The organism is Amycolatopsis sp. lyj-108 (assembly GCF_046549005.1).
Classification (GTDB): Bacteria; Actinomycetota; Actinomycetes; order Mycobacteriales; family Pseudonocardiaceae; genus Amycolatopsis.
In genome coordinates this window covers 1015190-1071942 of the sequence record NZ_JAJPWQ010000001.1, presented here as the reverse complement: position 1 = coordinate 1071942, position 56753 = coordinate 1015190, and the positions used below count along the sequence as shown (strand labels likewise).

General features: G+C 68.2%; 51 protein-coding genes (2 of these 51 running past the window's edge). 37 read left to right on the top strand and 14 right to left on the bottom strand.

Annotation, left to right across the window (positions count from 1 at the left end):
• The 3 genes from ACLJO0_RS05230 to ACLJO0_RS05220 all read left to right on the top strand — a co-directional run.
• Nucleotides 1-818 carry the 3' portion of an acyl-CoA dehydrogenase family protein gene (locus tag ACLJO0_RS05230; RefSeq protein WP_410576781.1) on the top strand. 340 nt of this gene lie to the left of the window's left edge, so the window shows 818 of its 1158 coding nt (coding positions 341-1158); its start codon lies off the left edge, out of view; the stop codon is at nt 816-818.
• 145 nt (nt 819-963) lie between these two features.
• Nucleotides 964-1962 (top strand): acyl-CoA dehydrogenase family protein, encoded by a 999-nt coding sequence (locus ACLJO0_RS05225; RefSeq protein WP_410576780.1) that lies wholly within the window; start codon nt 964-966, stop codon nt 1960-1962.
• Nucleotides 1959-3053: an LLM class flavin-dependent oxidoreductase gene (locus ACLJO0_RS05220; protein WP_410576779.1), complete on the top strand. Its 1095-nt coding sequence runs from the start codon at nt 1959-1961 to the stop codon at nt 3051-3053. The genes ACLJO0_RS05225 and ACLJO0_RS05220 overlap by 4 nt, the downstream gene beginning before the upstream one ends.
• A gap of 509 nt (nt 3054-3562) precedes the next feature.
• Here the strand turns inward: ACLJO0_RS05220 and ACLJO0_RS05215 are convergent.
• Nucleotides 3563-3982 carry an enediyne antibiotic chromoprotein gene (locus ACLJO0_RS05215; RefSeq protein WP_125792117.1) on the bottom strand — a complete coding sequence of 140 codons (420 nt, stop codon included), beginning with the start codon at nt 3980-3982 and terminating at the stop codon, nt 3563-3565.
• Nucleotides 3983-4236: 254 nt separating this feature from the next.
• Here ACLJO0_RS05215 and ACLJO0_RS05210 point away from each other — a divergent pair, with 254 nt between their 5' ends.
• The 4 genes from ACLJO0_RS05210 to ACLJO0_RS05195 all read left to right on the top strand — a co-directional run bounded on the left by ACLJO0_RS05210 (nt 4237) and on the right by ACLJO0_RS05195 (nt 9499).
• Nucleotides 4237-5421: a cytochrome P450 family protein gene (locus ACLJO0_RS05210; RefSeq protein WP_410576778.1), complete on the top strand. Its 1185-nt coding sequence runs from the start codon at nt 4237-4239 to the stop codon at nt 5419-5421.
• Nucleotides 5422-5558: 137 nt separating this feature from the next.
• Nucleotides 5559-7559, top strand: coding sequence for an ArnT family glycosyltransferase (locus ACLJO0_RS05205; protein WP_410576777.1), 2001 nt, complete (start codon nt 5559-5561; stop codon nt 7557-7559).
• Nucleotides 7560-7565: 6 nt separating this feature from the next.
• Nucleotides 7566-8804: a glycosyltransferase gene (locus ACLJO0_RS05200; protein WP_410576776.1), complete on the top strand. Its 1239-nt coding sequence runs from the start codon at nt 7566-7568 to the stop codon at nt 8802-8804.
• Nucleotides 8801-9499: a class I SAM-dependent methyltransferase gene (locus ACLJO0_RS05195; RefSeq protein WP_410576775.1), complete on the top strand. Its 699-nt coding sequence runs from the start codon at nt 8801-8803 to the stop codon at nt 9497-9499. The genes ACLJO0_RS05200 and ACLJO0_RS05195 overlap by 4 nt, the downstream gene beginning before the upstream one ends.
• Nucleotides 9500-9692: 193 nt before the next feature.
• Here the strand turns inward: ACLJO0_RS05195 and ACLJO0_RS05190 are convergent, their stop codons facing one another.
• The 4 genes from ACLJO0_RS05190 to ACLJO0_RS05175 all read right to left on the bottom strand — a co-directional run bounded on the left by ACLJO0_RS05190 (nt 9693) and on the right by ACLJO0_RS05175 (nt 14767).
• Nucleotides 9693-10643, bottom strand: a complete 951-nt coding sequence (locus ACLJO0_RS05190; protein ID WP_125792112.1) for an NAD-dependent epimerase/dehydratase family protein — start codon at nt 10641-10643, stop codon at nt 9693-9695.
• Between the two features lie 105 nt (nt 10644-10748).
• Nucleotides 10749-11723 carry an alpha/beta fold hydrolase gene (locus ACLJO0_RS05185; RefSeq protein WP_410576774.1) on the bottom strand — a complete coding sequence of 325 codons (975 nt, stop codon included), beginning with the start codon at nt 11721-11723 and terminating at the stop codon, nt 10749-10751.
• Between the two features lie 244 nt (nt 11724-11967).
• Entirely contained in the window at nt 11968-13353 is a 1386-nt protein-coding gene (locus tag ACLJO0_RS05180; RefSeq protein WP_410576773.1) for an FAD-dependent oxidoreductase, read from the bottom strand.
• 19 nt (nt 13354-13372) lie between these two features.
• The gene (locus tag ACLJO0_RS05175) at nt 13373-14767 is read right to left on the bottom strand and encodes an NAD(P)/FAD-dependent oxidoreductase (RefSeq protein WP_410576772.1); all 1395 of its coding nucleotides are present in this window, start codon (nt 14765-14767) and stop codon (nt 13373-13375) included.
• Between the two features lie 204 nt (nt 14768-14971).
• On the opposite strand from ACLJO0_RS05175, the gene ACLJO0_RS05170 reads away from it, so the two are divergent.
• From ACLJO0_RS05170 to ACLJO0_RS05150, 5 genes are all read left to right on the top strand, one after another.
• Nucleotides 14972-16360 (top strand): NAD(P)/FAD-dependent oxidoreductase, encoded by a 1389-nt coding sequence (locus tag ACLJO0_RS05170; RefSeq protein WP_410576771.1) that lies wholly within the window; start codon nt 14972-14974, stop codon nt 16358-16360.
• Between the two features lie 39 nt (nt 16361-16399).
• Complete coding sequence (locus tag ACLJO0_RS05165; RefSeq protein WP_125792107.1) at nt 16400-17665, top strand: NAD(P)/FAD-dependent oxidoreductase; 1266 nt, start codon at nt 16400-16402, stop codon at nt 17663-17665.
• A gap of 12 nt (nt 17666-17677) precedes the next feature.
• Entirely contained in the window at nt 17678-19081 is a 1404-nt protein-coding gene (locus ACLJO0_RS05160; protein ID WP_410576770.1) for a cation:proton antiporter, read from the top strand.
• Between the two features lie 76 nt (nt 19082-19157).
• On the top strand, nt 19158-20327 hold the full coding sequence (locus ACLJO0_RS05155) for an acyl-CoA dehydrogenase family protein (RefSeq protein WP_410576769.1): 1170 nt from the start codon (nt 19158-19160) through the stop codon (nt 20325-20327).
• A gap of 12 nt (nt 20328-20339) precedes the next feature.
• Complete coding sequence (locus ACLJO0_RS05150) at nt 20340-20777, top strand: SgcJ/EcaC family oxidoreductase (protein WP_125785201.1); 438 nt, start codon at nt 20340-20342, stop codon at nt 20775-20777.
• A gap of 355 nt (nt 20778-21132) precedes the next feature.
• Here ACLJO0_RS05150 and ACLJO0_RS05145 read toward each other — a convergent pair whose 3' ends face one another.
• From ACLJO0_RS05145 to ACLJO0_RS05135, 3 genes are all read right to left on the bottom strand, one after another.
• Nucleotides 21133-21885 carry a class I SAM-dependent methyltransferase gene (locus ACLJO0_RS05145; protein ID WP_410576768.1) on the bottom strand — a complete coding sequence of 251 codons (753 nt, stop codon included), beginning with the start codon at nt 21883-21885 and terminating at the stop codon, nt 21133-21135.
• An 82-nt stretch (nt 21886-21967) separates the two neighbouring features.
• Nucleotides 21968-22780 carry an ABC transporter permease gene (locus ACLJO0_RS05140; RefSeq protein WP_410576767.1) on the bottom strand — a complete coding sequence of 271 codons (813 nt, stop codon included), beginning with the start codon at nt 22778-22780 and terminating at the stop codon, nt 21968-21970.
• Nucleotides 22777-23805 (bottom strand): ATP-binding cassette domain-containing protein, encoded by a 1029-nt coding sequence (locus ACLJO0_RS05135; RefSeq protein WP_410576766.1) that lies wholly within the window; start codon nt 23803-23805, stop codon nt 22777-22779. Before ACLJO0_RS05135 ends, ACLJO0_RS05140 begins: the two co-directional genes overlap by 4 nt.
• Before the next feature lie 301 nt (nt 23806-24106).
• Here ACLJO0_RS05135 and ACLJO0_RS05130 point away from each other — a divergent pair, with 301 nt between their 5' ends.
• The 18 genes from ACLJO0_RS05130 (at nt 24107) to ACLJO0_RS05045 (ending at nt 47212) form a co-directional block, all read left to right on the top strand.
• The gene (locus tag ACLJO0_RS05130; protein WP_410576765.1) at nt 24107-25255 is read left to right on the top strand and encodes an MFS transporter; all 1149 of its coding nucleotides are present in this window, start codon (nt 24107-24109) and stop codon (nt 25253-25255) included.
• Nucleotides 25256-25271: 16 nt separating this feature from the next.
• Nucleotides 25272-26513 carry a cytochrome P450 gene (locus ACLJO0_RS05125; protein WP_410576764.1) on the top strand — a complete coding sequence of 414 codons (1242 nt, stop codon included), beginning with the start codon at nt 25272-25274 and terminating at the stop codon, nt 26511-26513.
• Nucleotides 26514-26544: 31 nt separating this feature from the next.
• On the top strand, nt 26545-27096 hold the full coding sequence (locus ACLJO0_RS05120) for a dihydrofolate reductase family protein (protein WP_125792099.1): 552 nt from the start codon (nt 26545-26547) through the stop codon (nt 27094-27096).
• A gap of 164 nt (nt 27097-27260) precedes the next feature.
• Complete coding sequence (locus tag ACLJO0_RS05115) at nt 27261-29555, top strand: ATP-binding cassette domain-containing protein (protein ID WP_410576763.1); 2295 nt, start codon at nt 27261-27263, stop codon at nt 29553-29555.
• A 124-nt stretch (nt 29556-29679) separates the two neighbouring features.
• Nucleotides 29680-29961, top strand: a complete 282-nt coding sequence (locus ACLJO0_RS05110) for a DUF6235 family protein (RefSeq protein WP_410576762.1) — start codon at nt 29680-29682, stop codon at nt 29959-29961.
• 154 nt (nt 29962-30115) lie between these two features.
• Nucleotides 30116-30724 (top strand): DNA-binding response regulator, encoded by a 609-nt coding sequence (locus ACLJO0_RS05105; protein ID WP_410576761.1) that lies wholly within the window; start codon nt 30116-30118, stop codon nt 30722-30724.
• Nucleotides 30725-31546: 822 nt separating this feature from the next.
• A complete protein-coding gene (locus ACLJO0_RS05100) occupies nt 31547-32491 on the top strand; it encodes a ParB/RepB/Spo0J family partition protein (protein WP_410576760.1) in 945 nt (314 codons plus the stop codon).
• Nucleotides 32492-32787: 296 nt separating this feature from the next.
• A complete protein-coding gene (locus ACLJO0_RS05095) occupies nt 32788-33051 on the top strand; it encodes an acyl carrier protein (RefSeq protein WP_125785211.1) in 264 nt (87 codons plus the stop codon).
• Nucleotides 33052-33090: 39 nt separating this feature from the next.
• Nucleotides 33091-34239: an LLM class flavin-dependent oxidoreductase gene (locus ACLJO0_RS05090; RefSeq protein ID WP_410576759.1), complete on the top strand. Its 1149-nt coding sequence runs from the start codon at nt 33091-33093 to the stop codon at nt 34237-34239.
• Nucleotides 34236-35465 (top strand): cytochrome P450, encoded by a 1230-nt coding sequence (locus tag ACLJO0_RS05085; protein WP_410576758.1) that lies wholly within the window; start codon nt 34236-34238, stop codon nt 35463-35465. Before ACLJO0_RS05090 ends, ACLJO0_RS05085 begins: the two co-directional genes overlap by 4 nt.
• On the top strand, nt 35458-37440 hold the full coding sequence (locus ACLJO0_RS05080) for an amino acid adenylation domain-containing protein (protein ID WP_410576757.1): 1983 nt from the start codon (nt 35458-35460) through the stop codon (nt 37438-37440). Before ACLJO0_RS05085 ends, ACLJO0_RS05080 begins: the two co-directional genes overlap by 8 nt.
• An 11-nt stretch (nt 37441-37451) precedes the next feature.
• Nucleotides 37452-42272 (top strand): amino acid adenylation domain-containing protein, encoded by a 4821-nt coding sequence (locus ACLJO0_RS05075; protein ID WP_410576756.1) that lies wholly within the window; start codon nt 37452-37454, stop codon nt 42270-42272.
• Nucleotides 42269-43243, top strand: a complete 975-nt coding sequence (locus ACLJO0_RS05070) for a thiamine pyrophosphate-dependent dehydrogenase E1 component subunit alpha (protein ID WP_410576755.1) — start codon at nt 42269-42271, stop codon at nt 43241-43243. Before ACLJO0_RS05075 ends, ACLJO0_RS05070 begins: the two co-directional genes overlap by 4 nt.
• Nucleotides 43240-44223, top strand: coding sequence for an alpha-ketoacid dehydrogenase subunit beta (locus ACLJO0_RS05065; protein WP_410576754.1), 984 nt, complete (start codon nt 43240-43242; stop codon nt 44221-44223). Before ACLJO0_RS05070 ends, ACLJO0_RS05065 begins: the two co-directional genes overlap by 4 nt.
• A 7-nt stretch (nt 44224-44230) precedes the next feature.
• A complete protein-coding gene (locus tag ACLJO0_RS05060) occupies nt 44231-44812 on the top strand; it encodes a TIGR03086 family metal-binding protein (protein ID WP_410576753.1) in 582 nt (193 codons plus the stop codon).
• A 159-nt stretch (nt 44813-44971) separates the two neighbouring features.
• Nucleotides 44972-45502 carry a hypothetical protein gene (locus ACLJO0_RS05055; protein WP_410576752.1) on the top strand — a complete coding sequence of 177 codons (531 nt, stop codon included), beginning with the start codon at nt 44972-44974 and terminating at the stop codon, nt 45500-45502.
• Nucleotides 45503-45983: 481 nt separating this feature from the next.
• A complete protein-coding gene (locus ACLJO0_RS05050) occupies nt 45984-46601 on the top strand; it encodes an SRPBCC family protein (RefSeq protein WP_410576751.1) in 618 nt (205 codons plus the stop codon).
• Nucleotides 46602-46630: 29 nt separating this feature from the next.
• Nucleotides 46631-47212 (top strand): adenylate kinase, encoded by a 582-nt coding sequence (locus tag ACLJO0_RS05045; protein ID WP_410576750.1) that lies wholly within the window; start codon nt 46631-46633, stop codon nt 47210-47212.
• Here ACLJO0_RS05045 and ACLJO0_RS05040 read toward each other — a convergent pair.
• On the bottom strand, nt 47209-47682 hold the full coding sequence (locus tag ACLJO0_RS05040) for a GNAT family N-acetyltransferase (protein ID WP_410576749.1): 474 nt from the start codon (nt 47680-47682) through the stop codon (nt 47209-47211). The genes ACLJO0_RS05045 and ACLJO0_RS05040 overlap by 4 nt on opposite strands.
• A 194-nt stretch (nt 47683-47876) precedes the next feature.
• On the opposite strand from ACLJO0_RS05040, the gene ACLJO0_RS05035 reads away from it, so the two are divergent.
• Genes ACLJO0_RS05035 through ACLJO0_RS05020 form a run of 4 tightly spaced genes read left to right on the top strand, consistent with a single transcriptional unit; the run spans nt 47877 to nt 50455 of the window.
• On the top strand, nt 47877-48452 hold the full coding sequence (locus ACLJO0_RS05035; protein ID WP_410576748.1) for a YbaB/EbfC family nucleoid-associated protein: 576 nt from the start codon (nt 47877-47879) through the stop codon (nt 48450-48452).
• On the top strand, nt 48449-48781 hold the full coding sequence (locus ACLJO0_RS05030) for a type VII secretion target (protein ID WP_370308681.1): 333 nt from the start codon (nt 48449-48451) through the stop codon (nt 48779-48781). The genes ACLJO0_RS05035 and ACLJO0_RS05030 overlap by 4 nt, the downstream gene beginning before the upstream one ends.
• A complete protein-coding gene (locus ACLJO0_RS05025; RefSeq protein WP_410576747.1) occupies nt 48778-50019 on the top strand; it encodes a hypothetical protein in 1242 nt (413 codons plus the stop codon). The genes ACLJO0_RS05030 and ACLJO0_RS05025 overlap by 4 nt, the downstream gene beginning before the upstream one ends.
• 58 nt (nt 50020-50077) lie before the next feature.
• Nucleotides 50078-50455: a RidA family protein gene (locus ACLJO0_RS05020; protein WP_233599163.1), complete on the top strand. Its 378-nt coding sequence runs from the start codon at nt 50078-50080 to the stop codon at nt 50453-50455.
• Nucleotide 50456: 1 nt separating this feature from the next.
• Here ACLJO0_RS05020 and ACLJO0_RS05015 read toward each other — a convergent pair whose 3' ends face one another.
• Entirely contained in the window at nt 50457-51161 is a 705-nt protein-coding gene (locus ACLJO0_RS05015; RefSeq protein ID WP_410576746.1) for an SDR family NAD(P)-dependent oxidoreductase, read from the bottom strand.
• An 85-nt stretch (nt 51162-51246) separates the two neighbouring features.
• On the opposite strand from ACLJO0_RS05015, the gene ACLJO0_RS05010 reads away from it, so the two are divergent.
• Genes ACLJO0_RS05010 through ACLJO0_RS05000 form a run of 3 tightly spaced genes read left to right on the top strand, consistent with a single transcriptional unit; the run spans nt 51247 to nt 53112 of the window.
• Nucleotides 51247-51864 (top strand): TetR/AcrR family transcriptional regulator, encoded by a 618-nt coding sequence (locus ACLJO0_RS05010; RefSeq protein WP_410576745.1) that lies wholly within the window; start codon nt 51247-51249, stop codon nt 51862-51864.
• Nucleotides 51865-51913: 49 nt separating this feature from the next.
• Nucleotides 51914-52501 carry a hypothetical protein gene (locus ACLJO0_RS05005; protein ID WP_410576744.1) on the top strand — a complete coding sequence of 196 codons (588 nt, stop codon included), beginning with the start codon at nt 51914-51916 and terminating at the stop codon, nt 52499-52501.
• A 29-nt stretch (nt 52502-52530) separates the two neighbouring features.
• On the top strand, nt 52531-53112 hold the full coding sequence (locus ACLJO0_RS05000) for a hypothetical protein (protein ID WP_410576743.1): 582 nt from the start codon (nt 52531-52533) through the stop codon (nt 53110-53112).
• Between the two features lie 79 nt (nt 53113-53191).
• On the opposite strand, the gene ACLJO0_RS04995 is transcribed toward ACLJO0_RS05000, so the two are convergent.
• The 4 genes in view from ACLJO0_RS04995 to ACLJO0_RS04980 are tightly spaced (each overlapping or abutting the next) and all read right to left on the bottom strand, a layout consistent with a single transcriptional unit that may run on beyond the window.
• A complete protein-coding gene (locus ACLJO0_RS04995) occupies nt 53192-54382 on the bottom strand; it encodes an ATP-grasp domain-containing protein (RefSeq protein ID WP_410576742.1) in 1191 nt (396 codons plus the stop codon).
• On the bottom strand, nt 54379-55434 hold the full coding sequence (locus ACLJO0_RS04990; RefSeq protein ID WP_410576741.1) for a cysteine synthase family protein: 1056 nt from the start codon (nt 55432-55434) through the stop codon (nt 54379-54381). The genes ACLJO0_RS04995 and ACLJO0_RS04990 overlap by 4 nt, the downstream gene beginning before the upstream one ends.
• A complete protein-coding gene (locus ACLJO0_RS04985) occupies nt 55431-56414 on the bottom strand; it encodes an ABC transporter substrate-binding protein (RefSeq protein WP_410576740.1) in 984 nt (327 codons plus the stop codon). The genes ACLJO0_RS04990 and ACLJO0_RS04985 overlap by 4 nt, the downstream gene beginning before the upstream one ends.
• On the bottom strand, nt 56411-56753 hold the 3' end of the coding sequence (locus tag ACLJO0_RS04980) for an ABC transporter ATP-binding protein (RefSeq protein WP_410576739.1). The gene runs 446 nt beyond the window's last position; 343 of the gene's 789 nt are visible here — the last part of the coding sequence; its start codon lies off the right edge, out of view; its stop codon occupies nt 56411-56413. The genes ACLJO0_RS04985 and ACLJO0_RS04980 overlap by 4 nt, the downstream gene beginning before the upstream one ends.

Sequence of the window (56753 nt, the reverse complement as noted above, 5' to 3'; positions counted from 1 at the left end):
GCATCCTTTCCGGGGAAACGATCTTCTGCCAGGGCTTCTCCGAACCGGACGCCGGCTCGGACCTCGCATCGGTGCGCACCCGTGCCCGCCGCGTCGACGGCGGCTACGTCGTCGACGGTGAAAAGGTGTGGTCTTCCTACGCCCATTTGGCCGACCATTGCCTGCTGCTCGCCCGCACGGACCCGGACGCGGCCAAACACCGCGGGCTGACCTGTTTCCTGCTCGACATGCGCGCACCCGGTGTCGAAGTGCGACCGCTGCGGCAATTGTCCGGTGACACCGATTTCAATCAGATTCTCTTGAGCGGTGTCGAAATTCCCGACGACTGTGTGCTCGGCGAACCGGGGCAGGGCTGGCGCGTCGCGCTGACCACCCTCGCGCACGAACGCGGCACGTTCGGCATCACGCTCACCGCGCGGCTGGCCGTCCAGCTCGACAGGCTGGTCAAGACCGCCAAGGCGTGCGGAGGCGACACCGACCCGCGCGTCCGCGCCGAGATCGCCGAGCTCTACGTCGATCTGCAGGGTCTGCGGTTCACCGGGTACCGCGCGCTGGCCGCGATGGAACGGACCGGCGAACCGGGACCGGAGAGCTCGATCCTGAAACTGCGCTGGTCGCAGGCGAACCAGCGGGTGAGCGCCCTCGCTCTGCGACTCCTCGGCGCGGGCGCGGCGGCGGACGGGACCGACGCCTTCTGGGGCGGCTACTGGCAGCACCAGCGGTTGCGCAGCCGGGCCAACAGCATCGAGGGCGGAACGTCGGAAATCCTGCGCGGCATCGTCGCGGAGCGGGTCCTCGGCCTGCCGAAATCACGTTAGCACCGGTTGGCGGAGCTGAAGATGGACGAGAGAAGTGACCGAACGCGTGAACCCGCCCGGCCGAAAGCCCCGCTATCGCGGTGGCAGGGCGCCCTGCCGACGTCGATCGCGGACGCGGGTTCACCAAGGCAGTGAGGGAGCATCGATGGACTTCGCGCTGACCGAGGACCAGACCGGACTCAAGGCCGCCGCCCGCACCTACCTCGAGGACACGTACGGCCTCGATCGGATCGCGGCGCTCGCCGACGACGGCGAGCAGGACCTCGCCGCGTGGCCCGAACTGGTCCGGCAGGGCTGGCTGGACGCGGATCTCGGCCTGGCGGAGTTCGTCCTGCTGGCCGAAGAGGGCGGTCGCGCGCTGCACCCGGTGCCCTGGTTCGCCACGGCCGGGCTCGCCCTGCCGGTGTACCGGGCCGCGGGCGTCGAACCGCCCGGCCCCGCGACGTTGGCGGACGGCAGCGACACCTGTCGCGCGGCACGTCGCGACGACGGCTGGCGCCTGGATGGCGCGGTTCAGGCCGTCCTGCACGCCGACGTCGCCACGGAGATCCTGGTCGCCGCCCGTACGCCTGCTGGGGTGGCGTTGTTCGGTGTCGCCCCGGCTGCCGCTTCGCTGTCCGCACGCGACGGCGTCGACCCGCTCCGGGCGACGTCGGACATCGCGCTGGCCGGCGCCGAGGGACGGCTGCTGATCGGGCCGACTGCCGCCGCGTCACTGCTCACCGCGATCCGCGGCCGGGCGACGACCCTGCTCGCGGGCGAGGCCATCGGCGTCGCGGACCGGGCGCTGGCGATCGCCGTCGAGCACGCGAAGGCGCGGACCCAGTTCGACCGGCCCATCGGTTCCTTCCAGGCGGTGAGCCAGCAGCTCGCCGATGGCTACGCCGAGGTCGAGCTCGCGCGTTCACTGGCCTATCGCGCCGCTGGAGCCGCCACGGCGGAAGCCGTCGCGTGCGCCGCGCACGCCGCGAGCCGCGCGGCGATCACCGTCTGCGAGACGGCGATCCAGGTCTGCGGCGGGATGGGCGTCACCTGGGAATTCCCGCTGCACCGCTGGTTCCGGCGCGCGTTGTGGCTGGAGGCGGAACTCGCCTCGGGACCGTTGGAAGCGATCGCGCACTCACTGTTCGGGGAGCACTCATGAGCCTGCAACTGCACTGGTTCCTGCCGTCACACGGCGACGGGCGGGAAGTCGCCAAGACCGCAGACGGTGTCGCGGCACCCGGTGCCCGGCGCGAACCGGACATCGAATACCTGACCCAGGTCGCGCTCGCCGCCGACCGCTTCGGGTTCACCGGGATGCTCACGCCGTTCGGGTTGTTCTGCGAGGACCCGTGGGTCGTGGCGTCGGCACTGGTGGGCGTGACCCGGTCAGTGAAGTTCATGATCGCGATGCGGCCCGGCTTCGTCTCGCCGCTGCTGGCCGCGCAGACCGCGGCGACGTTCCAGCGCGTCTCCGACTCGCGGCTGCTGCTGAACATCGTGACCGGCGGCGACCCCGACGAGCAGCGCCGTTACGGCGACTGGCTCGACCACGACCAGCGGTACGCGCGCACCGGCGAGTTCATGGACGTCTTCCGCCAGGCTTGGCCGGGTTCGCGATTCGACTTCACCGGCACGCATTACACGTTGAAGGCCGGCATGGTCGCCCGCCCGCACGCGGTGCGGCCCACGCTGTTCCTCGGCGGCTCTTCGTCGGCCGCACTGGAAGTCGCGGCCGCGCAGGCGGACGTGCTGCTGATGTGGGGCGAAACGCCCGCGGCGATGGCCTCACACCTCGAACGGTCACGTGCGCGAGCGGAGGCCTTGGGCCGCTCGTTGCGTTTCGGCACGCGATTCCACGTGATCAGCCGGGACACCTCGGCCGAAGCGTGGAAGGTGGCCGACCAGCTGCTCGCCGGCATGGACCCGGCCCGGATCCGGCAGGCGCAGGAACGGTTCGCCGCCACCGAATCCGAGGGCCAGCGGCGGATGGCGGCGTTGCACTCCGGCAGCACCGACTCGCTGGAGATCCACCCCAACGTGTGGGCGGGCTACGGCCTCGTGCGCCCCGGCGTCGGCACGGCCTTGGTGGGCAGCCACGAAGAAGTGGCCGAACGGATCGAGGAGTACCACGCCCTCGGCCTCGACCACCTGATCCTTTCCGCTCAGCCGCACCTCGAAGAGGCCTACACGTTCGGCGAAGGCGTCATGCCGCTGCTGCGGAAACGCGGTCTGCTCGCGGAGACGCTCTGAGCTTGTGGTCTCGGGTGGGCTTTAGCGCGATTCGCGTGATTGGAGACGTAACTCGCGTGATTGGAGACGTAACTCACCGCGGCCCGGTCCGCACCGGTTATTGAGGGGTAACGCGAAGGTGCCGGGACGCGGGGATTCGCTCGCAGCCGTGGGGCGACCGTGTCGCGAAAGCCACTTTCGGGACATCAGGCGTCGCGAAAGTGGCTTTCGCGACGCACCTCGACCATGGGGTTCAGCGGCGGTAACGAAGGCCCCCTCTTCGCTTTCGCAACCTGCCACCTTTGCCTTACCCGTACCCCTCAAGAGAAACACGCGAGATCCGGCTGGAATCACCAACAGCATCGCGGGGCAGTACGTGAAGGCCCCCTTCCTGGCGTCTGACGCGGGGAAGGGGGCCTTCACGACGTGCATTGAGGCCTTCGGGCGCTTATCCTCTTACTCGACGGTGGAGGAATTGGGACACGCGACGTCCCAATTCCTCCATCGCCGTTTTGTTCCGGCCGCGAGCGTCAGCTGAAGCTGATGACCACGCCGCCACCGTTGCCGGCGGCGTCACCGAGGCCGACGACGCAGGTGATGGCCTTGCAGTCCACCGCACCGTAGCTGCTGCCGTCGGGCAGCACGCCGGTGAAGTTCTTCTGCACGGTGACCGAGGCCGAGATCTTCCCGGCCGCGTCAGCGACCAGCGACTGCTGCGAAGGGCTGCAGGGGAACTGCCCCGCCGCGTCCTGGGCGCATTCGCCGACGCGATAGGTACCGCCCGGCGTGAGGCCGGTTCCGACCACCTGGACCACCGCACCGTCCGAGAGCCCCGACGACGGCGTGACCGTGACGGCCGCCGCGGCGGAGGCACCAGGGGCGACGACGGCCAGGAGGCCGAGAGCGGCGATGGCGGAACCGGCGAACTTGGCGACAAGCTTTGCGGACACAGTAATCACTCCGATTCATTGACAGGGATTTTCCGACTTCACCAGGCGCGGGTTCCGTTACCCCCCGGCGTCCTGGTAACAACGTTACGATCATCGGACCTAGATCGTCAACGATTTCTTCGAGCAGTTTTCGAGTAGGCCGAAAGAAAAAGGGTGCAATAAACTCGCGCGCTTCATGCGTAATTCATATGCTGCGGGCAAGCCAGGAGAAGAAGGCGCGAGTGCGCGCACGGGAACCTGATTCAGTGACCTCTGTGACCTCTTCCAGCTCCGATTTCCTGTTCGGTGGCGCGCCAGAAAGGCACGCCGCCTATACCGCGTTGCGCGAAACCGGCCCGGTCCGGAGGATCACGCTCTCCTCTGGCACCAGCGGCTGGCTGGTCAGCGGCTACGCCGAAGTCCGTCAGGCCCTCGCGCATCCGGGGCTGAGCGGCCGCACCGGCGTCGTCGGCGACCGGCGCGGGCTGTCCGAGGACGTCCGGCTCGGCATGAACACGCATATGCTGAACCTCGATCCGCCGGATCACACCCGCCTCAGAAAGCTGGTGTCCGCCGCGTTCACCGTGCGCCGGATCGCCCAGCTGCGCCCCAGGATCGAGGCCATCACAGCGGAACTTCTCGACGCCGTAGCGGACTTCGACGAGGTCGACCTGATCAAGGCGCTCGCGCTGCCGCTGCCGATCCGCGTCCTCACCGAGATGCTCGGCGTGCCCGAGGACGAGGCCGGCGCCTTCCACGGCTGGACCGAGATCCTCACCGCCAGCGCGCTCCCCGTCGGCGAACTCGACGCGGCGGCCGCCGAAATGCTGCGCTATGTCAGGAAACTTCTCGCCGAGAAGCGCGAGAACCCTGGCACGGACCTGCTTTCGGCGCTCGTCACGGTGCACGACGGCGAAGACCGGCTGACCGAGCACGAGCTGACGTCGATGGTCTTCCTCCTGCTCATCGCCGGGCACGAGACCACCGTGCACCTCATCGGCAACGCCACCCTCGCCCTGCTCGAGAACCCGGCGCAGCTCGCCGCGTTGCGCGCGAATCCGGACGGGATGCCCGCCGCGGTCGAGGAGTTCCTGCGCTACGAAAGCCCGGTGCACGCGGCGATGCGTTACTCCACCGAGGAAGTCGAACTCGGCGGCGTGACGATCCCGGCACGGTCGCTGGTCATCGTGTCTTTGCTGGCGGCGAACCGCGACCCCGCCCGATTCCCCGGCGCGGACACATTGGAGCTCGACCGCGCGGACAATCCGCAGCTCGCCTTCGGACACGGCATCCACCACTGTCTCGGCGCGCCGATGGCCAGGCTCGAAGGCGGAATCGCGCTCGCCGCCCTGCTCACGCGGTTCCCGAAGCTGCGCCAGGCAGTTCCCGTGGAAAGTCTCCGCTGGCGTGTCAGCATGGTGATGCACGGCCTCGAAGCGCTTCCCGTCCGGCTTCGCTGAAAGCGCCAAACCAGCAGACTGGGATAAGACGCGGCAGAAACCGCGGTGCGACACTTTCGGAGACGATCACGAATTCGCGGTGCGTATCTCACGTCCGTGAGCCGCGTCATCTCCTATTCCTGGGAAGGGAGTAGAACGTGTCCCAAGACCTAGGCACCCCGGTCACGAGCACCCCGCCGCGGGGCGCTGCCCCGCCCGCGCGGACGCCGAAGAAGAAGACCAAGACGGGGTTGTCCGCACTGGCGGCCAAACGCATCGCCGTCCTGAGCGCGCTCGTCGCCGGCGTCGCCTACGGGTGGGGTATCGGCGGGAACGCCGCACACTACGCCTACGCGGCCGCGGTACGGAGCATGTCGCAGAACTGGCACAACTTCCTTTACGGCGCTTACGATCCCGCCGGGTTCATGAGTGTCGACAAGGCACCCGGCGCGCTCTGGTTGCAGGCGCTTTCCGTCCGTGTCTTCGGCTACGAGACGTGGGCGCTGCTGTTGCCCGGCGTCATCGCGGGCGGTGTCTCGGTGTACGTCCTGTTCGTGCTCGTGCGCCGCTGGGCCGGGCACGCGCCGGCGGCACTGGCCGCCGTCCTGCTCGCCGCGACGCCGATCACGGTCGCGGCCACCCGGGTCAACCTGCCCGACTCGACGCTGATCCTGACGCTGCTCGTCGCGACCTACGCCTTCTGGCGGGCGCTGGAGAAGGCGTCGCCGCGCTGGCTGCTGCTGACCGCCGTGCTCGTCGGCGTCGGCTTCCACGTCAAGCTCGCCATGGCGCTGGCCATCCTGCCGGTGCTCGGCATCGTCTACCTCGTCGCCGCGCCGACCTCGGCGGGACGCCGGGTGCTGCACCTGCTCGGCGCCGGCGCGGTCACCGCCGCGGTGTCGTCGATCTGGATGCTCATCGTGTCGTTCACGCCCGCGGGTTCCCGCCCGTACATGGACGGCAGTACCTCGAACTCGGTGTGGCAGATGGTCTGGTCCTACAACCTCTTCGACCGCACGGACGCCGCGAAGGCGGGGAACTCGGCCGAACTGCCCGTCCTGCCCGACGGCAAGGTCACGCCGGTCGACCAGGGCGGCGACACCGGTGTGTTCCGGCTGTTCAACGACCTGATCGGCGGCCAGATCTCGTGGCTGCTGCCGCTGGCGCTGCTGCTGCTCGTCGTCGGCCTGGTCGCCGCGGGCCGCGCTCCGCGCACCGACAAGCAGCGCGCGGGCTGGCTGCTGTGGGGCGGCTGGCTCGTCCTCTTCGCCGGCGCGCTCAGCTTCTCGCAGAGCATCCACCCGTACTACACGAGCCTCCTGGCACCGGCCATCGCCGCGATCGCCGGCGTGGGCCTGCACTTCGCCTGGACGACCCGCCATCACCCGTGGGTGTTGCCGGTCGGGCTGCTCGCCACCGGCGCCTGGGCGTTCGTGCTGATGAGCCGTTCCGGCGACTACGTGCCGTGGTTGCGGCCTGTCGTCGCGGTCGCGGCCGTCCTCGCCGCGGCGCTGGTCCTCCTGCGCCGCACGGGAAAGTTCGCCGTCGTGACCGGGGCTGTGGCCGGGGTAGCGCTGCTGGCCGGGCCGGTCGCTTGGGCGGCGCCCGCCTTCCAGCCGCCGACGGATCCGCGTACGGCGATGTTCCAGAACTTCAACCCGCTCGCGGGGCCGAATCCGAACGCGCTCTCCACCGGCATCGACCTGACGAAGTTCATGGCGGGCGGCCCGAAGCCCGGCGCGGCAGGCGGACAGCCCATGCCGTTGCCCCCGCCGATCATGTTCCAGATGATGCCGTCGGACGCCGATCAGAAGCTCCTCGGTTTCCTCAAGGCCAACGACCGCGGCGAGCGTTTCGACCTGGCGACCTTCGGCGGCACCGGCGCCTCGCCCTACATCCGGGCCGGCCTGTCCGTGATGCCGATGGGCGGCTTCGTCGGCACCATGCCGATGCCGACCGCCGCCGGTCTCGCGGAAGCCGTCCAAAGTGGACAGGTGCGGTTCGTGCTGTTCGGCGGATTCGCCTATGACAGCCCGACCGCGCTCGCCCGCAAGGACTGGGTGGTGCGCAACTGCACCCGGGTCCCGCCGCCCGCCTACACCGCGAACCCGTGGATGGGCTTCACCTCCGCCCTGTTCGACTGCAAACCGGGAGCGTGATGTCCGATGACGGCTGAACTCACCGCGGCACCCCGCCTCGCCCCGGGCAGCCGCACGACGGCGACCGTCGAGATCGTCATCCCGGTGCTCAACGAGGAACGTGCCCTGCACGGCTGCATCACCACGCTGAGCGCGTTCCTCGGCGACGGCTTCCCGTTTCCCTGGTCGATCACCATCGCCGACAACGGCAGCACCGACCGGACTTGGGAGATCGCCACCGAACTGGCCGAACGGAACCCGCGTATCTCCGCGCGGCGGGTGCCGGTCCGCGGCCGGGGCGCGGCGATCAAGGCGACGTGGGGAGCCAGCACCGCCGACATCGTCGCCTACATGGACGTCGACCTGTCGACCGGGCTGGAGAGCCTGCTCCCCCTGATCGCGCCACTGGTCAGCGGGCACTGCGAGATCACCATCGGGACCCGGCTCGGCCGCGGCTCGCGGATCCGCCGCAGCCTCAAACGCGAGATCGTCTCCCGGACCTACAACGCGATCACGCGGCATGTGTTCGGGCTGCGCAGCACCGACACGTCCGCCGGCTTCAAGGCTGCCCGGCGCGACGCCGTGGCCGGGCTGCTGGAAGCGGTCGAGGACGACCACTGGTTCTTCGACACCGAAATGCTGATGCTGGCCGAGCACAACGGCCTGCGGGTGCACGAGGTGCCGCTGGACTGGGTCGAGGACGTCGATTCGCGGGTCAAGGTCACGCAGACCGCGATGGGGAACCTGAAGGGCCTGGTCCGCGTGGGCCGGGCGATCGCCGCCGGGAAAGGACGGGTGAACGTGCCGGAGATCCCGCAGTTGCGCGCCACCCATCCCGACGCCGTGCTCGCCGAACCCCGGGCCGCGACCTTGGCGAAATTTCTGGGGTTCGCGGTCATCGGTGTCATCTCGACAGTGCTCTACACGCTCCTGTATCTCCCCTTGCGCGTGCCGTTGACGCCGGCGGGGGCGAACCTGGTCGCGCTCGTGCTCGTCGGGGTGGCCAACACCGAGGCGAACCGGCGCTGGACGTTCAACCGCGGCGGCGGGCACCGGCTCGGGTTGCACACCCGCGCCGCGATCCTGTTCGCCACCACGTATCTGCTGACCACGGCGGCCGTGACCGGGCTGCACCTGATCGCCCCGGGCTCCGGGCCGGTCGTCGAACTGCTCGTGCTCATCGTCGCCTACGGGCTGATGACGCTGCTGCGGTTCGTGGCCCTCGACCGCTGGGTCTTCGCCCAGCACCGGAAGGAGCGCCGGTGAAGACGGCGGACGTCACGCGTATCACCGAGATGGAGGACCGCCACTGGTGGTTCCGGGAAAAGCGGCACCTGCTCGCCGACGAGCTGAACCGGCTCGGCCCGCCCGGCCGCGCGCTCGACATCGGCGCGGCGGGCGGCGGCAACACGCGGGTGCTGCGCTCGCGCGGCTGGGACGTCGTCGCCACGGACTACGACGAGAACGCCGTCGAAATCGCGCGCTCACGCGGTCTCGACGCGATCCACGCCGACGCCCGTGACCTGCCCCTGCCGTCTTCGTCGTTCGATCTGGTGGTGGCGTTCGAAATCCTCGAGCACATCCAGGAAGACGACCAGGCCGCGGCGGAACTGTTCCGGGTGCTACGACCCGGCGGCTCCGCGCTGATCAGCGTCCCGTCCGGAATGGACCTGTGGTCGGCGCACGACGTAGCGGTGCACCACGTGCGCCGCTACGACCGGGCTTCGCTGCGGAAGGTCATCGAGGACGCCGGCTTCGTCGTCGACGAGCTGTGGAGCTGGAACGTCCTGCTCCGGCCGGTGGTGGCGCTGCGGCGGCGTTCGGCCCGCGGGAACGAACTCAACGAGCACACGCCCTGGCTGGTCAACCGCGCCCTGACCGCGATCGTCACGGCTGAGCGGTACCTCCCGACGCGCTCGCGGCGGGGTGTCTCGCTGATCCTGAAGGCCCACAAGCCTTAGCGGTACATGAAGGCCCCCTTCCTCGCGCCTGGCGCAAGGAAGGGGGCCTTCATGTACTTGGTCGGTGGTGCGGCGGGGGCCGCCGGTGGGTTCTGCCGCCGGGTCGCGGCTCGCACCAGGCCGACGACGTAGCGAGGGCCTCCTTCCCTACTCTCAAGGTAGGGAAGGAGGCCCTCACGGACCGCGAGCGGACCTAAGCCGCGCGGAGGCCGGCCGGGGGGACGTCCCAGGCGGTGCCGCGGTGCTCGAGGTACCAGTCCACCGTCTTCGTCATGCCCTCCTCCAGCGTGACCAGCGATTCCGGCTGGATGCCGACGGAAAGCAGCGTCGAAACGTCGGCCGTGACCGGGGTGTTCGGCGTCTCGCCCGGGCGCATGGGCAGGTCGGTGATGCCGACCCGCGGGTAGCCGCGCTGCTCGCACAAGCCGATGACGAGTTCCGCGACCTCGCGGATCGTCACCGAGTCGGCGGGCCCGATCTCGACCGTGTTCTCCAGCACCCGCCCCTCGGCGGCGACCTCCAAAGAGGACACCAGGGTGCGGGCGACGTCGCCGACCCACACCATGTCCGAGATCTGCCGTCCACCGCCGTAGAGCTCCACCGGGATGCCGGACAGCGCCCGGCAGACCAGCGCCGGGGTGATCTTGCGGACCTTGCCCGCGGCGAACGGCGGCGCGGCCTTCTGGCGCGGGCCGTAGGCGTTGACCGCGCGGACGCAGTTCACGCGGGTGCCGCGGTCGGCGTTGAACATGCGGACGAACCGCTCGACCGTGGTCTTCGAAATGGAGTAACTGTTGTTCATCCAGTGGTTGCCGACGCAGATGTACACGCCGGGCAGGTCGTACTGGGCGACGGCCTCGAGGAAGTTCAGGCCGCCCATGACGTTGGTCTCCACCGCGGGGCGCGGATTGGTGATCGTCTCCTGGGTGCCCAGTACGGCGGCCAGGTGGATGATCCCGTCGCAATGCGCGGCGAGTTCGGTCAGTGCCGTCGCGTCACGGATGTCGCCCAGCATGACCTCCCACGGCCCGCCGTCCCCCTCGCCACGATGGTCGAACACGACCGGCGTGTGTCCTCTCGCGGCGAGTTCCTCGCAGACGTACTGCCCGATGAACCCGGTGCCACCGGTAACACCAACCTTCATTTTAGCCACCTTTGCCCGATAGGCTGGGAATTCCAGGACTTTTCCTTTTCGCAGAATCCCATCGGCGAGTTCGCCTGGACGCCTTCAATACTGCCTCCAAAGGATTCAGCCAAGGAAATTCTTCAGCGCGCCGATGACCTGAGCGGGTTGTTCCTCGGAAAGGTAATGCCCGGCCCCGGCGATCTTGACCACCTGCGGATCGGCCGCCTTGGCGGGCATCACCTGGGTGAAGTACTGGTAATTGAACTCACCCGCGAGACCGAGCACCGGCATGGTCAGCTTCCCGTACGACGATCCGGCCGCGATGTCCTGGTTGAGCGTCCGGTACCAGCCATTCCCGGCCCGGACGGCCTCACGCGTGTGGTAGGCCCGCGCGTAGACGTTCCGGTCGAAGTCGCTCACCGCCGACGGCGCCACCGAAAGCTGGTCGATCATCGCGTCCACCAGGTACCGCGAGCGACCGGAGACGAGCTGCTCCGGCAGGCCCTGCAGCTGGTTGAACGTCCACCACCACGGCGAGAACTGGCCGGGCCCGCTGGGCAGCAACGGCAGCTGATAGAGGCTCTTGTCGGGCGCGACCACGTCCATCAGCGCCAGTTTCCCGACCGCCTGCGGGTATTTGATCCCGTAGCTGTGCGCGACCATCGCGCCGATGTCGTGGCCGACGATATCCGCCTTGGCGTACCCGAGCTTGGCGACCAGCGCGTGGATGTCGGCGGCCATCGTCTCCTTGTCGTAGCCCGCCTGCGGCTTCGACGATCCGCCCATCCCACGGAGGTCGACGGCGATCACGCGGTGGTTCGCGGCCAGCGCCGGCATCACCTTGTGGAACGCCCACCACGTCTGCGGCCAGCCCGGCAGCAGGACCACCGGACTGCCGGAACCACCGGCGACATAATGCAGCCGGACGCCGTTGACGTCGGCGTGAGAGCTTTCGAATCCGCCCTGCAGCGAACGTGCGAGCGCCGCGTCGGAATGTCTCCAGCTCGTATTCGCGGAGGTTCCCGCCGCCGCGCCCCCCAGCAGTACCACCGCCGCGACCGCGGCCAGCGCGATCATGACCTTCTTGAACCTGCTCATGAATTTCTCTCCCACCGCCAGGGAAATGGTCATCGACACATCAATGATCGGCCGAATGGGCCGAAAGACGCATCTCGATTGTTGCGGAGGAGGAAAAACATTCACGGCCACCCGTACCGAACCGGCGATCTCGCGTGACCGAGCGGACGACACGCGTGATCAGACGGACGACATTGGAGTCGTCCGCCCGATCACGTGTCGTCCATCCAGTCACGCGAGATCGCCGGTTCGCGCTAGGGCAGGGTCACGCCGCGCGCGACTCGCTGCCCGGGCGGGGCAGTTCCGTCACGGTCGCCCCCGCCATCGGACGCCGCCGGTTGGCCCGCAGCACCTTGCGCACGATGCCCGGCTTCATCAGCGCGGTCGGCGCGTCGACCAGCCCGGCCACCCGCATGAACGCCGCCGTGATCTCCGGATCGATCGTCGCCGCGTACTGGACCTTCGCCATGTACGCGTTGCCCATCCTGACCTTGAGCGTTCGCTTTCCCTCCACGCCGGGGAAGTCCAGGTCACCGCTGGTCGAAATGTCCCACGGGTCGTTGACGACCTTGCCGATCTCGCGCAGGAATCGCCGCGAGTCCGGTTCGGACCGGCGGCGGAGGTGTTCGCGCAGCGCGATCGCCTCCATCGACGCGACCGTCATGCCCTGGCCGTACACCGGGTTGAAGCTGCAGAACGCGTCACCGAGCACGAACAGCCGCTCCGGGAACCGCTTGAGCCGTTCGTACCGCCGCCGCAGGCTCGCCGGGAACTTGAACGTCACCGGCTCGATCAGCGGTTGCGCGTCCTTCACCGCTTCGTAGATCTCCTTGGCAGGCAACGACTTCACGTAGTCGAGATAGCCGCGTGCGTCGGTCGGCGGATGGTCGCCGAGAATGCCGGTCAGCGAAAGGATGCACTCGTCTTCGTTGACCTGCCCGAAGAACGCGCCCCGCGGATGCGTTGGCGAGGCGACCGGGTTGATCGACTGCCAGCCGCCGAACATCTCCGGCCGCTTGCGGAACATGCGGGTGGTGTAGGCCAGCCCGACCTTCACGCGCTCCTCGGCCGGCCGTTCGAAGCCCAGTTCCTCCAGCCAGACCGGCGTGCGCGTACCTCGTCCGGAGGCATCGACGACCAGGTCCGCGCCGAGGCGTTCCTCCGGCGAGCCGTCCCTCGCCTGCACGCGGACCCCGATGATCCGCTTGCCCTCGCGCGTGGCGAGCAGGCCGTGGACGTCGGTGCGTTCGCGATAGGTGACGTTCGGCAGTGCCGCCGTGCGCAGCCGCAGATGGTGCTCCAGTACCGGGCGCAACGCCGTGATCGACGGCAGCCCGCTGTCGGCCGGCATGACCTGCTTCCCGTTGAAGTACCACTTCATCCGCGCGAGATCGCCGACCGGGACGCCGGAGTCCCGCAGGTCGTCGAGCAGGTTCGGGAACAGTTCCTCGAGGATGAAGTAGCCGCGCGCGTGCAGCCCGTGCGCGTGCCAGGTGTGCGGGGTCCCGCGCCGCGGTTTGTCCACGCCGAGCACCTCGTCGCGGTCCACGACCACGACCTCGCGGTAGAACTCGGAAAGCACTCTCGCCGCCAGGGTGCCGGCGACACTGCCGCCGATCACCACCGCGCGTTTGCCGACGGGTTCGTTCATGACCATGGCTCCTTGGTGCTCAGGCCGCGAGGTCGCCGGACGCGGGCGGAGCCTGGCCGATCGTGGCGGTGGGGGCGAGAGGTCCGGCCGTCTTGACGCGCCGCGCGGTGCGCAGCACGCCGGCCACCAGGCTCGGCCGCATCAGCGCGGTCGGCGGGTCGACCAGGCCCGCGGCCCGGAAGAACGCCTCGGTGAACCGGCCGTCGACGGTCGCCGCGGAGTGCAGCTTCGCCATGTACGCGTTGCCCATCTTGACCTTCAGCGGACGCGGGCCCTCGACCCCGGGGAACGCGAGGTCGCCGCCCGCCGAGATGTCCCATGGCACGTCGATGATCGGACTGATCTCCTTGAAGAACCGCAGCGGCCGCACGCCACCGGCGTCGAGATGCGTGGCGAGCTGGGCAGCCTCCATGGCCGCGACCGTCATGCCCTGGCCGTACACCGGGTTGAACGCGCAGACGCCGTCCCCGATCACCAACATGCCTTCGGGGAAGCGGCGCAGCTTGTCGAACCGGCGGCGGACGCTGGCGGGCACCTTGAAGCTGGTGATCTCGCTGATCGGCTTCGCGGTGCGCACGGCCTGGTGGATCTCAGGCGCGTCCAGCGTCTTGGCGAACTGGAGGAAACCCTCGGCGTCACGCGGCGGGTGGTCGCCGAGCAGGCCGGTCTGCGACAGCAGGGCGACGTTCCCCGGCAGGTTCACGAAGAAGGCGCCGCGCGGGTTCGCTGGCGAGGCGACCGGGTTGATCGCCAGGTCGTCGCCGAACGGGTCGGTGTCCAGCTCGAACAGCCGCGAGGTGTAGGCGAGATCGATCTTGATCTTCTCCTCGGCGGGCCGCTCGTAGCCGAGTTCCTCCAGCCACACCGAGGAACGGCTGCCGCGGCCGGTGGCGTCGACGAGCAGGTCGGCGAGGATCGTCTCGGGTTCGGCGTCGTCGCCGGTCACCCGCACACCGAGGACCCGCGAGTGGTCGTCGGTGGCGATCAGCGACTGGATCACCGTGCGCTCGCGGACCTCCACGCCTCGCAGCGCGACGACGCGCGCCCGGACGTGCTCTTCGAGCTCCGGGCGGGTCGCGGACACGCTGAGCAGCCCGGAGTTCTTCTGCTGCAGGCGTTTGCCGTTGAAGTACCAGCGCAGGCTGCCGGAGAGGTCGCCGCTGGGGATACCGTTGTCGGTCAGCTCCGCTTGCAGACCGGGAAAGAGGTCTTCGAGGATCTGCTGGCCGCGGGCGAGCAGCGCGTGCGCGTGATGCGCCTGCGGTACGCCGCGGCGGGTCCCGGCGACGCCGACGATCGTGTCACGCTCGACGATCACGACGGAGCGGTAGCGTTCCGAAAGTACGCGGGCGGTCAGCAGGCCGGCCATGCCGCCGCCGAGCACGACGGCGCGTTCGCCAAGGTATTCGCCCATCGCGGGATTCCTCCAATAGGGTAGTCGGCCGGGCCGTCGGAGTCCGACACGTGAAGAATCGTCGTCCGCCCGCGGCCGGGGAGCGTCTCTTCGACTGCTGTTCCCCAAAGCGTTGTGCGGCAACGTGTTCTCGAGCGGCTCTCCATTCCCGGTTGTTAGCGTCGATCAAGTAATTCCGGCTGTCGGCGTAGTTGGAGAGGTGTCATGCGCGCAAAGACCCGGATCCTCGTGATCGGCGGCGGACCGGCGGGTTCCACCGCTGCCGGGCTTCTGGCCAAAGAGGGATTCGAAGTCACCCTTCTCGAGCGGGAACATTTCCCGCGCTACCACATCGGCGAATCGCTGCTGCCCTCGTGCCGCCCGATCCTCGAGCGCCTCGGCGTCTGGGACAAGATCGCCGCGGCCGGATTCCAGCCCAAGGGCGGCGCCTACTACTTCTGGGGACCCGAAGAGTGGGAGGTGCGCTTCCGGCCGCACGGCCGTGACGGCAGCACCAGCGCGTGGCAGGTCATCCGCGCCGACTTCGACAAGATCCTGCTCGACCACGCGCGCGAGGTCGGCGTCGAGGTCCACGAGGGCATCGCGGTGAAGAAACTCGACTTCGACGGCGACCGCCCGGTCGCGGCGCACTGGGCCGAGGCGAAGAACCCGGCCAACGCCGGCCGGATCGAGTTCGACTACCTCGTCGACGCCTCCGGCCGCGGCGGCGTGATGGCCACCAAGTACCTGAAGAACCGCAAGTTCCACAACGTGTTCCGCAACGTCGCCGCCTGGTCGTACTGGAAGGACGCGAAGGAACTCGACCGCGGGCCGCGTGGCGCGATCACCGTCGCCTCGGTCGGCGACGGCTGGTTCTGGGGGATCCCGCTGCCCGACGGCACGATGAGCGTCGGGCTGGTCACCGGCCGGGACTCCTTCAACGCCGCGCGCAACGAACTCGGCGGCGTGGATCCGGTGTACCACAAGGCGATCGGCGACTGTCCGGCGATACAGCAGCTACTGGTCGAGGCCGAGCAGGTCACCGAGGTCAAGGTGGAGCAGGACTATTCGTACGCGGCCGAGCAGTTCCAGGGCCCCGGGTACCTGCTCGCCGGCGACGCCGCCTGCTTCCTCGACCCCCTGCTGTCGACCGGTGTGCACCTGGGCACCTACAGCGCGCTGATCGGCACCGCCGCGATCAGCAGTGTCATCCGCGGTGAGATCGGCGAAACCGAGGCATGGGACTTCTACGAGGTCGTGTACCGCCGCGCCTACGAGCGGCTGCTGGTGCTGGTGTCCACCTTCTACGAGAGCTACCGCGGCAAGGAGCACCACTTCTTCCGCGCGCAGCAACTGTCCGAAAAGGACTGGGCGGGAATGGACGTGCAGGCCGCGTTCGACCGGTTCGTCACCGGCATCGCCGATCTCGAGGACACCGAGGACGTCTACCGCCGGATCCAGGGGCACCTGCTCGGCGAGGAGAGCGGCAAGCACAACCCGCTGGACAACCTCAACCGCGTCCACGAGCACAAGCAGGCGCCGGAGAAGCCCGAAAAGGCGATCAACGGGCTGTACCTGAGCTATGAGCCGCAGATCGGCATCCGGCGCGCGTGAGCGCCGCCACTCCTCCACCGGCCTAGGGAAAGGGTCCTCATGTCAGCCACGCTTCACGGTATGCCCGAGCGGTTCGACGTCATCGTCATCGGTGGCGGCCCGGCGGGCGCGACCTGCGCCGCTCTCCTCGCGAAGGAGGGGCGTACGGTCCTGGTCCTCGAGCGCGAACGGTTTCCCCGCTACCACATCGGCGAATCGCTGATCCCGGTCGGGATGCGCCCGCTGCAGGAACTCGACCTGCTCGAGCGTATGGAGGCCCGCGGCTTCGAACGCAAGTACGGCGGCAGCCTGGTGTGGGGGAACCGGGACGTGCCATGGAACTTCTCGTTCATGAAGGCCGCGGAGGGCACCTACGCCTACCACACCCGCCGCGCCGACCTGGACACGCTGATCCTCGACCGCGCCCGTGAACTCGGCGCGTACGTCGTGGAGGAGACGACGGTCAAGGACGTGCTCCAGTCCGACACCGGCCGGGTCACCGGTGTCCGGTTCACCCTGCGCGGTTCGGCGGGTGACTACGAAGCCAGCGCCTCGCTGGTGGTCGACGCGTCCGGCCAGTCCCGGGTGATCGGCCGGAAGTTCAGCGACATCACCTGGCACAACGAGCTCCGCAACGTCGCGGTCTGGACCTACTACGACAATTGCGACCGGCTGCCCGGTGACGAGTGGACCAACATCCTCATCGAAGGTACCGCCGACGGATGGTTCTGGGGCATCCCGATCGACAAGGGCACGATGAGTGTCGGCTACGTGACCAAGTCGGACCTCGCCAACGCGGACGACCAGTCGCTGGAACAGCTCTTCCTGAGCGAGCGGGACAAGACCACCCGGCTCAAGGGACTGCTGGCCAACGCCCGTCAGCACGCGGGGTACCGGACGGCGCGGGACTGGTCCTACACCAACGAAACCTTCTACGGTGACGGCTGGGTGCTCGTCGGTGACGCCGCCGCGTTCGTCGACCCGTTGTTCTCCACCGGTGTCGCGCTCGCGACGCTGGCGGGCAGCTCACTGTCCAAAGTGGTCCACCAGATCCTGGAACACCCGGCCATCGAGGAGAAGGCGCTCGACCGGTACGCCGGGAACTACCGTGCGTTCTTCGACGAGATCCGTAACTTCGTCGAGCGCTTCTACGACCGGACCAAGTACAAGGAGTACTACTACGACCTCGCGCAGGAGGTCGTGGACCCGGAGCAGCTCCACGCGCCGAGCGTCGACTTCGTCACGCTGGTCTCCGGACTGTCGGGCAAACATCCGCTGTTGAAGATCAGTCTCGACGACCTGATCGCGAACGTCACCGAACCCTGAGCGGGGACCTGAATGGTGGAGATCAAACCCCGCACCGGCTACCGGGCGCTGGGTGTCTACATAGGACTGGTCGTGGTGCCCGTCGTGGTCGCGATCATCCTGCTGACCCAAGGCGACGACGGCGACATCGTCGCCACGGCGAAGACGTCCTCCGGGCCGACGCTGGCGCAACTGCTGCTGGCGATCGCCGTGGTGGTCGGCGCCTGCAAGGTGGCAGGCTGGCTGGCCCAGCGGATCGGGCAGCCCGCGGTGATCGGCGAGATCACCGCGGGCGTCCTGCTCGGCCCCTCGGTGCTCGGCGCGCTGTGGCCTTCGGGCGCGGCCGTGCTGATCCCGCCGTCGGTGGTGCCGCAACTCAACGTCGTGGCACAACTCGGCGTGATCTTCTTCGTCTTCCTCGCCGGGCTGGAACTGAACACCCGGCTGCTCCGCGGGCGCGGTCGGCTCGCGCTGGTCGTCAGCCACGTCAGCATCGCGCTGCCGTTCCTGCTCGGCGTCGGGCTCGCCATGCTCGCCTACACCCGGTTCTCCCCGCCCGGCGGCGGATTCCTGCCGTTCGCGCTCTTCTTCGGCGTGTCGATGAGCATCACGGCTTTGCCGGTGCTGGTGCGGATCCTGCACGAGATCGGGCTCTTCCGCAGCGAGATCGGCGTGGTGACACTGACCTGCGCGGTGGTCGACGACGTGACCGCGTGGAGCCTGCTGGCGCTGGTGATCGCGCTGACCACCGCGTCTTCGCTGTTCGGAGTGGTACTGACGGTCTTGCTGACGGCGGCGTTCGTCGCACTGCTCGGCCTGGTCGTCCGGCCGCTGCTGCGGAAGCTCGTGACGCGGGTTCCGGTGGCGAGCCTGCAGAAGGCCGCGCCGCTTTCGGTGGTCGGCGTGCTGGTGTGCGCGATGGCGACCGAGTGGATCGGCGTGCACGCGATGTTCGGCGCGTTCGTGTTCGGCGTCGTCTTCCCCAGGGACAATCCGATCGCGACCTGGCTACACGACAAGGCCGGCGGGCTGACGACGGCGTTGATGCTGCCGCTGTTCTTCGCCTACAGCGGGTTGCGCACCGACATCGGCCTGCTTTCCGGCGGCGGCGCGTGGCTCTGGTGCGGCGCGATCCTGCTGGTGGCCGTTGCCGGCAAGTTCGGCGGCTCGGCGCTGGCCGCGCGTGCGGTCGGCGAGAACTGGAACCGCTCGCTGCAGGTGGGCGCGTTGATGAACTGCCGCGGCCTGACCGAACTGGTCGTCCTCAACATCGGGCTCGACCTCGGCGTGCTGTCCCCGACGCTGTTCACCATGCTGGTGATCATGGCGCTGGTCTCGACCGCGATGGCGGCGCCGATGGCGACCTGGTTCGCCCGGCGCGACGGCCAGAACGTGGTGCCTTTCCTCGACCGCACCTCCGAACGTGCGGCAGCTTGACGCACCGGCAAGCAGGAAGACGCGACGCCTTCCGGCCGCTGCGAAGCTGAAACAGTCGACGATCTAGGAGGTCAAGGTGTCGAGCACCGATGTTCCGACGCGGGAGGAACTGGTTCGCCGCGTGGCCGAACTCGCCCCCGCACTGAAGAAGCACTCGAACTGGCAGGAACAGAACCGGCGGGTGCACGAGGAGTCCATCGAGGCACTGGCCGACGCCGGCGTCTTCAAACTGCGCCGCCCCAAGCGTTACGGCGGCTACGAAGCCGACACCCGGACCCTGGTCGACGTCGCCACCGAGATCGGCCGCGCCGACGGCTCCACCTCCTGGGTGGCCTCGGTGTACTGGATCCCGACCTGGATGGCCTGCCAGTTCCCGGAGGCCGTGCAGGACGAGGTGTTCGCCACCCCGGACGTCCGCGTCTGCGGCACGCTGAGCCCGACCGCGATGGCCGCGCCGGTCGACGGCGGGGTGGTGGTGAACGGAAAATGGGGTTTCATCAGCGGGGCACTGCACGCGCAGTGGCAGGAGATCATCGCGATCCTCGTGCCGCCGGAGGGCGAGCCGTACCCGATCATGGCGCTGGTGCCGATCTCGGATCTGCTGATCGTGGACGACTGGGACACCTCGGGCCTGCGCGGCACCGGCAGCGTGTCGACGGTGGCGCAGGACGTCTTCATCCCGGCTGAGCGGGTGCTCCCACTGCCCGCGGTGCTGGAAGGTCAGGGCGCCGGTTCGGCCTCGATCTACCGGGCGCCGCTGCTTCCGGTCGCCTCGGCGTCCTCGGTGGGGACGCTGGTGGGGATGGCGAAGGGCGCGCAGGACACCTTCCTCAAGCGTCTGCCGGACCGCAAGATCACCTACACGGCCTACGATTCACAGCGCGAAGCCCCGATCACGCACCACCAGGTCGCCGAGTCGGCGCTGAAGATCGACGAGGCCGAGTTCCACGCGCATCGTCTGTCCACTTTGGTCGACCGGAAGGTCGCGGACGGCACGCCGTGGAAACTCGAGGAACGCGTGATCGCGCGGGCCGACCTCGGCGCCGTGGTCCGCCTCGCCAAAGAAGGCATCGACATCCTGGCCGGTGCCTCCGGCGGTTCGTCGGTGTACCAAGGCATCCCGATCCAGCGCATCGCCCGCGACGTCGCCGCGGTCAACCTCCACGCGCTGATGCACCCCAACACCAACACCGAGCTGTACGGCCGCGTGCTCTGCGGGCTCGAGCCCAACACCCTTTACATCTAGGAGGATCCGCCGATGACCACGACCGAAACCGGCACCGCCGCCGACCAGGCGGCGATCGCGGCACTGACCCAGAAGGTGATCGCCGCGTGGGCCTACCACGACGCCGACTCCTTCGCCGGCGTCTTCACCGAAGACGGCACGATGATCCTTCCCGGCGTCTACAAGAAGGGCCGCGACGAGATCCGGTCGTTCCTCGTGGAATCCTTCGAGGGCAACTACAAGGGCACCCAGGTCACCGGGCGTCCGCTGGAGATCCGGTTCTTCACCCCGGACTCCGGCGTCCTGATCACCCAGGGCGGCGTGCTCGGCCCCGGCGAGACCGAGGTCGCCGACTCCCAGTCGATCCGTGCCTCGTGGACGGTCGTCAAACGGGACGGCGGCTGGCAGCTGGCGTCCTATCAGAACACCCCGGCCAAGCAGCAGCTGCCCAAACCGGGCACGGCCGCCTGACCCTCCCCATCGGAACCCGGGCCTTCCCTCCTCTGGGCCCGGGTTCCGCCCTGTCCGGGGCCCGGCTGGCCGGGAGTCCGTGAGGGCCTCCTTCCCTACCCTGAAGGTAGTGAAGGAGGCCCTCACGGACTTCCGCACGTGGCAGGGCGGCCTGGCTGGCTGGCGAGGTGTCGCGAAAGCCTTGCCCTTACCCCCACTGAAGTCCGTGATCAGAGGCGGAACTCGCGTGCTTGGAGACGTAACTCGCGTGCTTGGAGGCGGAACTCTCGCCACCAGGTGTCATCCGGCCGGAGACACGCGAGTTACGTCTCCAGACACGCGAGTTACGTCTTCAATCACGCGAGTGACGGCCTCCCTACCCGATGGCGAAGACCTCGACCGGGTGCGGAATGCGAACGTGCCCCGCGGAGAGCGTCCCCAGCTCGCCGACGGCGTCGAGCAGCTCCGCGCGGCTCGTCCCGCCGTGCCACGGCTGGTGCCGGGCGAAGGTCAGGAACTCGAGAAGGCGGTGCGCCGGCTCGGAAACCGGCACCGTGATCTCCGCGCCCACCGTGACGGACCGGAACTCGATGCCGAACCGTGCCAGTTCCTCCGCGAGCGTCTGCGCGAACAGCGGACGCGTGACGCCTTGCCGTGCGAGGGATTCCGCGAAGGGACCGTTCAGCCGGTTCAGCGGGGTCACCGCCACGATCAGGACCCGGTGCCGGTTTCGGGCCTCCTTCAGCACGGCCATGCCGTCATCGGCGTCGAGGTAGCACAGCGACTGGACGAACAGGCCGTACTCGGTCGGCGCGATCCGGAAGTCGGCGACGTCGGCCATGCTCGCCGTGAGCACGCGGTGGCCACGCACCTTCGGCAGTCCGGTCAGCTCCGTGCGCAGCCGTTCCACCGCTTCGCCGTTGGTGTCGACACCCTGGAACCACACCGTTCTCCGCGGCACCCGCGCGATCAGCTCCAGTTCGAACATGCCGAACCCGCAGCCGTACGACGTGAGTTCGAGATCGTCGCCCGCGCCGATCAGTCTCGCTGTCTCCTCGACCATCAGCCGCTGCTGATCGGTCAGGCTCCGGAAGGTGGCATTGCAGGTGTTGTAATCCAGTTCGTCCATCGGCGCTCCCCGGTCCAGGCCACTGAAACACCGAAGCCGTGGCGCGCAGGCGTCACGGCTTCGGTGTTCGAGCGACGAATACTCAGATCCGCTTCTTCAAGGCACGTACCGAAAGTGCCCCGAACACGATCGCGATCACGGCCGCCCAGATGAGCGACCAGACCACCGCCGAGGTGACCCCGACACCACCGTTCATCAGGCCGCGGCACGCCTTGAGCAGGATCGCCACCGGGCTGACCTCGGCGAACGCCTGGAGCCATGCCGGCATCGACTCGACCGGCGCGAACACCCCGCTGACGAAGTTCAGCGGCAGGATCACCGCGAACGCGAAGACCTGGACCTTCTCCGCCTGGTCGGCGGCGACGCCCACCAGCGTGGGCACCCAGGAGAACGCGATCGCGAACACCAGCAGCAGCAGCCCGGCCGCCAGCACGCCGAGGAAACCCTTCTCCGGCCGGAAACCGAGCAGCAGCCCGACACCGACCACCAGCAGCACGGACCAGACCTGCTTGAACTGGTCGCCGATGATCCGCCCGGCCAGCGGCGCCCAGCGTGCGATGGGCAGCGAACGGAACCGGTCGAACACGCCCTGGGACAGGTCGGTGTTGAGGCCGATGCCCACGTTGATGGTCGCGAACAGCATGCTCATCACGAGCATGCCGGGGATCATGAACTGCAGGTACGCGTGCCGGTCACCGGAGATCGCGCCACCGAAGACGAACGTGAACAGCAGGGTGAAGATGATCGGCTGGAAGCTGATGTCGGCCAGCTGTTTCGGCTCGTGCTTGACCGAAACCGTGCTTCGCCAGGCGAGGGTGAACATCTGCGAGATGCCCTGGAAGAACCCGACCCGGGCCGACAACTGCGGCGGCAGCGTCGTGGTCGCGGCGGTCATCGGATCTCCTCCTCGGTCTCGTCGGCGGTGTCCTCGGCCGGACGTCCGGTCAGGCTCAGGAACACCTCGTCCAGGCTGGAGCTGCGCAGGGACAGCTCGCCGATGACGATGCCCGCCTCCTCCAGCCGCCGGACCGCGCCGGGCAACGCCGCCGGGTCGGTGACCGGGACGCTGACGACCTGACCCGAGATGTCCGGCGTCACGCCGGCGATCTCGCCGACCAGCCGCACGACCTTCTCGAGGTCGGCGGGCTGGGCGCCGCGCACCGTCAGGCGCTGGGCGCCGGTGCTGGCCTTGAGCTCGTCCGGGGTGCCCTTGGCGATCACCTTGCCGTGGTCGACGACCACGATCTCGTCGGCGAGCGCGTCGGCCTCTTCGAGGTACTGCGTGGTCAGCAGCACCGTGACACCGTCGGCGACCAGGCCGCGCACGACGTCCCACAGCTCGAGCCTGCTGCGCGGGTCGAGACCGGTCGTGGGCTCGTCCAGGAACAGCAGGCGCGCGTCGCCGACCAGGCTGGCGGCCAGGTCGAGCCGGCGGCGCATACCGCCCGAGTAGCCCTTGGCCGCCCGTCCACCCGCCTCGGTGAGGGAGAACCGCTCCAGGAGCTCATGCGCGCGGGCCTTGGCCGCCCGCCGCGAGAAGCCGAGCAGCCGCCCGATCAGCAGCAGGTTCTCCACGCCGGTCAGGCTTTCGTCGACCGAGGCGTACTGCCCGGTCAGTCCGATCAGCTGCCGCACCTGGTGGGCGTCTTTTTCGATGTCGTATCCGGCCACGGTGGCGTGGCCCTCGTCCGGCGTCACCAGCGTGGACAGGATCCGGACCGTGGTGGTCTTACCGGCGCCGTTCGGGCCGAGGACCCCGAGCACGGTACCCGTGCGGACGGTCAAGTCGACCCCGTCGAGCGCGGTCGTCTCGCCGAACCGTTTCACCAGCCCCTCGGCGTGGATCGCGAATTCCGTCTCGATCCCCCGCGGCCCCGGGCCGGCCCTCGACGCGGTCGCGGGTTCGACGTTCTGCAACATGACGCACTACCTTCCTGTTCCTCACTACGGAGACACTCTCGTGCGGTTACATCATGCGACCGGACGCGGCGCGGGAGGAGTGAATGGTTAACCTCTCGGGTATGAATTATTCATTTTCGGGATAAATGTCCCATCATCAAAAATCACACTGTCGCCGACCATACCCGCGCGGCACGCGGCCGTACTTCTCCATAAATGCGGTAAATAATCGTGGTCGTCTCCCGAATTCCGCTGCTAATCTGCAAATGTCCGCCTTTCGGCGAAAACGCGATTACCCAGCCAGGAAAGGACCGCTTCGGCCATGGTCGCCGTCATCACCGCAGCTCCGCGGACCGGCACGGTCTTCGCCGGATTCGCCGCGTACGGCGCATTGTGGGGCCCGTACCTTTCGATGTTGCCGGACGTCCGCCACGCCACCGGCGCGGGCGAGGCGCAACTAGGTGCCGCGTTGCTGATCGGCGCGCTCGCGGCGATGCCCGCCATGTTCGCGATCGGCAAACTGCTCGACCGGTTCGGCCGCCCGGTGGCCGTCGCGACCTTCGCCGGATTCGCGCTCATCGCACCGATGCCCGCACTCGCCGGATCCGTTCCCGGCTTGTTCCTGACCTTGGGATTGTTCGGATTCGGATCCGGCGCCTGCAATGTGGTCGTGGTCGCGCTGGCGGCGTCCGCCGAAGCAGGCGACGGGCCACGCGTGATGAACCGCGCGCACGCGTTGTTCAGCGTCGGCCTGTTGACGTGCAGCCTCGGCACCGGGGCGGCGCGGAGCGCGGGTGTCCCCGCCGAGGCGATCGCGCTGACGCTTTCGACGCTGGTCGTGATCGGCGCGGTCGCGGCGAGGAGCTCCGTGCCGGGACGGCTGGTGCGGCAGGGCCGCGAACCGGGAAAGCGGTTGCGGCTCGGCTCGGCGGTCCTGCTGCTGTGCCTGCTGGCCGCGCTGGCCATGGCCGTGGAAAGCGGGGTGCAGCAGTGGAGCGCGGTCTTCCTTGCCGACGTCACCCACGCACCGGTCGGGATCTCCGCCGCCGCGCCCGGCATCTTCGCCGCGGGCATGGCGCTGGGCAGGCTCGGCGGGCACTGGCTGTCCGGCCGCGCGTCGGATCGCCTGGTCCTGCTCGCCTCCGGCGCGCTCTCCGGAGTGGGCGTACTGCTGCTTTCCCTTGCCGACGCGCCGGTTCACGGCCTGATCGGCACCGCCGTGGTGGGCGGCGCGATCTCGGTCTCGACACCCACCGTCTACGGGCTGATCGGACGCGGCGCGACGGCGGAGGATCGCGGCGCGGTGATCGGCTCGGCCGCGTCGCTGGCCAGCGTCGGCCTGTTGCTCGGCCCGGCCGTGGTCGGCCAGATCGCCGGCCACACCGACCTGCGGGTCGCCATCGCGGCCTTGTCCGTGGCCTCGGTCGCGGTTTGCCTGCTCGCCCTGCGCGTACCCGCCCGGAACGACTGATCGGAGGAGGGACCAGATGGCCGACGTAACAGGAGGTCGTGGAGGCTCGGATTTCGCCGAGGGACGGCATCGGCGGCTACTCGTCGGGGACGACGTCCCTGCCGGGTGCCCCCTCAGTTCCCGCCCGCGCGACGGGCGGCGTGAATGGCTGGTGAGCAGCTATTCCGAAGCGCGCGAATTCCTGCGTGACAAGCGGTTCAGCCGGGCCGTGCTGGCCGAGACGACCCATCCGCGTGGCCCGGCCACCCGGATGTCGGTGACCGATCTCGACCCGCCCCGGCACACCCGGATCCGGAAGCTGATCGGCGGCGCGTTCTCCGCGCGCCGGGCGGAGCAGCTGCGCGGCTACGTGGAAACCGCCGCCACCGACCTGCTCGACAGGCTGATCGCGGCGGGTCCCACCGCGGACCTGCTCGCCGATTTCTGCGCCCCGCTGACCTTCAGCGCGCAGGCCGAGTTGCTGGGGGTGCCGCGGTCGCGGCGCGACGCCGTCCGCAAACGCGCGAACGCGCGCCTCGGGAAGCCGGGCTCCCCGCGATCCGCCGTCTACCAGGGCGAACTGCTGCTGCACGACGAGGTCGCGATGATGCTCGCCGACACCGAGGACCCGCCGTCCGGGCTGATGGCGGAACTCATCGAGGCGCACCGCTCGGGGGCGCTCGACGAAAGCGAGCTGACCGGCCTGGCGGCGTCGCTGTTCTTCGACGGGCACGCGCTGGCGGCCGCGCAGATCACCAACACGGTGCTGTGCGTGATCTCCCGGCCGGGACTGCTGGCCGAGCTGGACTCGGACCCGGCGGTGCTGGACGCCACCGTCGAGGAAGCGCTGCGCTACAGCCCCGCGGTGAACTTCAGCATGACGCGGATCGCGACGGAGGACGTCACCCTCGCCGGCACGCGGATCGAACCCGGCGACCTGGTGACCGCGCTGCTGCCGGTGGTCAACCGCGACGAGGACGTCTTCGCCGAACCGGACCGGTTCGCGATGGACCGCAACGGCAGGCACCTGTCCTTCGGGCACGGCACGCACCACTGCATCGGCGCCCACCTCGCGCGGGTCGAGGTCCAGTCGGCGCTGCGCGCGCTTTCCCGCCGAGCGCCGGAACTCTCGCTCGCCGTACCCGAATCGTCCCTGGACTGGACGGTCTCGCCGACGATGCGCGCATTATCGGCGCTGCCGGTCCGCTGGAGCTCTTCCGTCGTGCTGGATCCTTTGGAGCGTCGCGAGCGGCAATGGGAGGATCGGCCCGCGGCCTGAACTCAGGCTTCCGGCTAACGAAGGAGTTCTCATGCGTGAAATCGCCGCGGGATTGTTCATGTCGCTGGACGGGGTGGCGGAACGCCCCGACCGCTGGATGGGCCAGTACTGGTCGGACGAAATGAGCGAAGGCATCGCCGAGAGCCTCGCCGCCTCGGACGCCATTCTGATGGGCAAGGACACCTACCTGGCTTTCGAGCAGATGTGGAAGCCGCAGGGGGACAGCAACCCGATGGCGGCGTTCCTCAACGGCACGCACAAATACGTCGTTTCTTCGACGCTCGACGAAGCGACGCTGACCTGGCCGGACACGAGCCTGATCACCGGCGACATCGCGGGCGAGATCACCCGGCTGAAGGAAGCCCCCGGCAAGACGATCCGCGTGCCGGGAAGCCCGAAACTGGTGAGCTGGCTGCTCGCCGAAGACCTGCTGGACGAGCTGGCGCTCAACATCATGCCGCTGGTGGCAGGCGAGGGAGCACGGCTGTTCGACGGCGTCGGCAAGGAGATCCCGCTGACCCTGACGAAGTCGAATTCGCTGAAGACCGGCGTCATCGGAGCCGTCTACAACCGGGCGGGCTGAATTCGCGGAAATCGCGTTCACCGCCGACGTGAAAAATTCATTATCACGTCGTGACGAAAACATACCCCGATCGCACGTGAATGGACTACCGGGGAAGCATCGGCACTGCGATACTGGCGAGCAGGCGCGATCATTCACGCGCGACGGCGAGGAAAGGACCTTCTGTGACTGCCGCAGCCCGCAAGACCAAGCAACCGGCGGGTGAGGGAATCCGCGTCACCGGCGCTCACGAGAACAATCTGAAGGATGTCTCCCTCGAGCTCCCGAAGAACCAGATCACGGTTTTCGTCGGGGTGTCGGGTTCCGGGAAGTCCTCCGTCGTCTTCGACACGATCGCCGTCGAGGCACAGCGTCAGCTGAACGCCACCTTCCCCTGGTTCATCCGCAACCAGCTGCCCAAACACGAACGACCGCATGTGGACAGCATCGAGAACCTGACCACCCCGGTCGTGGTCGACCAGCGCCCGCTCGGCGGGAACGCCCGCTCGACGGTCGGCACGGTCGCCGACATCCATCCGCTGCTGCGGGTGTTGTTCTCGCGTCAGGGAAAGCCCAGCGCGGGCAACCCGTCGCTGTACTCCTTCAACGACCCCAACGGGATGTGTCCCGACTGCGAGGGCATCGGGCGCGCATTACGTCCGGATCCCGAGCTGATGCTCGACATGACGAAGTCGCTCGACGAGGGCGCGATCCTGGTGCCGGGCTATCCCGTCGGCAGCCCCGGCTGGCAGTTTTACGCCAACCACGACGCCATCAACCCGGCCAAGAAGCTCAACAAGTACACCGCGAAGGAGATGGACACCCTTCTGCACGGCAAGGAGGGCAAGGTCCAGCTCACCTTCAAGAACGGCAAGACGCAGACGCTGACGTTCGAGGGACTGGTCGCGAACTTCACCCGGCGCCACCTCAAACGCGACACCGGGTCGATGAGCGAGAAGACCCGCGCCCAGGCGGAGAAGTTCATCACCGAGGGACCCTGCCCGGCCTGCCGCGGCGGACGGCTGAGCGAGGCCGCGCTGGCGACCAAACTGGCGGGCAAGAACATCGCGCAGTGGTGCGAACTGCAGATCACCGATCTGATCGAGCTGATCCGGTCCATCAAGGACAAGCAGACCAGCGCGATGGCGCAAGGGGTACTGGCCGCGCTCGAACGCATCGAGGCGATCGGCCTCGGCTACCTTTCGCTGGACCGCGCGACGACGTCGCTGTCCGGCGGTGAAGGGCAGCGGCTCAAGCTGGTCAAGCACCTTGGCAGCGACCTGACCGGGCTGACGTACATCTTCGACGAGCCCAGCGTCGGCCTGCACCCCCGCGACGTCGGCAGGCTCAACGACCTGCTGCGGGCGTTGCGAGACAAGGGAAACACCATCCTGGTGGTCGAACACGACCCGGACGTCATCGAGATCGCCGACCACGTGGTCGAAATCGGGCCGCGTGCGGGTGTGCACGGCGGCGAGGTCGTCTTCCAGGGGACGTACCGGCAGCTGCGCGCCGGCAAGACACTGACCGGGGCCGGGCTGGCACGCGCCGGTGTCGTCAAGACGGATCCGCGACCCGCCAAGGGAAAGCTGCCGATCAAACGGGCTTCACTGCACAACCTGAAGAACGTCTCGGTCGACATCCCGACCGGGGTGCTCACCGCGGTCACCGGTGTCGCGGGTTCGGGCAAGAGCTCGTTGATCTCCGGCGTCTTCCGCGAGGCACATCCGGACGCGATCTTCGTGGACCAGACGCCGATCGCGGCGTCCTCCCGATCGACGCCGGCGACGTACCTCGGACTGATGGACCCGGTGCGCAAGCTCTTCGCGAAGGCGAGCGGGGCGAACGCGGCGTTGTTCAGCTTCAACTCCCAGGGCGCCTGCGAGGAATGCCAGGGCCGCGGCGTGCTGATCACCGAAGTGTCCTATATGGACCCGATCACGACGCACTGCGAAAGCTGCGACGGGCGGCGGTTCAAGGATGAGGTGCTCGCGCACAAGCTGCGTGGCAAGTCGATCGCCGACGTGCTGGAGCTGTCGGCCGAGCAGGCGGCGGAGTATTTCACCGAGGCACCGGTGCTGGCGAAGGTGAACGCGCTGATCGAGACCGGGCTCGGTTACCTCGGGCTGGGGCAGGCGCTGAGCACGCTGTCCGGTGGTGAACGCCAGCGGATCAAGCTGGCGGACCGGCTTTCCGGCGGCGGCAACGTCTACATCCTCGACGAGCCGACCACCGGCCTGCACATGACCGACATCGACATGCTGCTCGGCCTGCTCAACGGCATGGTCGACGCGGGTAACACGGTGGTGGTGGTCGAGCACAACCTGGCGGTGATCGAGCAGGCCGACTGGATCATCGACCTCGGCCCGGGCGGCGGCAAGAACGGCGGCGAGATCGTCTTCACCGGCCCGCCCGAGAAGCTCCTGACCGCGGAGAGCTCGCTGACCGGCGAGTATCTCAAGCGCTACCAACAGGCCTAGGCCTCTCGGTCGAAGGGGGCGTCCCACGCGGGGCGTCCCCTTCGGCATGTTCCGCGCAGGATGCGAGACGCCGCACACCGCCGGATTCCGCCATGCTGGGAGCCGGTTCGGTGAGGAGGCTCGGATGGCGGTGCGGCTGGAGCTGACCGGCGGGCTGGAATGGCTGGATTCGATTCCGGAAAGTGAGCGGGCGACGGTTTTCACCGCGTTGTTCGCCATCTGCGACGGATCCGCGTTCCTGACCTACGGCGTTTTCAAGGTCGGCGGCGGCCCGGACCGGTTCCTGCTGACCGTGGCCCCCGAACTCGCGATCCGGATCCGGATCGATTGGGCGCGTTCGGAGTTCGAGCTGCTCGGGTTCACCAGGAAGGCCCTCTACTGGCCACAGGAGCTGGACGCGCTGTGAAAGCCGATTCCGTTGCGGCATCCGGCTGCGGACAATGACGCGACCGGCGTCCCCCGATCGCCGCACCGGAAAGCGTATTCCGGGGAATCACCGCGGGGGTTGAGATTGCCGTAGAATCACGGCGGAGCCACTGAACTGGGGTGCGAGGTGCTTCGTGGTGATCAAAGTGCTGCTTGCCGAAGATATGCACATGGTCCGTGGTGCGCTCGTCGCGCTGCTGAACCTGGAATCCGACATCGAGGTCGTCGCCCAAGTCGCTTCGGGTGACCAGATCCTCCCGACCGCGAAGTCCGTCCAGCCCGACGTCGCGGTCATCGACATCGACCTCCCGGGCAAGGACGGGCTGACCGCCGCCAGGGAGATCCGCGAAAGCCTGCCCGGCTGCCACACGCTGATCCTCACCAGCCTCGGCCGCCCGGGCACGGTCCGGCGCGCGCTCGACGCGAAGGTGAACGGCTTCCTGCTCAAGGACGCGCCGTCGGACAAACTGGCCAACGCGGTGCGTTCCGTCGCGCTCGGACGGCGCGTGATCGACAGCGAACTGGCGCTGGCCGCCTGGGAAACCGACGACTGCCCGCTGACCACACGCGAAATCGAGATCCTGCGGGTGACCGCACTCGGGCGCGACGTGGCCGACATCGCGGCCGAGCTTTTCCTTTCCCCCGGGACGGTCCGGAACTACCTGGCCGCGATCGTCACCAAACTCAACGCCCGCAACCGAGTCCACGCGATCCGCATCGCCACCGATGCCGAATGGCTTTGACCCTCTTGAGGGGCGGATTCCTGGGGGCGTCGGCTGGGCACTCCGCAACGGCTGCGTCGCGAAAGCCACTTTCGGGACCCCAGGCGTCCCGAAAGTGGCTTTCGCGACGCAGCCGGGCCTGGCTAGGTGTGCCTTCGCGACGATGGAGGATTTAGGACACTGAACGTCCCAAATCCTCCATCGTCAGCTCTGCAGGTGGTCTGAGCCCTTCGCTCCCTCGACGACCGTGTTGCGAAAGTGGCTTTCGCAACGTCGGTCGCGCCTCACGCCGGGTGCGCCGAAATCGGGCCGATCGCTCGGCGACGGCCATTTCGTTCTCGACCCGACGAACGGCACGAAAGAATCGTCCCATCATTCAACGATAGATCCCCGGGATATTCACGGGCGAATCAGCCGATCCGTCGTTCGACCGGTTCCTGCGGTTCCTTCCGTCCGCGGGGGTCCAGACCAGGTTGCGCGGACGACGTGCTCCCGTCAAGCGACTTACGGCGCCTGTCGAGTTTGCCTTACCCCTCAAGGGTTCTGCCCGACGTCGACGGCAACGCACAGTGACGGCGAACTCAACGACACCGCACGAAACCCACCAAGCCGCCGAGTCCGTGGTCGAACACCCAGGCGACCAGCAGTGAGCCACCGCGGCTCAACTCGCGGCACTTGACAACCACTCCCGCCCGCTTGAATAGTGGCAAAGGTTTGACATTCACCAAGTGCTCTGGGGGCTAGAAGATGTTAAACTGGCATAAGGAGAAAACTGCGGACGGCACGCAGATCCCCACCGCCAGGAGGGAAGGTGAGTGGGCCTCCGCGGGCTCGGATCCACCGTTGGGCGAGGTCGTCGAGGTACCGCTCGACGAGTTGTCCGTGGAAGATTCCCCGAGGGCGGCGGGGGTTGATCTGGCGTACGCGCGAGTGCTCGCCGAAACGGACGCCCCGCTTCCGCCGATTCTCGTGCACCGTTCCACGATGCGAGTGATCGACGGCACACATCGGTTGCAGGCGGCGCGGCTGAAGAAGGCCACCGTGATCAACGCGCGGTTCTTCGACGGCGACGAGCAGGCCGCGTTCATCCTCGCGGTGAAGTCGAACATCGCACACGGTCTGCCGCTTTCCCTCGCCGACCGCAAGACCGCCGCCTGCCGGATTCTCGACGTCCGCGCGCACTGGTCCGACCGCGCGATCGCGGCGGTCACGGGCCTGTCGCACAAGACGGTCGGCAAGTTGCGCCGTCGTTCGAGTGGGGAAGTTCCCCAGTCGAACGCCCACGTCGGCCGGGACGGACGCATCCGTGCGCTGGACCCGACGCAAGGACGGCGGCGCGCTCACGAGCTGATTTCGAGCAATCCCACCGCCTCGATCCGGGAAATCGCGCGCGGCGCGGGGATTTCCCTCGCGACGGCGCACGACGTGCGCCATCGGCACCGCCACGGCGAGGATTCGTCACCCACGGCGACACCGGGCGAGGCCCCGGCACGTGCCTCGGCGAGACCTCGCCTCCGGCAGGCCGAAGCCGGCGACCCCGGCACGACACCGGGCGCCGACAATCAAGCGGCGATGGAACGGCTCCGCTCGGATCCCACCATTCGCTACACCGAGTCCGGGCGCACCTTGGTGCGGTTGCTCGACGGCCATCTGAACGACCGCGACGAGTGGGATCAAGTGGCGAGGAACATCCCCGAACACCGGCTGGAATTGATCTCCGAACTCGCCAAGGCGCGGGCGGAGGACTGGCGGCAGTTCGCGGAACTCCTCCAGAAGCGCAAGCGCTGACCCGACCAGAAGGGGCTTTCCACGCACACGATGCGCGGAAAGCCCCTTTTTCGTCGCCTGACCAACGAAGAACAAAGAACACCGGCGACGCGGACGGTTGCGGATCGCGGACGCTTCGAGACACAATGGAGTCACTGGGCGGAACGGCGGAGCGCACACTGTGGCGCTTTTCTCTGCCGCACCAACGTAAACAGGTCTGAAACCACCGGCCTGGTCCGCCGCGCCCGATCGCGGTGGAAACACCTTGAGAAATCATCCATTCGCGCCCGTATGCGCGGATTCAGCAAAGGGGACACATGAACGCGGAAGACGCGCGGACGGAATTGCGTCAGCAGATTTTCTCCCTCCTGTCCGAAGTCGCAGGCGGCGTTCTGGAAAACCAGACCATCGAGGCGGACACGGAGTTCCCCGAGACGGGTATGAGCTCCATCGAGTACCTGGCGCTCATCGAGAAGATCGAGACGAAGCTCGACGTGTTCATCGACCTCGAAGAGAACGAGGATCTGACCACTGTGGACAAGTTCTGCGACTACCTGCTGGAGCAGGTCCCGTCGGCCTGAGCCCTTTCCCCGGACCCAAGATCAGGAGTTCCCGTCATCATGCACACCAAGGCCTTCGGCTGCTTCCTGCCTCCCTTCCACGACCCCTCGGTCAGCCCGCACGCGTCGCTGAAGCGCGATATCGAGCTGTGCGGCCTGGTCGACGACCTGGGTTTCGACGAGATCTGGCTCGGCGAGCACCATTCCAGCGGCTGGAGCACGCTCAGCTCCCCTGAGATGCTGATGGCGGCGCTGGCCCGCGAGACGCGCCGCATCCACTTCGCCACCGGTGTGATCCCGCTTCCGTATCACCATCCCCTGCATGTCGCGGAACGGATCGTGCTGCTCGATCACCTCACCGCCGGGCGGGCGATCCTGGGTGTCGGGACCGGGACGTACGTCCACGACATGGAAATGATCGGGGTGGATCCGGCCTCGGTCCGCGATCACTTCCGGGCGGCGCTGGCGACGGTGCAAGCGCTTCTCAACGGCGAGACGGTAAACACCACGACACCGTGGTTCACCGCGAAGAAGGCAGTCCTGCAGCTCCAGCCGCTCAGGGGCGCGGGCACCATCGAGACCGTCGTCGCGTCTTCGCTCAGCCCGGCCGGAATCGAGCTCCTGACCGACACCGCGACGACCCCGACCGTCCACGTGGCACCGCCGTGGGGCTCCATCCGGCCTGGTATGGACCCGGATCCGGTCGGCGCGCTGACCGAGCGGGTGGAGTCGTACCGGAACAAGTCCGCCGGTGGGACGCGGGTCCGATGCAACGTCTTCGTCCACATCGCCGACTCCCCCGCCGCGGGCGTGGAAGAACTGCTCGAGGGCTTTTCCGCGCTGCGCCGCGGCCTGTACCGCAACACCCTGGGCATGCCCATCCCGGATTCCCCCGTCGCGCACCGCAAGACGTTGCAGAACCTCGTCGACACGGGCGGGTTCATCGTCGGCGACGCCGCGACCTGTGCCGCCCGGATCCGCGATCTCCTCGACCGCGTCGGTGACCCGGTGTCGCTGAACTTCTTCGTCCCCAGGTGGGTTTCGCACCAGGCGACCCTCGAACAGCTGACGGGGCTCGCGCACGAGGTCCTGCCCGCCCTCACCGGCGGATACGACGGCACCACCGAATCGATCCGGCTGACCTCGGAAGAAGCCGCCCGCCAGCTGAAGTCCCGGACCGAGCTGGTCGGAAACGGAGGCGACAAATGAGCCCCACCACGGTGAAGCTGGACTTCAGCTCCGACGAATTCCTCGCCGACCCTTGGCCCATCTACAAAGAGCTCCGGCGCTCGGAGCCGGTGTACTGGTCGGAGGCGTTCAACGCCTTCCTGGTCACCAGGTTCGAAGACGTGCAGAACCTGCTGTCGGATCGCGAGGTCGGCAGCGGCTTCCCGATGCGCAGCAGCAGGCGGCTGTTCGGCCGGACGCTGCTGGACACCGACGGCCCTCGCCATCGCGATCTGCGGAAGCTGTTCATGCCGCTGTTCGCCGGCGGGTCGGTGAAGCGGCTTCGCACGGAGATCCTCGTTCCCGCGGTGGACCAGGTCCTCGACTCGATCGAGGCCGAAATGGGAGCCAAGGACGAGATCGACGTCGAGTTCATGGAGCGGGTCGCGGTCGGCGTGCCGTACGCGATGGTCACCCGGCTGTTCGGGTTGCCGCCGGAGGACGCGGCCTGGCTGCGCCCCCGGGTCCTTCCGCTGGCGGGCGCGATCGAGTTCCCGGCGACCTCGCTGGACTCGGCGCTCGCGGCCAAGGCGGAGCTGATCGACTACCTCAAGGACAAGCTCGCTCGACGCCGTGAGGGCGACCGGATGCCGTTCCTCGACCTCGTCTTCCCGCCGGGCGAACCGCTCGACGAGTCCATGCTGGGCACGGCCACGCTGTTCCTGCTGGCCGGCACCGAGACGAGCGTCGCCACCATCGGCAAGATCATGTACGCGGTTCTGGCACACAATGTCGACCTGTCGACACTGGCGGATCAGGAATACCGCACGCAGGTGGTGCGCGAGACGTTGCGGTGGGAACCGCCGAGCCACACCATCCTCAGGTACGCGACCAGGGACCTGAACCTGCACGGGGTGGACATCCCGCGCCGGTCCGCGCTGCTGCTCTCACTGGGCAGCGCCAGCCGCGACGAGAACGCCTTCGAGGATCCGGATTCCTGGCGCCCGGAGCGGACAGACCAGCGGCTGCTCGCCTTTTCGGCGGGCCCGCACACCTGCCTGGGCATCCAGCTGGCCTTGGCGGAGTTCGACACGCTGTTCGAGCGGTTGTCGCAGCGGTTCGGCGGCGTCCGGCTCAGCGGTTCGCTCGACGGTGTCCGGCAGGGTTTCTGGCGGCTGCGGGAGCGGGGCCACATCTTCCGGCGGCCCGACCACCTTCATGTCCGGCTGGAGCGCAAGCGCGCGGGGAGCAGCGAGGCCGATGCCTGATGTGCTCGCCGCTCCCTACGAGCTGAAGACCGAGCTCGCGGTCGAGCCCTCCGAGTACCGCCGCGCGGCACTGGTGCTGGCCGCGTTCGCGGTGACCCTGTGCCGGTGGACGGCGGCGGGCGAGGCCGCGATCTCGGTCGCGGGGCGGGTGATCCGGGTCCGGGTCGACGACGAGGCGTGGATCGAAGACTTCCTGGGGTCGGTCCACCCGGTCGGCGTCGTCGAAGACGGGCCGGTGGATCTCGTGCTCAGTTCCCTGCACGGGGATCTGCGGTCCGGCGAGGTCCGGTTCGTCACCGAGGTGCCGGGCTCCGAGCACGGGTTCGTCGACGACGTCGCCGCCGCGGTGAACGAGCTGACTTCCCTCGGGGGTTCGCTGGAGGACGTGCGCTGCATCGCGCCGGAACGCCGTCGCCTCCTCGACGGGCTGGTCGGCGCGGACACGCCTCCGGCGGGCATCGAAAGCCTGTTCCTGGAACAGGCCGAGCTCCGTCCGCAGGCGGTCGCGGTCCGCGACGCGAGCGCCGAGCTGACGTACGGGCAGCTCGCGCGGGCCGCCGACGAGTACGCCGGTGTGCTGCGGCGGGCCGGGGTCCGGCCCGGTGACACGGTGCTCGTCGCGACCCGGCGGTCCGTCGGCGAGATCGTGGCGCTGGTCGCGATCGTCCGCGCCGGCGCCGCGTACGCGGGATTCGACGAGGACGCGCCCGAAGCACGGCTGGCGCGGATCGTCGGCAAGCTGGCGCCCGCGGCAGTGGTGGTCGACGCCGCCTCGGCGGGTCATCCCGTCCTGCGCGCACTCGTCCGGGTCGATTCCTGGCTCCCTGGAACGGAAATCGACACCGCCACCGAGCCGGCAGTGCCAGACGATCCGGGCCGGACGGCGTACATCGCGTTCACCTCGGGCTCCACCGGGGAACCGAAGGGTGTCGTCGTCCCGCATCGCGCGGTCACGCGGCTGGCGCGGACGCCGGAGCTCCAGATGCGCCCCGGCGATCGGGTGCTGCGGATGGCGCCGCTGGCGTTCGACGCGTCGACGTACGAGATCTGGGTGACCTTGCTCAACGGAGCGACACTGGAGGCCTTCCCCGGAAGGCTTCCGACGGTCCGGAAGCTCGAAAAGTTCTTCACCGAACGGGAAGTCACGGTCGCCTGGCTGACGGCCAGCCTGTTCCGGCTGGTCGTCAAGTCACGGCCGCAGGCACTCGCCGGGCTCCGCTGGCTCTTGAGCGGCGGCGAGGTCGTCCCGCACGACGCGGCGGCGCAAGTCCTCGAGTCGTACCCCGGTCTGGTGCTCACCAACGGATACGGGCCCACCGAGAACACCACCTTCACGACCACGCACACCGTGCGCGGCAGCGCGGAGATCGACGGCCCGCTGCCCATCGGCAGGCCGATCGCCGGTACCAGGGTCTTCGTTCTCGACCGGAACGCGCGTCTCGTGCCTCCTGGCGGGATCGGCGAACTGTACGCGGCCGGAGCGGGTTTGGCCGACGGCTATCTCGACGACGAGACCGAAACGGGCAAGCGGTTCGGCCACTTCTCCCCGGACGTGGACGAACGCCTGTACCGCACGGGTGATCTGGTCCGGCTCGACCCGAACGGCGACGTGCTCTTCCTCGGCCGCGCGGACAAGCAGATCAAACTCGACGGCCACCGCATCGAGACCGAGGAGATCGGCACCATCCTCGCCGGTCACCCCGGTCTCCGCGATGCCGTGATCGTCGTCGCCCGGCAACCGGGCCAAAGCCCTCAGCTCGTGGCGGCCGTCGTCGCGCACCCCGGACAGGACACGGATTTCCGGTCCCTGCGCGCGTTCCTGTCACAGCAGCTGCCGAGTTACGCGATACCCGCCCGCTGGGTGGTGGTCGACGAGATCCCGCTCACCCGCAACGGGAAAGTCGACGAAAAGGCCCTGATCGAAGCCGCGACGGACCGCGAGGTCGTCGCCCCCCAACGAGCGAACGCCGGATGAAGGAGAAGTCGATGAGGTTGTCGCTCGGACAGGAGCGGCTGTGGCTGGTGCAGCAACTCGACCGGACCAGCGCCGCGTACAACATCCCGATCGTCCTCCGGTTCCACGACGGCGTCGATTTCGAAGCGCTTGACAGGGCACTCGGCGGGCTCGTCGACCGCCATCCGGTGCTCCGCTGGCGGTTCGTCGTGGACGGATCGGGGACACCCGCCGCCGTACCGACCCCTGGCTTCCGCATCCCGGTGGCGCGGCGGACGGCGGGGCCGGGCGAGAACGAGTGGCAGAAGCACACGGCCGACCTGGTCAGTGAACCGTTCGACCTCGCGGCGGCGCCGCCGGTCCGCGCGATGGTGGTCGAATGCGCCGACGGATCGGCCGTGCTGTGCCTGGTGAACCACCACATCATCACCGACGGGCGGTCCATCCAGATCGTGACCGAGGACGTCGTCCGGCTCTACCGGTCGGAGACCCTCGCGCCGCTCGACGTGACCTACGAGGAGTTCGTCGCGGTGCAACGCGCCGGCACCGGCTCGGTGGCGGAGCATCTCGACTACTGGCGGCGTGAGCTCGACGGCTTCGAGCCGCTGCGGCTGCCGACGGACCGGCCGCGCACGGGTAATCCCGGTTTCGCGGGCGACCACGTCGATTTCGAGTTCCCCGCCGAGCTCACCAAGGCTTTCAGCGCCTTCGCCCTGCGGAATCGCTGCGCGCTCTCCAGTGCCATGGCCGCGGTGTTCCAGGCCCTGTTGTCCCTCCATTCGGGACAGGAGGACGTCACGATCGGCACGGTGCTGGCCGGTCGCGACGACCGCCGGTTCGCCGACGTCCTCGGCTTCTTCGTGAACACCGTGGTGCTGCGCACGCACATCACCCCGTCGATGTCGTTCCGCGAGCTGCTGAAGGTGGCGAGGACCAAGATGGTCGACGCCTACGCGCATCAGCAGGCGCCGTTCGACCAGGTGGTCGCCGAGGTCCGGCCCGAACGGGACGCGGGCCGCAACGCGATCTTCGACGTCGTGGTCGTGCACAACGGGGAGCTCCCCACGCCAGGCGAAGGCGAGATCTCCAGCGTGCCGTGGGCGGGGGTCGCGACCCGGTTCGATCTGGAACTGGTCACCCACCTGCAGGACGGCAAACTGCACGGTTCACTGGTGTTCCGCACCAGTCTTTTCGATCGCTCCACCGCCACGCGGCTCGTCGGCAGGCTGGTCCGGCTCGTCGAACACACGCTGGAACATCCCGACGAGCCGATTTTCGAGGCGCTGCGCGGACAACTGGACTACTGGCGGAAACAGCTCGACGACGTACCCGCGGCTTTGGAACTGCCGACGGATCGCGCACGCCCGCCGATGGCGGCCTACCGCGGCGACTCACTCCCCTTCACCGTGGATCCCGGCGTCGGCGAGAGCCTCCGCGAAGTGAGCGGGCGTCACGGCGTCACGCCGTTCATGACGCTGCTGGCGACCTTCGACGTCGTCCTGTCCCGCTACGCGCGCACCACGGACGTGACGGTCGGAGTGCCGACGACCGAGCCGCAGACCGGGTTCGACGCCAAGATGCTGGTACTGCGCACCGATCTCTCCGGCGATCCCACCTTCGCGGATCTGCTGGGCCGTGTACGGGAGACCACGCTCGGCGCGTACGCGAATCAGAACATCCCCTTCGAGCGTCTCGTCGAGGAACTGGCGCCCAGGCGGGACTTCAGCCGCACCCCGCTCACCCAGGTCGTGTTCCGGCTGGTGGACGGACCGCTGTCGGACGTCTCGCCCGTCGGCACGAAAGCGGAACCGTTCGATCTCGAATGCCAGGTGGCGAGCCGGGACGGCGTGCTGGAAGCGCGGATCGACTACAACGCCGAACTGTTCGACCGGGTCACGATCGAACGCTTCATCGAGCACTTCCGGCAGCTGCTCGCGTCCGTCGTCGCCGAACCGGAGCGGCCGCTTTCGGCGTGGTCGATGATGGGCGATTCCGAGATCCGCCTGCTGACCGAAGACTGGAACGACACGACCAAGGCGTTGCCTTCCCCGGCGACGGTTCCCGCGGTGTTCGCCGAGCGGGTCCGTGTCCGTCCACAAGCGACAGCTCTGGTCTGCGGTGACGATTCCCTGACCTACGCCGAACTCGACGTCCGGTCCAACCGCCTCGCGCATCGGTTGCGCACCCTGGGCGCCGGGCCGGAAACGGTCATCGGCGTCTGCCTGCCCCGCTCGATCGGGCTGATCACCGCCCTGCTCGCGATCCTCAAGACCGGCGCCGCGTACCTGCCGATCGACCCCGGGTATCCCGAGGAACGCCAACGGCTTCTGCTCACCGACGGCGGAGCGCGGCTGGTGATCGCGACCGAGCTGATCGGCGACCCGACCCTCGACGAGGAGCCGGCGACCGCGCTGGAGACCGGCGTGGGACCGCGCGATCTCGCGTACGTCATCTACACCTCCGGCTCGACCGGACGCCCGAAAGGCGTGGAAATCGAGCACCGGTCGATCATCCGGCTCGTCACCGGGCTGCCGGAGGGCATCCTCGGCCCGGACGAAGTGGTCCTGCACGCGTCGGCGATCTCTTTCGACGCCGCCACGTTCGAGATCTGGGGCGCCCTCCTCACCGGCGCCACCTGCGTCATCTCGACCGAACGGGTGCTCACCGCCCGGCCGCTCGCGAACGCGATCACCCGGCACCGGATCAGCACGGCGTGGCTGACCTCGTCGTTGTTCAACCACATCGTCGACGAGGACACCTCGGCACTGAGCGGGCTCCGCCGTCTGCTCGTCGGCGGCGAAGCGCTGTCGGTCACCCATGTCCGCCGCGCCGCCGCCGCACTTCCCGGCACACGGCTCTTCAACGGCTACGGCCCCACCGAATGCACCACGTTCGCCACGTGTCACCCGATCCCGTCGCCTGTTCCCGAGGACGTCACCGGAATCCCCATCGGCCGTCCGCTCGGCAACACCCGTGTGTACGTCCTCGACGAGCGCGGCGAACTCGCGCCGATCGGAGTGCCGGGAGAGCTCCATGTGGCCGGACCCGGTGTCGCACGGGGCTATCGAGGACAGCCGGAGCTCACCGAGGAGCAGTTCGTCGCCAATCGACACGACACCACCAGCGACCGGTTGTACCGGACCGGCGACATCGTCCGGCACAACGCCGACGGCGACATCGAGTACCTCGGCCGCGTCGACGACCAGGTCAAGATCCGCGGCTTCCGCATCGAACCCCGCGAGATCGAAGCCGCGCTTCTGTCCACTGAGGACATTTCGCAGGCCGCTGTCATCGCCCGCGAAGACGGCTCCGGGCAGAAGAGGCTCGTCGCCTATGTCAAGGTGTCAGGCGTTCTCGACGACATCGCTCTGCGTACTCGCCTGCGAAGCGTGCTGCCGGAGTACATGGTGCCCGCGGCGTTCGTGTCGCTTCCCGAACTCCCGCTGACCATCAACGGAAAGCTGGATGTCCGGGCGCTCCCGGAACCCCCGGGCGAAACCCGGGCGGACGAAGCCGCTCCCCCGCGCAACCCGACCGAGGAGAAGCTGGCGGCGATCTGGGCCCAGGTCCTCGGCCGCGAAACCGTCGGCAGGGACGAAAGCTTCTTCGACGTCGGCGGGCACTCGCTGAAGGCCGCGCAACTCGCCGTCCGGATCGGGGAGACCCTCCGGATCGACCTGCCGTTGCGGACGTTGTTCGAGCGGCCCACGATCGCGAAGCTGGCCGAAGAGATCAACGGCGAGCGGCGGACCGACGCCCGCTCGTTCGATCCCGAGGCCGTACTGCGCGGGATCCTTCCGGACCAGCTGCCGCCACGCGAGCCCGGTACTTCGGGGATCCTGCTCACCGGGGCCACCGGTTTCGTCGGGGCGTACCTGGTCCGCGAGTTGCTGGCGCGGAAGAACGTGCGCGTGCACTGTCTCATCCGCGCGGCCGACGAAGAGTCGGGATGGCAGCGGCTGCGCGAGAACCTGGACCGCTACGGCCTTTCCGACGAGGTCGACCACAAGCGGATCGCCGTCGTCCCTGGTGATCTCGCCGCGCCGGGACTCGGGCTCACCACCGAGACCTTCGCGCGGCTCGCGGGTGAAATCGATCTGATCTGCCACAACGGCGCACGGGTCGACGCGCTCTCCAGTTATGAACAGCTCGCAGGCGCCAACGTGGACGGCACCCGCGAACTGATCCGGCTGGCGGCGACCACCCGGCTCAAACGGCTTCAGTTCGTGTCGACCATCTCCGCCGGCGAGGAAAACGGTTCCCGCAGCGGCTACGCGGAGACCAAGTCGCACGCGGAGCAGCTGATCACCACCGCGCACGAGTGTGGGATGCCGGCGGCGATCTACCGGCTTCCCCGGATCGTCGGCGACTCGCGCACCGGACAAGGGAACACGCGCGACATCATGCTGCGCGTGCTGCGGATCATCCTCGAACTCGGCTGCGCGCCCGACACCGAGATCGAGGAACCGTGGATCGCGGTGGACGAGACGGCGGGCGCGCTCGCCCGGCTCGGCATGGAGGGGCAGCAGGACGGCAGCCGGTTCGTGCTGGCGAGCAAGCGGCCGATGCGTCTCACACATCTGGTCGAACTCCTGCGGAGCACCGGCACGGAGATCGGCGTCCGGCCGGTGGCGGACTGGCTTTCGTTGCTCGAAGCCCACTCCCCCGAGGAGCACGCCATCCTGAAGTTGCTTTTCGAGTCCACTTCGGACGCTTCCGGCAACGGCGTGCCGAGCAGTGCGTTCGACTCGATCGTCGTGCCGAGCCCCGACGACGGTGCACTGCTTCGCTACGTCGACCGAATGCTCGTCCGGACCTCCGTAGAACGCACAGAAGGGCTGTCGCGAAAATGACCAGTGAAAACCGGGTGGCCCTCTACCGGTCCATGAAACAGATCCGGGAGTTCGAAGAGCGCTGCCTGGCGATGGCGATCGCCGGTGAGATCGACGGCGGCATCCACCCGTACATCGGGCAGGAAGCGGTCGCCGTGGGCATCTGCGCGAACCTGACCGACCGGGACTTCATCACCAGCACGCACCGGGGACACGGGCACGTGCTGGCGAAGGGCGCCGATCCGCGCCGTCTGCTCGCCGAACTCCTCGGCACCCTCGAAGGCTTCAACAAGGGCCGCGGCGGGTCGATGCACGCCGCGGACATGAAGCTGGGCATCCTTGGCGCCAACGGGATCGTCGGCGCCGGCGGGGCGATCGCCTCCGGCGCCGCCTGGGCCGCCAAGGCCCGAGGGAACTCGGAGGTCGTCGTCAGCTTCTTCGGCGACGGGGCGATGAGCCAGGGCGTCCTCCTGGAAGCCTTCAACCTGGCCGCGATCTGGTCGCTGCCGGTGCTGTTCGTCTGCGAGAACAACATGTACGCGACGAGCCTCAAACTCGAATCGGGGCTCGCGGGCGGCGCGGCACGGCGCGCGGAAGGCTTCGGGATGGTCGCGCGCACGGTCGACGGCATGGACGTCGAGGCGGTGGCGGAGGCCGCGGCGGAACTCGTCGAAGGGTGTCGCGCGGGCCGTGGTCCGGCGTTCCTGGAATGCCAGACGTACCGGTTCTTCGGGCATCACTCCGTGCTCGAACTCTTGGGCGTCGAGTTCCGTGACCCCGAGGAAGTGGCCCTGTGGCGCGAGCGGGATCCGATTCCCCTGCTGGGAAGCCAGCTCGGCGATGACGTCGTCGCCGAGATCGACGCCGCCGTGAAGAACGAAATCGACGAGGCGGTCGAGTTCGCGAGGAACGCCCCGTCACCCGATCCGAAGGACGCATTGATGTACCTGTACGCGGGAACGACCGCCGTCCGGCCTGGGGTGATCCTGTGAGCGAGCTGCCTTCTCCGTCGAACTTCGGCTACATGCACGCGATGAACCTCGCCCTGCACGCCGAAATGGCGGCCGACGAAGACGTGTTCCTGCTCGGCGAAGACGTCGGCGTCGGCGCGAGCGGGGTCACCTCGGGGCTGCTGCCCCGGTTCGGCCCGGAGCGAGTGCTGGACACGCCGTTGTCCGAACAGGCCTTCACCAGTTTCGGGACCGGCGCGGCGATGGCGGGCAAGAGGCCCGTGATCGAATTCCAGATCTCTTCGCTGATCTACCTGGTCTTCGAGCAGATCGTGAACCAGGCCCACAAGTTCTCCCTGATGACCGGCGGGCAGGTGCAGATCCCCGTCACCTACCTCGTGTCCGGTTCGGGATCGCGGTTCGGCTGGGCGGGCCAGCATTCGGACAACCCGTACAGCCTGCTCGCCCACGCGGGGATCAAAACGGTCGTCCCCGGCCTGCCCGCGGACGCGTACGGGCTGCTGCGGTCGGCGATCCAGGATCCCGACCCGGTCGCAGTATTCGCCCCGTCATCGTTGCTGGGGGCGACGGATGTGGTCTACGCGGGCGAAGAGGACATCGTCCCGCTGGGAGAGGCGAACGTCGTCCGGGAGGGTGGCGACCTGACGGTGGTGGCGGTGGGCCAGCACGTCGGTACGGCGATCGAGGTCGCCGAGAGCCTCGGCGACCGGGCCGAGATCGAGATCATCGACCCGCGGACGGTGTACCCCTTCGATTGGGAATGCCTCCGCAAATCGGTCGACAAGACGGGGCGCCTGGTCGTGATCGACGACTCGAACCGCATGTGCGGGCTCGGGGCGGAGATCGTCGCGACGGCGGCCGAGGAGTTCGACCTGGTGGCACCGCCGAGGCGGGTGTGCCGCCCGGACGGCACCGTCATCCCGTACGCCCTCGCGCTCGACAAGGCCTTGGTGCCAGGACCCGAACAGCTGATGGCCGCCATCAACGCGACGCTGAAATGAGGTGCCCGTGAACGAGATTTCGGACCGCTACCGGCGGACACAGGACGCCTTCGACGCCGTACTCGCGGCCGTGCCGGAGGACCGGTGGCACGCGGCGTCGGCGTGCGAACACTGGACGGTGCGAGACGTGACAGGTCACGTCATCTGGGGCCTGGAGGTACTGCGGCAGCACGTGGGCGGCCAGGAATTCACGGTGGAGAACGGGCCCGCGGGCTCCGAGAAGCCCGGCGAGCTGGCCGGTGACGACCCGCTCGCCGAATGGCGCGCGACCCGCTCCGCGACCGACGCCGTCGTCACCGGCGAGATACTTCTTCGGCCCGCCCCCGCGTGGTACGTGGCCAACCGTCCCGATGCGACGGTCACCGACTACCTGGCCCTGCTGACCTTCGACACCCTGGTCCACACCTGGGACATCGGCTCCGCCCTCGGCGTGGACGTGCGCATGGACCCCGACCTCATCGCGCCATCGTTCTCGCTCGCCCGGCTGATCATCAGCCGCACGCCGGGCACCTTCGGCCCCCGGGTGAAACCCCCCGCGGACGCCGACGCCCAGGCCCGCTTCCTCGCCTTCCTGGGCCGCTCGACCTGAGTTCCGCCTCCAATCACGCGAGTTCCGCCTCCAATCACGCGAGTTCCGCCTCCAATCACGCGAGTTCCGCCTCCGATCACGCGAGTTCGGTCCTCCTTGAGGGATCCAAGTCCCTCAAGGAGGCCTTCACGGAGTTCTGTCTCGCTTATGCTGCCCGGCGTGTACTCACCGATCCCCGTCCTGAACGAGCTGAAGGACCTCTACGACTCGGCCGGCGACTTCATCGCCGATGGCTTCGAGCTGCACGACTACGACGACAAGGACCGTTTCCCCAAGGAGCTGGACGACCCGGAGTTCCTGTCGTGCGTGATTCCCTTCGCCCAGGCGAACGGGAGCGGCTCGACTTACGCGATCTGGCGAACCGGCGACGAGACGGACCTCACCCTGTCGCCCGTCGTGGTCTTCGGCGACGAGGGCGGCGAACAGGTCGTCGCCCGCGACTTCCGGGATTTCCTGCGGCTGCTGGGCTACGACGGTGAGGTCATGGTCGGCCACGACTCGGCCGACTATTTCCGCGAGGAAGACGACGACCACAGCGGCTCGCACGAAGAGTTCGTCAAATGGCTCCAGGATCGGGGCCTGACACCGGCCGAAGACCCGGACGCCATCGTGGCCGCCGCCCAGGAGGTCCACGGGGAGCGGTTCCGAGCGTGGATCACGCCGTTCTACGAGCGGATCGGCTGGCTCTGACCCGAGGCACGCGTCAAGCCCTGAGTGTCCACAAGGGACACTTTCAAGCGGTGAAATGTCTGATTGATGGCTAGATGTGCGGTTCACGACCCCTTCACAAAACGCCTGAATCGGGCACCGTTACCCGGAAATGGTCCCTGTGGACAGTCGAGAAGATGTCAGGCCACTTCGACGAGCCCCCACCCGCCACCAGGCTCACTCACCTCACCAGCGGTTATGCGACTTTGCGAGGGCCTCCTTCCCCGCCCTCAAGGTAGTGAAGGAGGCCCTCGCTACCCGCCGAGGCGATCGCTGGGACGGCGCGCTCGGTCGGCCCGGCGCTCCCTGTACCCGGAAGCCGAACTCGCGTGACTGGAGCCCGAACTCGCGCGGCGTTAGACCCTCTCACTTTTCCTCTTGACGCTAACCATCGTTTCGCTATAGCTTCTAACCATAGCAAGAGGCGCTAACCGAGCGGCTCGCGAACAAGAGGAGAAGGATCATGTTCGGCATCTCAAGCCGTCGGCTCGCCCTGCTCACCGTCCCGCTGGCCCTCGCCGGCGTCCTCGGCGCCACGGCACCCGCCCAAGCCCACGGCCACAAACCGACTTCCCTTACCTGCCAAGGAAAAGGCATCGATCGCGCCGCCAAGGTGCACTACCGGACCGAAACCTTCATCAAGGCGCCGCTGCGCACTGTCTGGAACCTGCAGACCGACGTGGAGGCCTGGCCGTCGTGGCAGAACCCCGTCCTCCCCGTCACCATGAAACGCCTGGACCACGGGCCGTTCCGCAAGCATTCCCGGTTCCAGTGGACCATTCCCGTCCCGCCCGGTATGCCCTACCCGCCCGGTGACGTGACCATCGTTTCCACCGTCCGGCAACTCCAGCACGGCAAGTGCATCCGCTGGACCGGTCCCCTCGACGGCCCCGGCGGCATGCACATCGACGGCGTCCACGTCTGGACCTTCGTCAAGGTTCCCGGCGGCGTCATCGTCCGCACCGAAGAGAGCCACACCGGCCCCCAGGTCGACAAGGACGTGCCCACTTCCACCGAGATGCTCGGACAGGGCCTCGAAATCTGGCTGAAGGATCTCAAGACGGCCGCCGAAAAGCGGTAACGAAAGACAGCCACCATTAAACTCCCCGGATGCAGATCATCGGGCCGGACGACGCCCTTCCCGGACGCCGGATCCGGCGGGCCGCGGTGGCGGGTCCCGCCGGATCCGGCAAGTCGACGCTGGCGCGAACACTGTGCGAGCGCATGGAGTTGCCGTTCGTCGAGTTCGAGTCCTTCTTCCACGCGCCGGGCTGGACGGTGCGGGAGACCTGGCAGGCCGACGTCCTGGAATTCCTCACCGGCGACGAGTGGGCCATCGAATGGCAGGGCGAAGAGGTTCGGGAGCGGATGACCGAGCGGTCGGACGTCCTCGTCTGGCTCGATCATCCCCGTGCCCTGACCGTGGCACGCACGGTCGTCCGGACGCTGAAACGTCGTGTGGGGCGCGGCTCGAAGATCGCCGGCGGCAACGTCGAAGGCCCTCTGTACACGTTCTTCACCGACAACGACCACATCGTCAAGCTCGCCTGGCGCTACCACCCGATCCTGCGCGCTCGCGTGCACAAGGTCATCGCCGAGAACCGGTATCCGGACCTCGTCGTCGTCCGCCTGCGGGGACAGCGCCAGGTCGATCGCTGGCTCGACGGGCCCTTGACCCGGAACCTCCGCTAGCGAAGATCGCGGACCCGCCAAACCACACCGAGCCCAGCGTCGATCCGCTCCACCGTGAAACCCTCGCGCTCGTAAAAGGCTCCCGCGCGTTCGTTGGCCACGAAATGCTCGATGTACAACCGTTCGGTGCCCGGCGGCAACTGTCCGATGAGGACGTCGAGCAGGCGCCTGCCCAACCCGCCACCGCGGTGACGAGGGTGCACGTACAGCTTGTAGATCACGTGCTCCGCACCGTCGAGTCCACGCTGTCCGACACCCACCAGGTGCCCGCCGTCGTCGGCGACCACCACCGAACCGCGGGCCACAGCGCCGGCGACGTTCGTCTCGTTCCACCACATCCGCACCTGCAGGGCTGCGGCTTCTTCGCCGATCAGTGGCGTGTAATGGGCTCGGACGTGTTCCTCGCCGAAGCGGCAGATGGCCATGACGTCGTCTCGATCGGCGTCCCGCACGATCGGTCCGGTTCCCATCGTGGTCCCTCTTCCAGGCTCTGGCCCGAACTACCACCACCGGAGGACCTTTCGGGCAATCCCTGATCATCCGGGTTGTCCGAACACCCGCGCGATGGTAACGATACGTGACGATCTCTGGCAGTTCCGCGGAGCGCCTCGTCGACCTCGCACTCTCTCCGATCGTGCCCATCCGAACCGAGCCAAGGCGACGCATGCAACCCAATTTCGACGCAGGTGAGGACTTCGCGCTTCTTTTGGAGCGAGAGGCCAGGAAACTCCAGGAAAAAGCCGAAGCCCTGACGGCCGCGTTCACCTCCTCCGCGTCCACGGTGCGGTCGGCCGACGGCTCGGTGACGGTGACGGTCGAGGCCAACGGCTCGCTGAGCGCGATCGAGTTCGGCAACCGGGCCACCGCGCTGGGACCCGCGCGGCTCTCCTCCCTGGTCATGCAGACGGTGCGCGAGGCCCAGCGCAAGACCGTGGAGAAGGTCACGGAGTCGTACACCGAGATCAACGGCAACGACGAGGCCGCCGAGCTGGTCCGCACGTTCCTGCCGAAGGTCGAGGACGAGGAAGACGCCCCGGAGAACCCCGAGCAGGACAAGTGGGCTCCCGAGGCGCACCGCGAGGACCCGCTTCCGCAGGCGGGCTTCCGGCCGCCGCCCCCGCCGCAGGCAGGCCCCCCGATGCCGCCGCAGCCGGGCCGTCCCGTGCGGCCACCGAATCCCCCGGCGCCGCGACCCCGGCGACCGGCCACCCCCGACGACGATGAAATGAGCCCGTGGTGAGCGGATTCGGTGTCAAGACGGAAGCCCTGAACGAGTTCGCCGGTCACCTCGACAAACTCGAGGACGCGCTACGGAAGAGCGCCGGCATGGTGGGCAGCTGCGTGGCCGACCCGGGCATCTTCGGCATCTTCGGCGGCCAGATCTACGGCGCCGGCGCGAGCATGCACTGCGGGAAGGCGCGGGACCACCTGAACAAGTACTCCGAGAACGTGCAGGAGTTCTCGGACAGGGTGCGCGAGGCCGCGAAGAAGTACGACGCCAACGAGCAGGAGGCGGAGAAGCTGATCACCGACGCCGGTAAGGGCATCGACGAGGTGAAGGTCAAGTGAGCGACGAGTACCGCCCGAACGACTTCGGCAACGGCAGTGGCACCAAGGCCGACGACTTCAAGGACGAGAACCGCAGCTTCCTCGCGGGCAGCGGGGACACCGCGGGCGCGGGCTTCTTCGATTCCGCGTTCTCACTGAAGAAGGCCGTCGACGACGGCGACAGCCTCAGCATCGGGCTGGCCTCGGCGGGAATGGCGATCGAGGTCCTCGGCATGGTCGTCGACCCGATCGGGTCGCTGCTCACCGCCGGGATCGGCTGGCTGATCGAGCACATCGTCATCTTCCGCTGGCCGCTGGACTTCCTGATGGGTGACCCGAAGGGCATCGAGGCGGCCAAGACGGCGATCTACAACGAGGGCAAGGCCGTGAAGGAGTGGTCGGAGGACCACGCGGCCGCCACCAAGAAGTTCATGGAGAAGTGGGACGGCGAGGCCGCCGACAAGTTCCGTGCCGACATGGAGGGCGTGGCCGCCCAGATCGACGCGCTCGCCGAGTACGTCAATTTCGCGGGCAAGCAGATGGGCATCGCCGGTGCCGTCATCGGCGCGGTCCGCGGCATCGTCCGCGACATCATCGCCATGACGCTGGCGGGCATCCTCAAGGCCGCGATCGTGGCGGTGGCGCTGGCGCCCATCACCTTCGGCGGTTCGATCATCGCGGCGATCACCTCCATCATGACCACCGTCGGGGTGGCGATCGCCAAGATCGCCAAGCAGATCGCCGACACGGCCAAGAAGCTCGCCGAGATGATCAAGATCCTGGCCAAGACGCGCGGGGCGGCGGACGACGTCGTGAAGCTGACCCTCGGCGGCGGCAAGGTCACGCTGCCCAAACCGAAACCCGCCGGCGGGACACCGATGCCCGGCGGCAAGAAGCCGATCGAAGCCCCGCCCGCCAAACCGTCCGACACCACTCCGGAAGCCACGCCCAAGCCCCCTCGGGAAAAGCTCAGCGACATGCCCCTCCGGGTCGTGCGCGAGAAGCTGACGAAGGTGCTGGAGGGACGCGCCGACGCGGCCGACATCTTGAAGCGGTTCGACTACTGGAACAGCTTCCCGATCGGCGACCTGCACAAGAGGTTCCCGAAGGTGGCGGACGCGATCGAGAAGACGACCAAGATCCTCAGCGACCCGACCTACGGCGCTTCCGGCATGGCCGGGAAGACCATCGTCGAGCTGACGAAGGCCATCCCGCCCGCCGTGAACGAGAAGCCGCCGGAGGACGACGAAGCGAAGTGAACACTGGCGGCCCCGTACCGGTTTCGGTACGGGGCCGCTTTGTGCTTTCGTTCGGTCCATGACTGAACGGGTGAACATCTCCTCCGGCGGGGACTTCGAGCGGGTCTTCGGCTACAGCCGGGCGGTGCGCGTCGGCGAGCACATCCACGTTTCCGGGACGACGGCACGGGAACCCGCCCGATCGGGCGACGCGTACGAGCAGGCCACGGCCGTGCTTTCGATCATCGAGACCGCGCTGCGGGACGCCGGTTCGAGCTTGGTCGCGGTGGTCCGCACGGTCACCTACGTGACCGACATCAAGGACGCCGAACTGGTGGCGCGGGCGCACCGCGAAGCCTTCGGTGACGTGCTTCCCGCTGCCACGATGGTCGAGGTCTCGGCGTTGCTCGACCCGAAGATGAAGGTCGAGATCGAGGCCTACGCCATCGAAAAGTAGGTCACCTCCCGAACGAACCGACCAGCGCTTCGGGAGCTTCGCGCGTCTCGTAGAGCTTCCAGAAGGCGTCGGCGAAGACGTCGGGGTGGATCACCTCGGGCTCGAAATCCAGCGGGCTCGAGGTGAGCACTCGATGCGGGACGCTGCCCTCGATCAACGCGCCGACGTTGACGGCTCCGGCGTAGACGCCCTTCTCGGCGAGCACGGCGTTCAGGTTGAGGAAGTAGTTCCGCAGCGCGGCCTGCGCCATGCCGACGTTGCCGAGGAAGGGCGCCGGGTGCAGACCGGATTGCCCGGCGGTGAACAGGATCGCGCCGTCGCCACGTTCGGTCATGCCCGGCAGTACGGCCCGCACCAGCGCCACCGCGGACACCAGGAAGCGGTCGAGGATGAGCCGGAGGTTCTCCGGATCCACGTCGAGCACTGGCACGATGCCCTCTCCCATGGTCCCGCCGCCGGGATTGAACGCCACCGCGTCGATGCGGCCGATGGCGGTGACGGCGGCCGCGAGCTGTTCGGGCTCGTAGACGTCGGCGTTGAACCCGCTCGCTTCGATACCGTCCTCGGCGAGTTCGGCGACGAGCGCGTCGAGGTTCTCGGTGGTGCGCGCGACGAGGGCGATACGGAAACCCTCGCGGCCGAAGCGTCGCGCGAGCGAAAGTCCCAGCACCGGTCCGGCGCCGAAGATCGCGAACGTCTTGGTCATGGTTCCTCCAGAAGAACTAAGTTGAGGTTCTCCTCAACTTATACCCTTAACTTGAGGGAACCTTCAACTTGACTACGATGGCGTCATGACCAAACCTCTGCGGAAGGACGCCCAGCGCAACCGCGACCTGCTGGTGCGAGCCGCGCGGGGGCTCTACGCGGTGCGCGGCCTCGACGTCCCGCTCGAAGAGATCGCGAAGACGGCAGGCGTCAGCATCGGCACCCTGTACAACCACTTCCCCCAGCGTGCGGATCTGGTGAACGCCGTGTTCGCCGACCGGACCACGACCGTCGCGAAACTGGCCGAACACGCGCTCTCCCTCGACGACGCCTGGGCCGGGTTGACGTACTTCGTCGAACGGATCTGCGAACTCCAGGCCGCCGATCGCGGTTACAACGAACTCGCCTCGACGCGTCCGCCACAGACCGGAGATCTCGAACGCGGCTACGAACTCATGACCCGGATCGTCGAGCGAGCCAAGGAAAGCGGTGACCTGCGCGCCGACTTCACCCTCGAGGACATGGCCTTCGTGACCTGGGGGATCGCGCGCACGGTGGAGGCGACCGCGGCCGTGCGGCCGGAGGCCTGGCGCCGCCACCTCGCGCTCCTGCTCGACGGCATGCGGGCCACGGCCGCGAGCCCGCTGCCGGAGCCGCCGTTGCTGCCCGGCGAACTCGCTCGGCTCATGGGGCACTGCGACTGAGGGCAACCCGCGGGCCCTCCGGTGCGTGTTCACCCCGGAGGGAGATCCGATGAAGACGAAACTCCTGCTCTTTTCCCTGGTGGGTGCCCTGTTCGCGGTTTCGGCCTGTTCGAGTGGGCCGCCGGCCGCCGCACCTGCGACAGTCACCGTCACCCCGCCGTCACCGTCGTCGCCGTCGCCCGCCGGGCCCGATCCGAAGGCCGTCGCCTGGCTCGACGGCGTGTGCGGCGCGGTGTACGGCTACCTGAAGGCTCACGACGAATACTCACGCAAACAGAAGTCGGGAATCGAAGTCACTCGCGGCGCACTGAAGGAAGAACTCGGGATCCGCGCGGGATTCGCGGGCAAGGTCGTCGACGATCTTGCCGCGCTGCCCCCGTCACCGATTCCCGGCGGCGACGCGGTGAAGAAGTCCCTTGTGGACCAATACGCCGCGGCGAGGGACGCGGCGGCGGCGGGCAAGCAGCGCTTGGAGAAGTCCGGCAACGAAGCCGCCATGGACGCCGCGATCAAGGCGATGGACGCCACGCAGAAGCCGGTCACGGACACCCCGGATCTCCTGCCCGCGCTCAAAATCGAGACACCGGACCTGATGGCCGCCGCGGCCGAGGCCAAGAGTTGCGCTTCTCCCCACTGACCGAAGCTTCACCGCGAACGGAGTCTCCGATGAAGACGAAAGTACTGCTCGTTCCCCTTGCAGCGGCCCTGTTCGCGATGACGGCCTGCTCAGGTGAACCACCGCCTGCCGCCGCACCTGTGACAGTCACCGCCACGCCGTCGTCTTCGGCACCCGCCGCTCCGGACGCCAAGACCGTCGCCTGGCTCGACGGGATGTGCGGCGCGCTGTACGGCTATGTGAAGGCCAGCAACGATCACGCGAGCAAACAGGCGTCGGGCGTCGAAGTGACGCGGAGCTGGCTGAGCGAAGACCTCGGCGTGCGCGCCGGGCTCGCGGACAAGGTCATCGGCGAGCTGGCCGCGCTGCCCCCGTCACCGGTCCCCGGCGGCGACGAGGCCAAGAAGTCCATTGTGGACCGCTACACCGCTGCACGGGACGCGGCGGCCGACGGCAAGCGTCAGCTCGACGCGTCCAAGGGGCAGGCCGCGCTGGACCAGGGGCTCAAAGCCCTTGAAGCGGCCCAGAAACCGCTGACGGAGACGACCGATCCCTTCGCTTCCATCAAGATGGACACGGCGGACTTGGCAGCCGCCGCCGCGGCCGCCAAGAAATGCGTGCCCGCCTCCTGACCCACCCTCGGCGCGGCCCTGTGTCGCGAAAGCCACTTTGGGGACGCCTGGCGTCCCGAAAGTGGCTTTCGCGACGCTCTCAGGACTCGATCTCCGGCGTGACCCCACCCGCCGCGGCAAGCGCGCGATGCAGCGCCAGCTCCGCCGTCGGTCCTTCGGCCAGCACGATCCCGGTGCAGGACCGCTGATCCGTGAGGTGCCGGATCTCGTCACCGGGGCTCGCCGTCGGATACCACTCCGGCGCGCCCGGGAGACCGGGCAACCTGTCGAGCCCCGACCAACCCTTCAGCACACCTTCCGCGGCCGGGTACGCCAGGACGAACGCGATCCCCGGTCCCCCACCGACCTCCTGGGTCAGCAAAGCGGGTTCCTCGCCCAGCGCCATGGCGATCATCGCGGAATAGACGTTGGTGTCCAAAGACCGGCACAGCGCCTCGCCGAGCATCGCCCCGCCGATCCGGATGTTGATCTCGACGACCTCCGGCCCGTCGACGGTGAGCACGAATTCGGTATGCGCGAAGCCCTGCTCGTGTCCGGCGGCCTTGAGCACCCGGCCGATCCAGTCGGCCAGTCCGGCGTATTCGGCCTCGGGGAACGCCACCGGGAACGCGGCGGCCTCCTCGCGTCGCACGGGTTCGGGCGACAGCTGACGGGAGAGGATCCCGAGCAGCCGCGTCCTTCCTTGCCAGGTGACGGTTTCCGCGCTGTAGAGCGGTCCGGCGAAATACGGTTCGGCGATCAGATGGCCCTTGAGCGGCGTTTCCTTCGCCTCCCGCCTGGCTCGCTCGAGTTCGTCCTGGTCACGAACGAGCCACACCCCGCGTGACGACGTTCCCGAAGAATCCTTGACCACCAAGGGAAACCCGAGTTCCTCGGCGACCATGACGGGTACCGGCCTACCGCGGGTGAGCCCGTGTTCGTACAGCAGATCGCGCACGGCACCCTTGTCCCGCAAGACACGGACGGCGGCCGCGTCGGGGCCGGGCAGGCCCAGCCGGGCGGTGAGTTCCGCGCCGGGAAGCGCCCATGTGTCGGTCGAGTTGATGATCCCGGCGAGGTCCGGGATGGCACACAACGCCGCTTCGCAGGCCGCGATGTCGGTGGTGTCGATGTCGACGACCTCGACCCTGTCCGGCCCGAGGGTGCCGAGTTCGTACCGGTAGATGTCGCGGTTTCCGGTGAACAGAACCAGTTTCCGCCCGGCCTCCGCCGCGGCGTCCGCCAGCCTGCCCAGGCCGAACGTCAAGGCTTCCAACAGGACGACGGTCACGACGCCCGCTCCTTCCGGTACAGCGGTTGCGCGGGTATCCCGAAGCGGCGGCGGCTCCAGTCCATCGCCGCCCACGGCAGCGCGAGTTCGTCCAGTGAAGCGATCTCGCGCGGAGCGAGCCCCGCCGGGTCGACCGCTTCCCGGTGCCGGGCGAAGACCCGCGCCGTGTAGCGATGTCCGGTGTCGGCGCCGATCACGACGTGCGTCCGATCCGGGTTCCGCGCCGCTTCCCAGCCCGCGACGAGGTACGCGGCACCGGTGGAAAGCCCGGCGAAGACGGCGTGGTCGCGCATCAGGCCGACGGTCGCGGCCATGGCGTGCACGAAGTCCAGCCAGTGGATCCGGTCGTACAGTGTGTGATCGACGTTGCCGAACGGGATGGCGGACCCGATCCCCGCGATGATCGCGTCCGGATCGGTGAACCGCTCGCTGCCGAAGGTGACACTGCCGAACGGCTGCACGCCGGTGAGCCGGACGTCCGGATCGCGTTCGCGCAGTGACCGCGCGATCCCGCCGGTCGACGCGCCGGTGCCCACACTGCCGACGACGGTGAGCGGCCCGGACGGCAGCGCGCGGGCGACGAGATCGGCGACCTCGCCGTACCCCAGGTAGTGCACGGGATCGTGGTACTGGCGCATCCAGTGCATCCCCGGATTGCGTTCCAGCAGTTCGTGCACGCGTGCGACGCGGCGCCGCTGGTCGAGCCGGAGGTCGTCCGACGGCGGCATCTGGTCCACCGTCGCGCCCAGGATCTCCAGCTGCGAGCGCATGGTGAGGTCGACGGTGGTGGAGGCGACGATATGGCAGCGCAGACCGTAACGATGACAGGCCATCGCCAGCGCGAGCGCGTAGATCCCGCTGGAGCTGTCGATCAGCGTCTGTCCTTTTCGGACGGTACCGTCGGCGAGCAGCGACCGGACCGCGCCGAGCGCCGCGTAGACCTTCAGGGTCTCGAAGCGGATCAGCACGACGTTCGGCTTGAGCCGGATCAACGCCGGTGTCTTGATCGCGTCGGTGACGTGTTCGTGGACCAGCGCGGACATCGCGTTCACCGGCCGATCGAGCGCAGGTACGCGGCCAGTGATTCGGCGCCCGCCGCGTTGCGCGGGCCGCTCACGAGATCCCCGTAGGAGACGACGTGGAACCGGTTGTCGCGCACGGCGGGGGTGTTCTTCAGCTGTGGCGCCGATTTGATGAACGCGATCTTGTCCTTCGCGGGCTGGTCCGCGTAGTCCACCACGACGATCACCTCGGGCTCGGCCTTCACCACCGCTTCCCAGCCGACGCTGCCCCAGCCGTCCTGGAGGTCGCGGAAGACGTTGGTCCCGCCCGCGGCGTCGATGATGTCGTGGGGAGCGGCGTGTTTTCCTGAAGTGAAGGGCTGATCGGTGCCGGAGTCGTAGACGAACACCTTGGCGGGCGGGGTCTTCGGTGCTCCGGCTCGGACCTTGTCGAAGCGTCCCTTGAGTTCCGCGACCAGTTCGTCGGCCCGCTGGCGGACGCCGAAGATGTCACCGAGGTTGCGCAGGTCGGTGTAGAGCGCCTCGAGCGGCGTCACCTCCGACTTCGCGGCCGGATACTCCCAGCAGGTCTCGGTGTGCAGATAGCTTCGGATGCCGACCTGCTCCAGCAGCTTCGGCGTGATCCCGCGTTCCTCGCTGAAGCCCGAGTTCCAGCCCGCGATCACCCAGTCCGCCTTGGCGTTGACCAGGATTTCGCGGGTGACCCGCGAGGTGCCGAGCCGTTCGACCTTGGCGTAGTCGTCCTTCCACGGCGACCCGGCGATCGACGGATCGCCGAGCGAGTTCATCACGTAACCGCGCATCCGGCCGGCGAGGCCGAGCGCGAACATCTTCTCGGCGCCGGAGACGTCGTAGGCCACCGGGCGCTGGGGCGCCGGGAAGGTGACCTGCGCACCGCAGTTGGTCACCGTGGCCTGTGCCGGTGCTGCCGGTCCGGCCTCGACCTGGGCACCGCAGGCGCTCAGGAGCAGCGCCGCGGCGAAGAGCGCGGTCACCCTGGACGGCTTCATCGTGTGATCCCCTCGGTTTCATCGGCGGGAAGGTCGTACAGCAGCTGGAGCGCCCCGGTCACGGGATGGGTCACCTGGGTGACCTCGACGCCGAACACGGCGCGGACCGTTTCGGGCGTGAGCACTTCGGCCGGGGTTCCGCAGGCGGCGAGCGATCCGCCGCGCAGCAACGCGATCCGGTGACAGACGGCGGCGGCGAGGTTGAGATCGTGCAGGGCGACGAGCACCGTGAGCCCGCAGTCGCGCAGGAATTTCAGCAGTTCCACCTGATGGCGGACGTCGAGGTGATTGGTCGGCTCGTCGAGGACCAGCACTTCCGGTTCCTGGACGAGCGCCCTC

Excerpts from the sequence above, each read along its gene's own strand:
- ACLJO0_RS05040 (WP_410576749.1), bottom strand. The coding sequence starts at position 47,682 with ATGGGAACCGGACCGATCGTGCGGGACGCCGATCGAGACGACGTCATG.
- ACLJO0_RS05020 (WP_233599163.1), top strand. The coding sequence starts at position 50,078 with ATGACTGAACGGGTGAACATCTCCTCCGGCGGGGACTTCGAGCGGGTC.
- ACLJO0_RS05125 (WP_410576764.1), top strand. The coding sequence starts at position 25,272 with ATGGCCGACGTAACAGGAGGTCGTGGAGGCTCGGATTTCGCCGAGGGA.
- ACLJO0_RS05190 (WP_125792112.1), bottom strand. The coding sequence starts at position 10,643 with ATGAAGGTTGGTGTTACCGGTGGCACCGGGTTCATCGGGCAGTACGTC.
- ACLJO0_RS05090 (WP_410576759.1), top strand. The coding sequence starts at position 33,091 with ATGCACACCAAGGCCTTCGGCTGCTTCCTGCCTCCCTTCCACGACCCC.
- ACLJO0_RS05225 (WP_410576780.1), top strand. The coding sequence starts at position 964 with ATGGACTTCGCGCTGACCGAGGACCAGACCGGACTCAAGGCCGCCGCC.
- ACLJO0_RS05070 (WP_410576755.1), top strand. The coding sequence starts at position 42,269 with ATGACCAGTGAAAACCGGGTGGCCCTCTACCGGTCCATGAAACAGATC.
- ACLJO0_RS05120 (WP_125792099.1), top strand. The coding sequence starts at position 26,545 with ATGCGTGAAATCGCCGCGGGATTGTTCATGTCGCTGGACGGGGTGGCG.
- ACLJO0_RS05015 (WP_410576746.1), bottom strand. The coding sequence starts at position 51,161 with ATGACCAAGACGTTCGCGATCTTCGGCGCCGGACCGGTGCTGGGACTT.
- ACLJO0_RS05095 (WP_125785211.1), top strand. The coding sequence starts at position 32,788 with ATGAACGCGGAAGACGCGCGGACGGAATTGCGTCAGCAGATTTTCTCC.
- ACLJO0_RS05145 (WP_410576768.1), bottom strand. The coding sequence starts at position 21,885 with ATGGACGAACTGGATTACAACACCTGCAATGCCACCTTCCGGAGCCTG.
- ACLJO0_RS05135 (WP_410576766.1), bottom strand. The coding sequence starts at position 23,805 with ATGTTGCAGAACGTCGAACCCGCGACCGCGTCGAGGGCCGGCCCGGGG.
- ACLJO0_RS05165 (WP_125792107.1), top strand. The coding sequence starts at position 16,400 with ATGTCAGCCACGCTTCACGGTATGCCCGAGCGGTTCGACGTCATCGTC.
- ACLJO0_RS05160 (WP_410576770.1), top strand. The coding sequence starts at position 17,678 with ATGGTGGAGATCAAACCCCGCACCGGCTACCGGGCGCTGGGTGTCTAC.
- ACLJO0_RS05140 (WP_410576767.1), bottom strand. The coding sequence starts at position 22,780 with ATGACCGCCGCGACCACGACGCTGCCGCCGCAGTTGTCGGCCCGGGTC.
- ACLJO0_RS05000 (WP_410576743.1), top strand. The coding sequence starts at position 52,531 with ATGAAGACGAAAGTACTGCTCGTTCCCCTTGCAGCGGCCCTGTTCGCG.
- ACLJO0_RS05170 (WP_410576771.1), top strand. The coding sequence starts at position 14,972 with ATGCGCGCAAAGACCCGGATCCTCGTGATCGGCGGCGGACCGGCGGGT.
- ACLJO0_RS04985 (WP_410576740.1), bottom strand. The coding sequence starts at position 56,414 with ATGAAGCCGTCCAGGGTGACCGCGCTCTTCGCCGCGGCGCTGCTCCTG.
- ACLJO0_RS05010 (WP_410576745.1), top strand. The coding sequence starts at position 51,247 with ATGACCAAACCTCTGCGGAAGGACGCCCAGCGCAACCGCGACCTGCTG.
- ACLJO0_RS05085 (WP_410576758.1), top strand. The coding sequence starts at position 34,236 with ATGAGCCCCACCACGGTGAAGCTGGACTTCAGCTCCGACGAATTCCTC.
- ACLJO0_RS05005 (WP_410576744.1), top strand. The coding sequence starts at position 51,914 with ATGAAGACGAAACTCCTGCTCTTTTCCCTGGTGGGTGCCCTGTTCGCG.
- ACLJO0_RS05200 (WP_410576776.1), top strand. The coding sequence starts at position 7,566 with ATGACGGCTGAACTCACCGCGGCACCCCGCCTCGCCCCGGGCAGCCGC.
- ACLJO0_RS05130 (WP_410576765.1), top strand. The coding sequence starts at position 24,107 with ATGGTCGCCGTCATCACCGCAGCTCCGCGGACCGGCACGGTCTTCGCC.
- ACLJO0_RS05220 (WP_410576779.1), top strand. The coding sequence starts at position 1,959 with ATGAGCCTGCAACTGCACTGGTTCCTGCCGTCACACGGCGACGGGCGG.
- ACLJO0_RS05185 (WP_410576774.1), bottom strand. The coding sequence starts at position 11,723 with ATGAGCAGGTTCAAGAAGGTCATGATCGCGCTGGCCGCGGTCGCGGCG.
- ACLJO0_RS05150 (WP_125785201.1), top strand. The coding sequence starts at position 20,340 with ATGACCACGACCGAAACCGGCACCGCCGCCGACCAGGCGGCGATCGCG.
- ACLJO0_RS05035 (WP_410576748.1), top strand. The coding sequence starts at position 47,877 with ATGCAACCCAATTTCGACGCAGGTGAGGACTTCGCGCTTCTTTTGGAG.
- ACLJO0_RS05110 (WP_410576762.1), top strand. The coding sequence starts at position 29,680 with ATGGCGGTGCGGCTGGAGCTGACCGGCGGGCTGGAATGGCTGGATTCG.
- ACLJO0_RS05175 (WP_410576772.1), bottom strand. The coding sequence starts at position 14,767 with ATGGGCGAATACCTTGGCGAACGCGCCGTCGTGCTCGGCGGCGGCATG.
- ACLJO0_RS05075 (WP_410576756.1), top strand. The coding sequence starts at position 37,452 with ATGAGGTTGTCGCTCGGACAGGAGCGGCTGTGGCTGGTGCAGCAACTC.
- ACLJO0_RS05050 (WP_410576751.1), top strand. The coding sequence starts at position 45,984 with ATGTTCGGCATCTCAAGCCGTCGGCTCGCCCTGCTCACCGTCCCGCTG.
- ACLJO0_RS05045 (WP_410576750.1), top strand. The coding sequence starts at position 46,631 with ATGCAGATCATCGGGCCGGACGACGCCCTTCCCGGACGCCGGATCCGG.
- ACLJO0_RS05180 (WP_410576773.1), bottom strand. The coding sequence starts at position 13,353 with ATGAACGAACCCGTCGGCAAACGCGCGGTGGTGATCGGCGGCAGTGTC.
- ACLJO0_RS05080 (WP_410576757.1), top strand. The coding sequence starts at position 35,458 with ATGCCTGATGTGCTCGCCGCTCCCTACGAGCTGAAGACCGAGCTCGCG.